The organism is Trichococcus pasteurii (genome assembly GCF_900112935.1).
In the GTDB taxonomy this organism is placed as follows: domain Bacteria; phylum Bacillota; class Bacilli; order Lactobacillales; family Aerococcaceae; genus Trichococcus; species Trichococcus pasteurii.
Genome location: NZ_FONM01000014.1, coordinates 1 through 55314, shown reverse-complemented (window position 1 = coordinate 55314; position 55314 = coordinate 1). Strand labels below are relative to the sequence as shown.

At 43.8% G+C, this 55314-nt stretch carries 64 protein-coding genes and 1 pseudogene (1 of these 65 only partly in view); 40 read left to right on the top strand and 25 right to left on the bottom strand.

The features are described from left to right. Positions 1-45, top strand: partial view of a hypothetical protein gene (locus BM184_RS11365; RefSeq protein WP_086943035.1) — the final stretch only. It extends 339 nt beyond the left edge of the window; 45 of the gene's 384 nt are visible here — the last part of the coding sequence; its start codon lies off the left edge, out of view; it ends in the stop codon at positions 43-45. 95 nt (positions 46-140) lie between these two features. Then, positions 141-884 carry a type I methionyl aminopeptidase gene (gene map / locus BM184_RS11360; RefSeq protein WP_086943036.1) on the top strand — a complete coding sequence of 248 codons (744 nt, stop codon included), beginning with the start codon at positions 141-143 and terminating at the stop codon, positions 882-884. Positions 885-1012: 128 nt separating this feature from the next. Here map and BM184_RS15760 read toward each other — a convergent pair whose 3' ends face one another. Together BM184_RS15760 and BM184_RS15755 are read right to left on the bottom strand one after the other, a co-directional pair. Then, on the bottom strand, positions 1013-1441 hold the full coding sequence (locus tag BM184_RS15760; protein ID WP_256213135.1) for a DMT family transporter: 429 nt from the start codon (positions 1439-1441) through the stop codon (positions 1013-1015). An 81-nt stretch (positions 1442-1522) separates the two neighbouring features. Further along, positions 1523-1878: pseudogene (locus BM184_RS15755) on the bottom strand (DMT family transporter); the annotation flags it as partial. Between the two features lie 392 nt (positions 1879-2270). Between BM184_RS15755 and BM184_RS11350 the strand changes: the two are divergent. Together BM184_RS11350 and BM184_RS11345 are read left to right on the top strand one after the other, a co-directional pair. Next, positions 2271-2897 (top strand): thioredoxin family protein, encoded by a 627-nt coding sequence (locus tag BM184_RS11350; protein WP_086943037.1) that lies wholly within the window; start codon positions 2271-2273, stop codon positions 2895-2897. A 749-nt stretch (positions 2898-3646) separates the two neighbouring features. Beyond that, positions 3647-5032: a M24 family metallopeptidase gene (locus tag BM184_RS11345; RefSeq protein ID WP_375152987.1), complete on the top strand. Its 1386-nt coding sequence runs from the start codon at positions 3647-3649 to the stop codon at positions 5030-5032. A gap of 225 nt (positions 5033-5257) precedes the next feature. Here BM184_RS11345 and BM184_RS11340 read toward each other — a convergent pair whose 3' ends face one another. Beyond that, complete coding sequence (locus tag BM184_RS11340; RefSeq protein WP_086630035.1) at positions 5258-6124, bottom strand: DMT family transporter; 867 nt, start codon at positions 6122-6124, stop codon at positions 5258-5260. Positions 6125-6382: 258 nt separating this feature from the next. Between BM184_RS11340 and msrA the strand changes: the two genes are divergently transcribed. Together msrA and BM184_RS11330 are read left to right on the top strand one after the other, a co-directional pair. Further along, positions 6383-6931, top strand: a complete 549-nt coding sequence (msrA, locus tag BM184_RS11335) for a peptide-methionine (S)-S-oxide reductase MsrA (RefSeq protein ID WP_086943039.1) — start codon at positions 6383-6385, stop codon at positions 6929-6931. Then, positions 6915-7736, top strand: coding sequence for a MetQ/NlpA family ABC transporter substrate-binding protein (locus tag BM184_RS11330; protein ID WP_086943099.1), 822 nt, complete (start codon positions 6915-6917; stop codon positions 7734-7736). The genes msrA and BM184_RS11330 overlap by 17 nt, the downstream gene beginning before the upstream one ends. A 186-nt stretch (positions 7737-7922) precedes the next feature. Here the strand turns inward: BM184_RS11330 and BM184_RS11325 are convergent, their stop codons facing one another. Further along, positions 7923-8213, bottom strand: a complete 291-nt coding sequence (locus BM184_RS11325; RefSeq protein WP_086629999.1) for a type II toxin-antitoxin system RelB/DinJ family antitoxin — start codon at positions 8211-8213, stop codon at positions 7923-7925. Between the two features lie 330 nt (positions 8214-8543). Between BM184_RS11325 and BM184_RS11320 the strand changes: the two genes are divergently transcribed. The 4 genes from BM184_RS11320 to BM184_RS11305 all read left to right on the top strand — a co-directional run bounded on the left by BM184_RS11320 (position 8544) and on the right by BM184_RS11305 (position 11186). Then, positions 8544-9389, top strand: coding sequence for an FTR1 family iron permease (locus tag BM184_RS11320; RefSeq protein WP_218151033.1), 846 nt, complete (start codon positions 8544-8546; stop codon positions 9387-9389). 251 nt (positions 9390-9640) lie between these two features. Then, positions 9641-10339 (top strand): triose-phosphate isomerase, encoded by a 699-nt coding sequence (locus BM184_RS11315; RefSeq protein WP_086943040.1) that lies wholly within the window; start codon positions 9641-9643, stop codon positions 10337-10339. A 269-nt stretch (positions 10340-10608) separates the two neighbouring features. Further along, entirely contained in the window at positions 10609-10854 is a 246-nt protein-coding gene (locus tag BM184_RS11310) for an AbrB/MazE/SpoVT family DNA-binding domain-containing protein (protein WP_256213133.1), read from the top strand. Next, positions 10848-11186, top strand: coding sequence for a type II toxin-antitoxin system PemK/MazF family toxin (locus BM184_RS11305; protein ID WP_086943041.1), 339 nt, complete (start codon positions 10848-10850; stop codon positions 11184-11186). Before BM184_RS11310 ends, BM184_RS11305 begins: the two co-directional genes overlap by 7 nt. Positions 11187-11714: 528 nt before the next feature. Here BM184_RS11305 and BM184_RS11300 read toward each other — a convergent pair. The 5 genes from BM184_RS11300 to BM184_RS11280 all read right to left on the bottom strand — a co-directional run bounded on the left by BM184_RS11300 (position 11715) and on the right by BM184_RS11280 (position 14417). Further along, positions 11715-12347 carry an ABC-2 transporter permease gene (locus tag BM184_RS11300; protein ID WP_177208639.1) on the bottom strand — a complete coding sequence of 211 codons (633 nt, stop codon included), beginning with the start codon at positions 12345-12347 and terminating at the stop codon, positions 11715-11717. Beyond that, on the bottom strand, positions 12340-13170 hold the full coding sequence (locus BM184_RS11295) for an ATP-binding cassette domain-containing protein (protein ID WP_086943043.1): 831 nt from the start codon (positions 13168-13170) through the stop codon (positions 12340-12342). Before BM184_RS11295 ends, BM184_RS11300 begins: the two co-directional genes overlap by 8 nt. A gap of 213 nt (positions 13171-13383) precedes the next feature. Further along, the gene (locus BM184_RS11290) at positions 13384-13731 is read right to left on the bottom strand and encodes a DUF1648 domain-containing protein (RefSeq protein WP_177208638.1); all 348 of its coding nucleotides are present in this window, start codon (positions 13729-13731) and stop codon (positions 13384-13386) included. A 62-nt stretch (positions 13732-13793) separates the two neighbouring features. Beyond that, positions 13794-14051 carry a hypothetical protein gene (locus BM184_RS11285; protein ID WP_086943045.1) on the bottom strand — a complete coding sequence of 86 codons (258 nt, stop codon included), beginning with the start codon at positions 14049-14051 and terminating at the stop codon, positions 13794-13796. Between the two features lie 141 nt (positions 14052-14192). Beyond that, complete coding sequence (locus BM184_RS11280) at positions 14193-14417, bottom strand: hypothetical protein (RefSeq protein ID WP_068562248.1); 225 nt, start codon at positions 14415-14417, stop codon at positions 14193-14195. Between the two features lie 244 nt (positions 14418-14661). On the opposite strand from BM184_RS11280, the gene BM184_RS11275 reads away from it, so the two are divergent. After that, on the top strand, positions 14662-15195 hold the full coding sequence (locus BM184_RS11275) for a hypothetical protein (RefSeq protein ID WP_086943046.1): 534 nt from the start codon (positions 14662-14664) through the stop codon (positions 15193-15195). A gap of 68 nt (positions 15196-15263) precedes the next feature. Further along, on the top strand, positions 15264-15809 hold the full coding sequence (locus BM184_RS11270; RefSeq protein ID WP_086943047.1) for a GNAT family N-acetyltransferase: 546 nt from the start codon (positions 15264-15266) through the stop codon (positions 15807-15809). Positions 15810-16643: 834 nt separating this feature from the next. Here BM184_RS11270 and BM184_RS11255 read toward each other — a convergent pair. Beyond that, positions 16644-16838, bottom strand: coding sequence for a helix-turn-helix transcriptional regulator (locus BM184_RS11255; RefSeq protein WP_086943050.1), 195 nt, complete (start codon positions 16836-16838; stop codon positions 16644-16646). Continuing rightward, on the bottom strand, positions 16838-17134 hold the full coding sequence (locus BM184_RS11250) for a hypothetical protein (protein WP_068562252.1): 297 nt from the start codon (positions 17132-17134) through the stop codon (positions 16838-16840). Before BM184_RS11250 ends, BM184_RS11255 begins: the two co-directional genes overlap by 1 nt. A gap of 258 nt (positions 17135-17392) precedes the next feature. Between BM184_RS11250 and BM184_RS11245 the strand changes: the two genes are divergently transcribed. Then, the gene (locus tag BM184_RS11245; RefSeq protein ID WP_143091136.1) at positions 17393-17941 is read left to right on the top strand and encodes a hypothetical protein; all 549 of its coding nucleotides are present in this window, start codon (positions 17393-17395) and stop codon (positions 17939-17941) included. 288 nt (positions 17942-18229) lie between these two features. Here the strand turns inward: BM184_RS11245 and BM184_RS11240 are convergent, their stop codons facing one another. Further along, complete coding sequence (locus tag BM184_RS11240) at positions 18230-18931, bottom strand: GNAT family N-acetyltransferase (RefSeq protein WP_086943052.1); 702 nt, start codon at positions 18929-18931, stop codon at positions 18230-18232. 383 nt (positions 18932-19314) lie between these two features. Here BM184_RS11240 and BM184_RS11235 point away from each other — a divergent pair, with 383 nt between their 5' ends. Further along, positions 19315-19881 (top strand): recombinase family protein, encoded by a 567-nt coding sequence (locus tag BM184_RS11235; RefSeq protein WP_086943053.1) that lies wholly within the window; start codon positions 19315-19317, stop codon positions 19879-19881. 381 nt (positions 19882-20262) lie between these two features. Here BM184_RS11235 and BM184_RS11230 read toward each other — a convergent pair whose 3' ends face one another. Continuing rightward, entirely contained in the window at positions 20263-20487 is a 225-nt protein-coding gene (locus BM184_RS11230; RefSeq protein ID WP_086943054.1) for a hypothetical protein, read from the bottom strand. 135 nt (positions 20488-20622) lie between these two features. Between BM184_RS11230 and BM184_RS11225 the strand changes: the two genes are divergently transcribed. Next, positions 20623-21117: a hypothetical protein gene (locus tag BM184_RS11225; RefSeq protein ID WP_086943055.1), complete on the top strand. Its 495-nt coding sequence runs from the start codon at positions 20623-20625 to the stop codon at positions 21115-21117. Between the two features lie 135 nt (positions 21118-21252). On the opposite strand, the gene BM184_RS11220 is transcribed toward BM184_RS11225, so the two are convergent. The 4 genes from BM184_RS11220 to BM184_RS11205 form a co-directional block, all read right to left on the bottom strand. Further along, the gene (locus BM184_RS11220) at positions 21253-21870 is read right to left on the bottom strand and encodes a recombinase family protein (protein WP_086943056.1); all 618 of its coding nucleotides are present in this window, start codon (positions 21868-21870) and stop codon (positions 21253-21255) included. Positions 21871-22199: 329 nt separating this feature from the next. After that, on the bottom strand, positions 22200-23645 hold the full coding sequence (locus BM184_RS11215; protein WP_086943057.1) for a glycoside hydrolase family 1 protein: 1446 nt from the start codon (positions 23643-23645) through the stop codon (positions 22200-22202). Between the two features lie 53 nt (positions 23646-23698). Continuing rightward, positions 23699-25180 carry a glycoside hydrolase family 1 protein gene (locus BM184_RS11210; protein ID WP_086943058.1) on the bottom strand — a complete coding sequence of 494 codons (1482 nt, stop codon included), beginning with the start codon at positions 25178-25180 and terminating at the stop codon, positions 23699-23701. A 109-nt stretch (positions 25181-25289) separates the two neighbouring features. Further along, positions 25290-26018: a MurR/RpiR family transcriptional regulator gene (locus BM184_RS11205; protein ID WP_177208637.1), complete on the bottom strand. Its 729-nt coding sequence runs from the start codon at positions 26016-26018 to the stop codon at positions 25290-25292. A gap of 220 nt (positions 26019-26238) precedes the next feature. Between BM184_RS11205 and BM184_RS11200 the strand changes: the two genes are divergently transcribed. The 3 genes from BM184_RS11200 (at position 26239) to tnpB (ending at position 28228) form a co-directional block, all read left to right on the top strand. Further along, complete coding sequence (locus tag BM184_RS11200) at positions 26239-26484, top strand: AbrB/MazE/SpoVT family DNA-binding domain-containing protein (protein WP_177208636.1); 246 nt, start codon at positions 26239-26241, stop codon at positions 26482-26484. Beyond that, entirely contained in the window at positions 26478-26816 is a 339-nt protein-coding gene (locus BM184_RS11195; protein WP_068562347.1) for a type II toxin-antitoxin system PemK/MazF family toxin, read from the top strand. The genes BM184_RS11200 and BM184_RS11195 overlap by 7 nt, the downstream gene beginning before the upstream one ends. A 332-nt stretch (positions 26817-27148) precedes the next feature. Next, positions 27149-28228 carry an IS200/IS605 family element RNA-guided endonuclease TnpB gene (gene tnpB / locus BM184_RS11190; protein WP_086943061.1) on the top strand — a complete coding sequence of 360 codons (1080 nt, stop codon included), beginning with the start codon at positions 27149-27151 and terminating at the stop codon, positions 28226-28228. A gap of 153 nt (positions 28229-28381) precedes the next feature. On the opposite strand, the gene BM184_RS11185 is transcribed toward tnpB, so the two are convergent. Next, positions 28382-29233 carry a VOC family protein gene (locus BM184_RS11185; RefSeq protein ID WP_086943062.1) on the bottom strand — a complete coding sequence of 284 codons (852 nt, stop codon included), beginning with the start codon at positions 29231-29233 and terminating at the stop codon, positions 28382-28384. Positions 29234-29521: 288 nt separating this feature from the next. Between BM184_RS11185 and dnaX the strand changes: the two genes are divergently transcribed. From dnaX to BM184_RS11110, 15 genes are all read left to right on the top strand, one after another. Next, positions 29522-31468 carry a DNA polymerase III subunit gamma/tau gene (gene dnaX, locus BM184_RS11180; protein ID WP_086943063.1) on the top strand — a complete coding sequence of 649 codons (1947 nt, stop codon included), beginning with the start codon at positions 29522-29524 and terminating at the stop codon, positions 31466-31468. 67 nt (positions 31469-31535) lie between these two features. After that, positions 31536-31850, top strand: a complete 315-nt coding sequence (locus tag BM184_RS11175; protein ID WP_086943064.1) for a YbaB/EbfC family nucleoid-associated protein — start codon at positions 31536-31538, stop codon at positions 31848-31850. A gap of 118 nt (positions 31851-31968) precedes the next feature. Next, entirely contained in the window at positions 31969-32565 is a 597-nt protein-coding gene (gene recR / locus BM184_RS11170; RefSeq protein ID WP_086943065.1) for a recombination mediator RecR, read from the top strand. 36 nt (positions 32566-32601) lie between these two features. Further along, positions 32602-32913 carry a YaaL family protein gene (locus BM184_RS11165; RefSeq protein WP_086943066.1) on the top strand — a complete coding sequence of 104 codons (312 nt, stop codon included), beginning with the start codon at positions 32602-32604 and terminating at the stop codon, positions 32911-32913. A gap of 139 nt (positions 32914-33052) precedes the next feature. Further along, positions 33053-33493, top strand: a complete 441-nt coding sequence (locus tag BM184_RS11160) for a MarR family winged helix-turn-helix transcriptional regulator (RefSeq protein WP_086943067.1) — start codon at positions 33053-33055, stop codon at positions 33491-33493. Then, on the top strand, positions 33490-35310 hold the full coding sequence (locus tag BM184_RS11155) for an ABC transporter ATP-binding protein (protein WP_086943068.1): 1821 nt from the start codon (positions 33490-33492) through the stop codon (positions 35308-35310). Before BM184_RS11160 ends, BM184_RS11155 begins: the two co-directional genes overlap by 4 nt. Before the next feature lie 179 nt (positions 35311-35489). Beyond that, positions 35490-36131, top strand: a complete 642-nt coding sequence (gene tmk, locus BM184_RS11150; protein ID WP_086943069.1) for a dTMP kinase — start codon at positions 35490-35492, stop codon at positions 36129-36131. Positions 36132-36196: 65 nt separating this feature from the next. After that, on the top strand, positions 36197-36526 hold the full coding sequence (locus BM184_RS11145) for a cyclic-di-AMP receptor (RefSeq protein ID WP_086943070.1): 330 nt from the start codon (positions 36197-36199) through the stop codon (positions 36524-36526). A gap of 14 nt (positions 36527-36540) precedes the next feature. Beyond that, a complete protein-coding gene (holB, locus tag BM184_RS11140; RefSeq protein WP_177208635.1) occupies positions 36541-37530 on the top strand; it encodes a DNA polymerase III subunit delta' in 990 nt (329 codons plus the stop codon). A 25-nt stretch (positions 37531-37555) separates the two neighbouring features. Then, positions 37556-38350, top strand: a complete 795-nt coding sequence (locus BM184_RS11135) for a PSP1 domain-containing protein (RefSeq protein ID WP_086943072.1) — start codon at positions 37556-37558, stop codon at positions 38348-38350. A 58-nt stretch (positions 38351-38408) separates the two neighbouring features. Continuing rightward, complete coding sequence (locus BM184_RS11130) at positions 38409-38759, top strand: DNA replication initiation control protein YabA (protein WP_068562380.1); 351 nt, start codon at positions 38409-38411, stop codon at positions 38757-38759. A gap of 167 nt (positions 38760-38926) precedes the next feature. Further along, complete coding sequence (locus tag BM184_RS11125; protein ID WP_086943073.1) at positions 38927-39679, top strand: tRNA1(Val) (adenine(37)-N6)-methyltransferase; 753 nt, start codon at positions 38927-38929, stop codon at positions 39677-39679. Then, complete coding sequence (locus tag BM184_RS11120) at positions 39666-39956, top strand: GIY-YIG nuclease family protein (RefSeq protein WP_086943074.1); 291 nt, start codon at positions 39666-39668, stop codon at positions 39954-39956. The genes BM184_RS11125 and BM184_RS11120 overlap by 14 nt, the downstream gene beginning before the upstream one ends. 48 nt (positions 39957-40004) lie before the next feature. Beyond that, positions 40005-40877, top strand: coding sequence for a 16S rRNA (cytidine(1402)-2'-O)-methyltransferase (rsmI, locus tag BM184_RS11115; RefSeq protein WP_086943075.1), 873 nt, complete (start codon positions 40005-40007; stop codon positions 40875-40877). A gap of 16 nt (positions 40878-40893) precedes the next feature. Continuing rightward, positions 40894-41916, top strand: coding sequence for a YdcF family protein (locus tag BM184_RS11110; protein WP_086943076.1), 1023 nt, complete (start codon positions 40894-40896; stop codon positions 41914-41916). A gap of 299 nt (positions 41917-42215) precedes the next feature. Here BM184_RS11110 and BM184_RS11105 read toward each other — a convergent pair whose 3' ends face one another. Both BM184_RS11105 and BM184_RS11100 read right to left on the bottom strand, forming a co-directional pair. Then, positions 42216-43106: a Cof-type HAD-IIB family hydrolase gene (locus BM184_RS11105; protein WP_086943077.1), complete on the bottom strand. Its 891-nt coding sequence runs from the start codon at positions 43104-43106 to the stop codon at positions 42216-42218. After that, positions 43106-43981 carry a MurR/RpiR family transcriptional regulator gene (locus BM184_RS11100; RefSeq protein WP_086943078.1) on the bottom strand — a complete coding sequence of 292 codons (876 nt, stop codon included), beginning with the start codon at positions 43979-43981 and terminating at the stop codon, positions 43106-43108. Before BM184_RS11100 ends, BM184_RS11105 begins: the two co-directional genes overlap by 1 nt. 169 nt (positions 43982-44150) lie before the next feature. Between BM184_RS11100 and BM184_RS11095 the strand changes: the two genes are divergently transcribed. From BM184_RS11095 to BM184_RS11065, 7 genes are all read left to right on the top strand, one after another. Continuing rightward, positions 44151-45155, top strand: a complete 1005-nt coding sequence (locus tag BM184_RS11095) for a D-isomer specific 2-hydroxyacid dehydrogenase family protein (protein WP_086943079.1) — start codon at positions 44151-44153, stop codon at positions 45153-45155. Between the two features lie 15 nt (positions 45156-45170). Continuing rightward, positions 45171-46274 carry an iron-containing alcohol dehydrogenase family protein gene (locus tag BM184_RS11090; RefSeq protein ID WP_086943080.1) on the top strand — a complete coding sequence of 368 codons (1104 nt, stop codon included), beginning with the start codon at positions 45171-45173 and terminating at the stop codon, positions 46272-46274. Positions 46275-46277: 3 nt separating this feature from the next. Beyond that, positions 46278-47102: a PTS mannose/fructose/sorbose/N-acetylgalactosamine transporter subunit IIC gene (locus BM184_RS11085; RefSeq protein ID WP_086943081.1), complete on the top strand. Its 825-nt coding sequence runs from the start codon at positions 46278-46280 to the stop codon at positions 47100-47102. Between the two features lie 34 nt (positions 47103-47136). Next, positions 47137-48003, top strand: a complete 867-nt coding sequence (locus tag BM184_RS11080) for a PTS system mannose/fructose/sorbose family transporter subunit IID (RefSeq protein ID WP_177208643.1) — start codon at positions 47137-47139, stop codon at positions 48001-48003. Between the two features lie 30 nt (positions 48004-48033). Next, positions 48034-48537: a PTS system mannose/fructose/N-acetylgalactosamine-transporter subunit IIB gene (locus BM184_RS11075; RefSeq protein ID WP_086943083.1), complete on the top strand. Its 504-nt coding sequence runs from the start codon at positions 48034-48036 to the stop codon at positions 48535-48537. Positions 48538-48626: 89 nt separating this feature from the next. Beyond that, entirely contained in the window at positions 48627-49508 is an 882-nt protein-coding gene (locus BM184_RS11070) for a hypothetical protein (RefSeq protein ID WP_086943084.1), read from the top strand. Between the two features lie 36 nt (positions 49509-49544). Further along, the gene (locus tag BM184_RS11065; protein ID WP_086943085.1) at positions 49545-49991 is read left to right on the top strand and encodes a PTS sugar transporter subunit IIA; all 447 of its coding nucleotides are present in this window, start codon (positions 49545-49547) and stop codon (positions 49989-49991) included. Between the two features lie 128 nt (positions 49992-50119). Here BM184_RS11065 and mscL read toward each other — a convergent pair whose 3' ends face one another. The 5 genes from mscL to BM184_RS11040 form a co-directional block, all read right to left on the bottom strand. Beyond that, complete coding sequence (gene mscL, locus BM184_RS11060) at positions 50120-50515, bottom strand: large conductance mechanosensitive channel protein MscL (RefSeq protein WP_086943086.1); 396 nt, start codon at positions 50513-50515, stop codon at positions 50120-50122. 90 nt (positions 50516-50605) lie between these two features. Continuing rightward, complete coding sequence (locus BM184_RS11055) at positions 50606-51733, bottom strand: NAD(P)/FAD-dependent oxidoreductase (RefSeq protein WP_086943087.1); 1128 nt, start codon at positions 51731-51733, stop codon at positions 50606-50608. Between the two features lie 103 nt (positions 51734-51836). After that, positions 51837-53087 (bottom strand): glutamate-5-semialdehyde dehydrogenase, encoded by a 1251-nt coding sequence (locus BM184_RS11050; protein ID WP_086943088.1) that lies wholly within the window; start codon positions 53085-53087, stop codon positions 51837-51839. Positions 53088-53100: 13 nt separating this feature from the next. Next, positions 53101-53907: a glutamate 5-kinase gene (gene proB, locus BM184_RS11045; protein ID WP_375152988.1), complete on the bottom strand. Its 807-nt coding sequence runs from the start codon at positions 53905-53907 to the stop codon at positions 53101-53103. Positions 53908-54224: 317 nt separating this feature from the next. Beyond that, positions 54225-55070 carry a Cof-type HAD-IIB family hydrolase gene (locus tag BM184_RS11040; RefSeq protein WP_086943090.1) on the bottom strand — a complete coding sequence of 282 codons (846 nt, stop codon included), beginning with the start codon at positions 55068-55070 and terminating at the stop codon, positions 54225-54227. Between the last annotated feature and the right edge of the window lie 244 nt (positions 55071-55314).

Here is a 55314-nt window from a genome sequence, read left to right as displayed (position 1 = left end):
GCAAAATGGATTGTTAAAAAATTTGTGCCATTCAAAAAGAGATAGCTTTATTTGGTGTCGCTGAAGAAATATTTCTTCCGTTTGTGATAGAATCTAACTGGAAAGATAATCAAAAATGCTTTAAGAAGTGAGGATACAAAATGATTGCACAGACGGAAGAGGATTTTAACGGATTAAAAGAAATTGGCGGCATTTGCGGAGCGATCCGCGATGAAATGGTCCAAGCCACGAAACCTGGAATCACCACTAAAGAGCTCGACGACATTGCCAAGGAGCTTTTCGAAAAAGCCGGAGCGCAGTCTGCACCAAAAGGGGAATACAATTTCCCTGGGTATACGTGCATCAGTGTGAATGAAGAAGTGGCACACGGGATTCCGAGCGATCGAATCATTGAAGAAGGGGACCTTGTGAATATCGATGTTTCAGGTTCCAAAAACGGCTATTTTGCGGATACTGGCATTTCCTTTGTAGTTGGTGAGGGCCATGTCGTGCTGCAAAAAATCTGTGACGTCGCCAAGGAAGCATTCGACGCGGGACTTGCGAAGGTAAAGCCGGGCGCGAAAACAAGCAACTTAGGAAAAGCGGTGCACAACGTGGCGAAACGCCATGGCTTGACGGTCATCAAAAACCTGACCGGACACGGTGTCGGACGCGCAATCCACGAAGCACCGGATCATATCTTCAATTACTACTCGCGCTGGGATGACGAAATTCTGAAAGAGGGCATGGTCATCGCCTTCGAGCCCTTCATTTCAACATTCGAAGAGGAAGTTTTCCAAGTTGAAGATGACGACTGGACCTTCTTTACAGAAGAAAGCATGGTCGCCCAATACGAACATACGATTATTGTGACGAAGGAAGGCCCGATCATCACCACGCTTTAAGAGCTTTGAAACTCCAATAGGCGCGTTTGCGGGACAAGGACAAACACTTGCATGTAAAAAAGCACAGGTTAATTTCTGTGCTTTTTTACATACCATTTTAGCTATCTACACTCGCGGATAGCACGTGATCATGCATTTGATTTTTTAAATAGGAGCAATCCTGCAAATATCATCAACCCACCAACACATGTCGCCAATGTAGGGATCTCGCCCATTATCAGGAAGCCCATCAAAGCGGCCAATAATGGGGTAACAAACATATAATTCGTTACATCGCTTATTTTTTGCGCCATTGTTAGTGCTTTTGCCCACAACATATACGCGAGTGCGCTTGGGAACACACCCATGAAACCCATCACCAACAACTGATAGAGAGGGGCATTGCCGAATTGTATCGCCGCATCCGGTAAATACACCAACAGGAATAGCGTTCCGGCAAATACGCTGTAAGCCGTCGCTTGTAAGGGAGAATATTTTTTCAGTAAAAAACGTTGCAGAAGATTATAGCTGCTGATGCAGACAGCTGCTCCAAACATCCATAATATGCCTGCATTCACTGAAAGGATGCCGCTCCATAAGGTCAAAACCAGAATGCCGCTGAACTCCACTGCAATCGCGAGCCAGCCTAAGGGTCTGATTTTTTCCTTGAAAATGATCCGGGCGAACAGAGCAGTCAGGATAGGTGCCGATGCGATGACAACACTTCCCGTTGCTGCTGTCAGCGATTTGGATGCTTGGTTGAAGGTGATCATATATAGCGCAAAACCTAAAACACCGGCTAGCAGGAATTTAGGGAAATCCTTTTTTCCGGAAATCCAATTTTGTAAAAAATTCCGATTGCTATAAATAATAGAGAGGCGATCACATAACGAAGAACGCCTATCGCTTCTGCGGTATAGTAAGTCAGCGCGATTTTTGTAAAAACAAATGCCGACGCCCATAGAAGCACTGTAATAAAAGCATATAGTTGAGCCTGATTTTTTGTCTTTTGCATTTTTCCCTTCGCGTTCTTGAATAAACAAGTCACTCCTGGTGAAAATTCATTCAGCTTTATAAATTCTCTTTTTGATATAATTGATTCATAGCAAACAACCCCAAATCAATCATACAAAAAATTTGGGGTTGTTTGTATTTTTATGCCCTGAGGGGCGTGAAAAGTTGTAAAGTGGTGTAATACAAAAACCGAATAAAAAGAACTATATGTCTATTTACTTCGCTGGATAATGATAGATAATTTAACAAAATATTTAATTTATATTGACAATTATACGACAAGTGATATGATAAAGACAAGATAGCGCTACCAATAATGGAATATGTTTCTAGGTTTCTCCACAGCAAGTATTTTTAAAAGCTTGTCACTTGGAAAGTGGAAAGGATGATGAGATGGATAAGTCAGAAAGACAAAAAATGTATACCTATTTTTCATTTCAGCCAGCAGTAGGAGTAACAATATCCATCGCTTTGGTATTCTACTATTTTTTTGTTGGTGCTCCGAGAACTTGGAACAGCACACTTTATATTCTGGTCCCCACTGTCACCCTATTTTTAATTTATTTTCTACTACGGCTATTTCTGGGTCAAAAGATTACTATGTCTCCCAAAATAAGAACTATAACCACTATTTGGACAATCTCCTTAGCTTTGTTTCTTGGTATGTTTGTCATGTTTAAGCCTAATCTCGAGATAGAAAAAATCACATTAAATGATATTGAAGAGATTAGTGAAGTTTTTAACAAAGATGGCTACTATTTAATTTACAGTGCAGATAGCTGTGTATATTGCCAAAAAATGAAACCAGTTTATGAAGCCTCTTTCTTTCGATTCAATAAAGACGAAAATGTTTATATTGTCGATTTATCAGCTGTCCAAGTACAGGATGAGCGATTAAGTGAATTGGATGTTTCAAAGATCCCTTCATTGCGGCAATATTCCAAGGGGGAAGAGACAAAGCGTATAGATGGAGTTAAGAGCCTCGAAGAGATAAATCAATTTGTGGATGGTGAAGGGTAATTAAAATCTAACTAAAGTGAAGGTACTCATGAATAATATAAAAAGAATATTGAATATATCAATGATACTTTCAATAATACTATTTTCTTTTGTCTCGTCTCTTTTTCCTGCCCAGGCACAAGCAGAGACAATCTCCCTCTCCTATAAAGAAGGAATTAAGCAGATTGTTAAAGAAAATGATGTAGAAGTGTCCGTTTTCTCTTCTAGTTGCAGACATTGATGGAGATAGACTATATCCATTTATAATATAGAAGTTAGAATTGGCATTTAGTAATCTAGCACCCTATAATTAACACTGTAGGGCGCAACTTCAAATGGCCGAAATGTTGCGAGATATGGTCGAGGCAACTGTAAAAGCAGCGAATAAAAACAATAAATAAGGAAATGAGACCGTATTATTTGAAAGAGCAAAACAATTTCCGATGGGTGTAGAGAGTAGTGCCATTGATTATAGAACCCTTTTTCTTAGAGCATAGGTTATGCACTATCCATAACCGATTAAAATTTGGTCTTACATCATGGCAGGGTTAGAAGGATTCGATGAAAGAACATGTTATATTCCTCATTTCTGAAAATCAAATAGTAAACTGTGATAGGTATCAGTACGATAAGAAGTAAGCATGAAAATTTCTCGGCTCAGTAACAGTTACTTTGCGGATACTGGCATTTCTTCTGTTGTTGGGAATGCGTAAGTCGCATTAAAAGTGGTACAGAAGCTATTATCAAAGACAAAAGAGGAGAATAGTATGCTGAACAAAAAAATTACATTAGAGAGTATACCCGAGCCGCAAGTGTTCGAGCGTGTCGCCCCTACTTTTTTAAATGCTGAAACGATTGCTGAACGGAAACAAAAACTGTTGCAGAGAATGAGTGAAGAAAACTTTGAAGCTTTGATTATTTATGCGGATAAAGAGCATGCAAGCAATTTTGAATATTTAACCGGTTTTATTCCCCGTTTTGAAGAAGGTCTGCTAGTTGTCGAAAATCCAGAGAAATTTACTTTGATTCTTGGCAATGAGAACTTAAAACTATGTGCGCATGCACGTGTTCCGGCCGATTTGATCCATTACCCACAGTTCTCATTGCCTAACCAGCCGATGGAGAATGAAAAAACACTTGAATCCATATTCCTTGATTTGGGTATCGCCAAAAAGAAACGGGTCGGTGTGATCGGCTGGAAAATGTTTACGACGAAGCAAAGCGATCCGTCCACACTGTTTGATGTACCGTATTTTATTGTAGATGCCCTCAAAAATACCATCCCAACAGAGTGTGAGTTAGTTAATGGTGCGTATGTGATGATTGGGGATAACGGAGTCCGGACCACGAATAACGCCAACGAAATCGCGCATTACGAATATGGCGCTAACCTGTCTTCGCGCTGTATGTTACGTGCCATGAATGCTATTGAACCGGGCTGCAAAGAAACAGAAATCGGAAATTTGTTGAACGCCGATGGGCAGTACAATTCAGTCGTCACGATTGCGGCAGCAGGGCAGCGCTTTGAACTTGCCAATATATATCCCACTCATAAAGAAATTCAGTTGGGCGAGCCTATGTCCCTGACCACCGGATTCAAAGGTGGTTTATCCAGTCGAACCGGGTTTGTGGTTGAGCAAGCAGAGCAACTTCCGGATACGCAAAGAGATTATTTGGAAGCCGTAGCAAAACCGTATTTTGCAGCTGTAGTCAGTTGGCTGGAAAACATAAAAGTTGGAATGGCCGGAAATGAATTGTACCAGCTTATTGAGGATGTATTCCCTAAAAGCAAATATCATTGGCATTTGAATCCAGGGCATCTGACAGCGGATGAAGAATGGATGTCCTCCCCAATCTATGCAGATTCTTCTGAGAAACTGAAAAGCGGCATGATTCTGCAGATCGATATCATCCCATCGGTACCTGGGTATACCGGAGTGAGTGCCGAAGAGTGCGTTGCTATAGCTGATGAAAACCTCCAGCATGAAATACAAAAATCCTATCCGGAATTATGGGAACGGATTTCTGTCAGAAGGGACTATTTAACAAATGTATTGAATATCAATCTAAGTGCGGATGTGTTGCCATTATCCAACACAGTCGCGTATTTACGCCCATTCTATTTAGCGAAGGAAAAAGCTTTTAAGATAGAATAACTAACTTCAAGCACTAGTATTCTTTTTTCCAAGGGATGTCAGCAGAAGCTAAGTTTGGATTCAAAAGTGAAAATAGCAAAAGCGCCTCTCGATACGAAAGTCCGTATCGGAAGGCGCTTTTCATATGCTTTAACAAAAATCCATTCAACGAATCAGTCGCCGAAAAGATAGCGAATCTTTGCGAACATATCCTCTAAGATAACGTTGTTGTTGACGATGTGCCTATCACGTATTGGCTTTTTTGAACAGCAACAAGCCGGCAAAGATCATCAGGCCGCCCAACCATGTCGACAATGCAGGGATCTCTCCCATTATGAGGAAGCCCATCAAAGCGGCCAGCAATGGCGTAACAAACATGTAATTCGTTACCTCGCTTGTTTTTTGTGCGAGCATCAGCGCTTTTGCCCACAACATATACGCAAGTGCACTGGGGAATACACCCAGAAAAATCATCACCAGCAACTGCTGAAGTGGGGCATTGCCGAATTGGACCGCCGCATCCGGTAAGTACCACAGCAGAAACAGGGTTCCAGCCAAAACGCTGTAAGCTGTTGATTGTAAGGCAGAGTATTTTTTCAACAAGGAACGTTGCAGCAGATTATAGCCACTGATGCAGACGGCTGCGCCAAACATCCAGAAAATACCTGCGTTCACCGAAAGGATGCCATTCCATAATGTCAAAATCAGTATTCCGATGAATTCAATGATGATTGCGACCCATCCCAGCGAGCGGATTCGTTCCTTGAATATCATCCAAGCAAACAGGGCCGTCAAGATAGGTGCGGAGGCGATGACAACACTGCCTGTTGCGGCCGTCAGCGATTTTGAAGCCTGGTTGAAGGTGATCATATAGAGCGAAAACCCTAAAGCACCGGCCAGCAGGAATTTAGGGATATCTTTTTTCTCCGGCAATCCAATTTTTTGGAAAACCCCGATTACAATGAATAATAGCGAAGCGATCACATAACGGAGAACGCCTATCGCTTCTGCCGTGTAGTAAGTCAGCGCGATTTTTGTGAAGACAAATGCTGATGCCCACAGCAGCACTGTAACAAAGGCATAGATTTGTGTCTGATTTTTTGTCTTTTGCATGTTTCCCTCGCTATCCTGAATCATCAATACGCTTCCGATGAAAACGCATCGATTTTCATAACACTCATTTCTGGTATGTTTATAGGATAATTTAATTACAGGAAAAGTCAATGATTTTCAGAGTGGGCAAGCCGCAGTGTTCGGAAAAACCGATCATCAGTGATCGATTTTGTTTCACTATCTAAAAGTAACTTCCTGCTATATAATGAAAAAATGTTATGAATTGGCGGAACGCCATTTTTGGGGGAGAATAAGACTATGTCCAAAGAAATTGCAACGCTTGCCGGAGGATGTTTCTGGTGCATGCTTGAACCGTTTGACGAAAGACCTGGAATCGAGTCCGTTGTTTCAGGCTATACCGGGGGTTTCAAAGAAAATCCGACGTATGAGGAAGTGAAGGCAGGAGGAACCGGGCACACAGAGGCGATCCAGATCACTTTTGATAATAGTGTGATTTCCTATGGGGAGTTGCTGGATATTTATTGGCAACAAACGGATCCGACAGATGCCATGGGACAGTTTATGGACCGCGGATCATCGTACCGTCCGGAAATCTTTTATCATTCGGAAACACAGAAAGAAATTGCGGAACGCTCAAAAGAGGAGCTGAAAGATAAGCTGGCAATCGCTGCAACGATCGTCACGCAAATTTCGCCTGCAAGCATCTTTTATCCTGCTGAAGAGTACCATCAGGATTTTTATAAAAAAGAGGGAAACCATGAGCGAATGATACCCTTGGAGGAAGATAGACAGAATCGCTTAAACGAAGTATGGGGAGATGTGGAAAAACATGAGAAGAATAGTTAAAAGTTTGTTTACTATGGGAGCTGCTGTATTATTTCTCGCTGCTTGTGGCCAAGAAGCGGCTCAAGAAGATATCAGGACTGTAAAAATTGGCGTTGTTGGTGAACGTAATGAGGTGTGGGAACATGTTCAACAACAACTCGAAGAAAATAACGAACCTGTAAGAATTGAGCTGGTAAAATTCACGGAATATGTGAAACCGATCCAAGCTTTGGAAGAGGGCGAAATTGATCTGCACGCGGCTTTGACTGAAATTTACATGGAACAAGTGAATGAAGATGCGGGATACAGCAACACGACAATCGCCTATACAACACTGAATCCGATGGGTCTTTTTTCCGAAAAACACACATCTGTAGATGAAATACCGGATGGTGGGGAAATCGCGATACCGGATGATGTTTCGAACGAATCCAGAGCGTTGCTGTTGTTGCAGGCTGCCGGACTGATTGAATTGGATGCAGAGAAGGGCTTATTACCTACTGTAAATGACATCACTTCAAATCCGAAAAACCTAAAATTTACTGTCCTGGCTGCCAATCAAACTGCTCGCGCTATGACCGACGTTGACGCCTCCGTAGTCAATAATGACATGGCTGCCGATGCAGGCTTAGTGCCTACTGAGGATGCTATTTTCCTTGAACCTGTGGCTGAATCATCCAAGCCATATTATAATGTGATTGCTTCCCGAGAAGATGAAACTGAAGATCCTGATTTCCAAATCATCGTCGATTATTATCAAACTCCTGAAGTCGAAAAAATCATAGATGAAGTTACCAACAAATCGTCCATACCCGTTTGGGAATAAACACAACATATCTCCAGAGCTAGCTGATCACGGCAAAAGCAAGGGTGTAAACCAGGGCTGACATTTTACCTTGATTCAACAGAGAATTAGAAAATTACACTACAAAGGCATGCAAGATGCAACATAAAGAAGATGATCTCGATAAGCAATCGGGGTCATCTTCTTTAATTTTTTCTGATGTAAAAGTTAAGCATGCATTTCCTCATCTGCTTCTCGTTTCATTCTTGAGAAGTAGCTGTTCAAATCTTCCTTATTCTCCAGATCTGATCTCTTTATCATTTCAGCAGTTTCTTCGAATGCTTCTTTTGTTTCTTCACTTGGTTGATAATCGAAGGCTTCAATTTCAAAGGGAAATTTACCTGTTTTGACAAATCTCGTAAGAAATATTTTTACAGCAACTGAAGTATTCATCCCAACTTCATCAAACATTTTGTCAGCGTCTTTTTTGAGTTCATCGTCAATTCTGATTGTAGCCATGGAAATTCGCCTCCTTTATTATGCAACCATTATAATACATATGTAAACAAATATATACATATGTTTACAATAGAGCCGTCGATACCAGAACATCCTCGCTTGAGTGAGGATTAGTGGATCTCGTGCTGAAACGTGTTCCGAGTAAAGTGGAGTCTTCCACCTAACCCCTGGATTCCTGACAACGCCTCGGATAGAACGATATCTTTTAAAATTAGAATTTTCTCATTGACAAGTTAAACCGATGCCCCCATAATGATGTGAATGAGAATCGTTCTCAATTACATCATGAAATAATACGGTCTGGACTAATACATTTAAAGGAGAATCACTATGGATACATTTCTGCCCGCGTTTATCATGGGTTTCAGGGAAGGCTTGGAAGCATTCCTTATCGTCAGCATCATTCTTCAGTATTTGAGGAAAAGCAAAAATGAGTCTTTGCGGAAATATGTTTACTATGGGACAATTGGTGGCATTGTTGCATCGCTTGGAATCGGGGGCATTCTTTACATCCTGTCCAAAGCAATCGACAGAATGGACCAAGTGGCGAAATTATGGGAGAGCGGAGCAAGTTTCGTTGCGTTGGCATTGGTGACTACGTTCATCTACTGGATGATTAAGCACGGCCGAAACATGGTCTCAACTGTGGAAAGCAGTGTCAGCCAAAATCTATCTGCCTTCGGGATTGCCAGCGTTGCTTTTATAATGGTCGCGCGTGAGGGCGTAGAGGTAGCGATCTTCACTTTTGCCGGACAGTACGGCATCGCAGCACTGTTTGCGGGGATTACAGCAGCTTTAGTGTTGGCAGTCCTTATCAATCATTCGCTGGTGAAAGTCAATTTAAGGATTCTGTTCAATATCACCTTGGCCTATCTTATCCTGCAAGCCGGCTTCTTGCTTGGTTACGGTATCCATGAAGGGCTATCCGCGCTTGGCTCCATGAACCTATTATCCAGTGAGAGTCCGCTATTTATTAAAGCTTTTGACCTCTCTGAGACCGTTCTTTACCATAAAGAAGGACTGCTTGGCTTGCCTCTGTATGTCCTGTTCGGCTGGTATTCCAAACCGGAAATCCTTCAATTTATCATGCAGTACCTTTACACAGGTTCGCTTTTCTACGTTTGGCACAGGGAAATAAATAAAGAAGCGAGTAAATTAAATTCGCTCGCGCAATAACATAAATCCGATGGCAACCTATATAGATGTGTAGCAAAGTAAAAATAGGACAGGACGAAACCACAATGATTTCAGTCTTGTCCTATTTTTGTTGCAGACATTGATAGAGGTAAACTATATCCATTTATTATATAGAAGTTAGAATTGGCGTTTAATAATCTAGGGCCCTATAATTAACACTGAAGGGCGCAACCGGCTACAAGCCAAGCGTATTTCTCAGCCGAGCATTTGATAAATGAAAGGAGAAAGTCATGGCAAAAACTAATATCCGCACACCATTCTTTGTTTTTAACCCCAAATCCTATTTGTTTGGAGAAAATTTATTGGAACTAGTCAGAGAAGCAGATGCACTAGCAGAAGAATTTCCGATTTCAATTTTTGTAACCGCTCCCTTCGCCGATATTGCAGCTGTTTCATCAAATTCCAAAAATATTATTGTGACAGCCCAGCATTTAGATGGCATTAATCCGGATAAAGGAATGGGTCATGTGTTACCCGAATCACTTTATGAAGCAGGTGCACGTGCAGTATTTCTAAATCACGCTGAACGTCCCTTGACTTTGAATGGATTAGCTAAAGCGATTAAGCGCGCAGCTGAACTTGAAATAATAACAATTGTATGTGCAGATTCAATTGCAGAGGCAAAGGCAATAACAATGCTAAGCCCCGATATTATTCTGTGCGAACCTTCAGAGTTAATTGGTACCGGTAAAACAAGCGATGAGAGCTATGTTAAAGAAACCATCGAAGCTGTTAAGAGTCTTAATCCGAATATATTAGTTATGCAAGCAGCTGGAATCAGCACGGCAGATGATGTCTATCGAACAATTTTGCTGCAAGCAGATGGAGTTGGCTGTACCAGTGGTATAGTGAAGGCAAAAGACCCCAAAAAAATGCTGAGAGATATGGTTGAGGCGACTGTAAAAGCATCGAATGAAAATAATAAATAAGGAAATGAGACCCTATCAATGGTATCGGTAAAGGTAGTTTCACACAGCCTTACGGAGTAGTGCCTTTGGTGTGGCAATTCCCCATATTGATGCTGTACACGTCACTATTTCAGTAGTTTATTACAATACCTTAAGAGTCCAGACTATGATCTACTGTTCCTGCAGCACAAGGCAATACAAGCTGACTCGCAATTGAGAAAAAAGGCGAACTGATGTGTATACAAAGTAGATACCTTGGTGTTAAAATGAACTAAAAGAAAGGGGGATTCATGATGCTGCAATTACCTGTCAAACAATGGGGGAACAGTCACGCAATACGATTACCAAAAAGTGTATTAGAAGCACTGGAAGTAGAGAAAGATGATGAATTAAATGTAGAAATTGTTAATCATTCGATTGTGTTGACCAAAGCCGAAAAGGAATTAACTTTTGAAGAACTATTCAAAGATTATGACGGAGAAAAATTCACTTCAGAATTACAAAACCTTTCGCCAGTGGGGAATGAAAAATGGTAAAACAAGGAGATATTGTTAAAATCAATTTAGACCCTAAACAAGGACATGAGCAACAAGGCTATAGACCATATATCTGTTTGAGTTACCATGGGGTCAGTGACTATGCTAATGTGGCTATATTTGCTCCCATTTCAAACACGGAACGCAATTATCCTTTGTATGTGCCATTAAGAGGAACAGAGTCTACGGGGAAAGTTTTGCTGGATCAACTAGTAACAATCGATTACAATGCTAGGAAGTATAGCTATGTCGAAACCGTACCAGAAAAATTAATCGATGAATTGCTGATGAAAGTAAAAGTAATCTTTCAAAAAAACGAAAAAATTGTATGACAGATTTCAATGTTCACCTCTCATACTTCCCGGAGGGTGAGTTGGTTAAAGCTTCTGATTTTTATACAGCTACCAAATTTCCGGACACAAGTCCCCGCGTGCGGGAACCTAAAAAAGCAGAGGTACTTGATTATTTGGAAAAATAAGCGAGCATTAAAAGAGAGAGTAAAAGGGACATCCTTGCTACTCACTCTTTTAATGCTCGTGTGTCGTTTTAGGATGTACCCAAAACCATCACCTGTAAAATGTTGATTTTATTGGATTCTACGTGTGGGATTATAAGTGTACAATAAATTGTGTGAAGGAAAGATAATCAATTTGAGAAAAGTTAAAGGCATCCACCATTATTCATGACGGATGCCTTTAACTTTTATTTTTTTTTAAAACATTGAGTTAGTCACTATTTTATTTAAGACCAAGGTAACCCCAGTGATAATGTCAGGGTCACTAGGTGGTGATAGCTCCATCCCTGCTGCTAATTTTCTTTGGCGATATCAAGTAATTCATAGATATTTGGCAGGTATTTAATTATCCTTTATTTGCGTGATAGCTATACAGAATTTTATTAACTGTCGAAATGAAAAAAATTAACGAATAGAGAACTAGTGACAGTGCGAAGATAATAGCGGGATGTAACTGATCCAGCTGAACATAGAGGTCGCTGAAAAGACTTGAGTTAAATTTGGATAAAGCAATTCCTATTAGTAGCACGCCCATAATAACGTACAAAGTAAATTGCGAGTAAGAGTAATCGAATACATAGAACAAAAATAGAAATACCCCTGCATACATGGCGGTTACAAAAAATGCTATTGATAAAATAAATGGAGAAAAGGATCCATATAATAATTGTTGTTCAATAGCTGTTGTAGCTGTTGCGAAAACTATAATCGCCAATGTTATAAGATATTTTGCCAGCATAAATTTCTTTTGGCTAACACCTAATGTACGAATAAACTGTCTAATATTAACATTGTCTTCTTGATAGCAATTCCTATTAAGGAAAAAGGCTATTGGGAAAAGACTCGTGTAAAACGGCAAATACATCTGCTTGTCATCCTTAGTCAAGTAAAATAAAACCGGAACCAATACAATATACGCAGAAACAAGCAATAAATTTTTTCTGGAAATTAAAATATCTTTTTTTACAATCTTAAGCATAAGCCCCTCCATACAAACCAAAAATTATATTTTCAATAGTATGCTGTTTGTTTTTAAATATTTCTTTCAAAGACGGATCCATTACTTTGATAACCATTCTATCTTCGAAACTGTTTATTATCGAAAAGCTATTCGCTGAACAGTTATTCAAGTCTCTTTTCGAACAGACAAAATAGTCCGTTTTTAGTTTGTCAATTTCTTCATCAAGAATAATTTTGCCAGCTCGAATCAGGAGTAAACGTGTCGCGATTTTCTCTATGTCCGAAATGATATGAGACGAATAAATCATTCCAATTTTATGTTCTTTTACAAATTCCTTTAGATCCGAATTGATCTCTTCTCTTATGAACGGGTCCAATCCTGAAGTAGCTTCATCAAAAAGTAGGAATTGAGGATTATGACATAGTGTAAGTACGAAATACAACTGCATTAATTTTCCTGTCGATAAATCTCCAATATTTGTTTCCCCACTTTTATAAAAGATGCCATATTTATTCAGTAAGCTTTCGCATAAATTCTGATCCCATTCATGAAATGTGCTTTTGTACATATGAATAAAATCTCGAATCTTCATAGAACTATACAGAGGACCCCAACTCTTTAAATATCCAAGATGTGGATCATCATTTTTTAATATTTGATCTTTGAATAAGATGGTATTGTTCTCTGGACTGAATTTGATTGCTTCTAACATTGTGGTTTTTCCGGCACCATTGTCACCAATCAAACCCACGATTTCATTCTGAGCAATTTTTAAATCATCAATTTGTAACGTAAAATTCGAATAATTTTTTTTAATAGATTCAATATTGAGTAAGGACATTTTTTCCCTCCGTCATAACTTTTGTTGAATTCAGTTCATCAATCTTTTTGAAAAAACTATGAAATTGTATGGTTGGGTATTTCTTATGGAAGCCTTTGAATAAAGAATTGAATTTCCGAACCGTAATCAATCTAAATAACCTACATTAATCAATGACCAACAGAAACTCATGGTCTAATGAATAAGGAATCCACGGTCATAAAGCCGACTCGATCAGATATTCAAATTGTAAAGAACTGCAGAGAAATAAGCGATGTCAAAGAAAATCGGGAATAACAAGATACTAGAGCTGGTTCTGTTCCCGCCGAAAACATTCATTGTAGGGTCTTTTTTCTTGCAGCGCACCACTCTATACAGTTGAAAAAGCAAGCCCGCAACAGGAAGCCCGATTAAGAATGCCAACTTTGAGAGATAGTTATCCGCTTGTCCCAGTTCGTTAATGTGTATGGCGATTCGGTCAGGTAAGTAAGAATAAGAAAATATCCCGCTGATAAGAGGAAGAAGCAATATTGCAAATGAGCTTTGAACACTGAATATTGAGAAACGCTGACTATGATTCATTTTCTCTCTTCTTTCTGTTCTTTTTTTGTAATTAAATTCACAAGACGTTGGATAAAGGTCCATCAGTTAGAAAAAGCATAAGTGCGGCCTTCAAACGCCATAAAGTCTAAATTTTTCCTTTCAAAAAAACGGGAGCCGATCAGAATAGGTTCTTCTGAACCGTTTTCGATTGAGTGAAAAGCACTGATCGTGTCCGACTTTGAAACAGAAAAATGAATCTCCGGCTGTCCTTTGTATTTTACGGTAACAGGCCACAAGTAACTTTGGGAGAATTCGTTATACTCAGGAAAATCAACGTAGGGTGGTATACTATCGTCCATATCGCTTTGGCCCCGTATCTCTATAGTTATTATGCAAGTAACTTAAAAACGTTTTATGATGCTGGCGTGTACTTTTTGCCGAATTGTTTGGGTTGGCTTGGATAGTAATTTCCAATGGCGTAGCTTAGCAGTCCCACGTTATTACGTATTTTCTTTCTTTTTTTTCATAACCTTTTCTAAAATCTTTAGGGCCACGATAACAAGCATTAGTATGCCGCTGATATTAAAGAAGTAAACATATCTAATGTCTGTAATGCCATTGTTGTAGAAATTTCCATTAAATAAAAGCCAGATTCCTCCTATTAAATAACCGGTTATGGTATTCCAACGATCTAGAAATCGCCACATTTTTCTGAAAAACTCCATGACATTTCCTCTTTTCTGAAGTTCTAACTATAGAAAAAATAAATTATTTGATACAATAGTAACATAAAAAATGTTTAGAAAAAAACATATTTATATACAACGAAAAAGAAGACGTTCCATTAATGGGAAACGCCAAAATTTGTGTGCATATATATTAGGTATATTAGGACGTACTTCACTGATTTGTAGTGCCAGTGGTCCGTACGATTGGAAGAGCTATTTAACCAAAAAGGGGGAAAGCAAATTGGATAAGATTTTAATATTGGTGGTCGTCGTAGGGATAGTGGGATATTCCTGGCAACAATCAAAGAAGTATTTATCTCCAACGTCCAGTTTCAATGCAATTATCACGTTTGACCCCGAACATTATACAGACATACGTTGGTTTGAAGTCTTTCGAAAGCTTGCACATTGGGAAAAATTTGGAGCATACTCATTCAAAGGAAATGTAGCGATGAATGCTGAAGACATCATTCATTTAATTCATAAGGAGCTTGAGGTTCCTTTGGAAAATTTCAAAGTCAAAGTATTTCCAATAGAAAAAACAAGCTTCGATTATATCGTAACTTTTAAAAAAATCTCTCGGCCTGAAATTGAGGATTACCCTCATCTAGCGGAACTGGCGATCTGGAACACATACGGAAAAAACAGTTATCGATTGTGGCTTGGAATGTCAGTAGAGCAATTCAGGGAAGTCATCAGCCAGGAACTGCATATCCCTGAAGACAGTTTTACTGTCTATTGCCCTGCAAACCTCGTATGGACAAGGTTTTTGTAAGGACATTTATGAATACTGGTATGGAATGATGCTATATTCAAGCCATATCGGTAGAGGGGGAGGGAAGAATGTTAGCATATAGGATTGATGAAGAGGTTTCTTTGAGAATGTTCGATGAAGGCGACGCCGAGGAGTTCTACAATTTGACCATTCATTCCAAAGAACATTTAAGAAAATGGCTCGGTTGGCTCGATCAGATTGAGAGTTTAGAAGATATCACTCAATACATCAGAACAAGATTAAAAATAATGGCGGAAGATGGTGGCTACCTAAAATCTTTCGCCATTATTTATAAAGGAAAAATAGCGGGAACAATAGGATTTAATGCCTTTAATAAAAGGAATAAAAGTGGTGTTGTTGGTTATTGGATCGGCGAAAATTTTCAAGGTAAGGGAATTATGTCCAGAGCGCTTAAGGCTGTTATTGACTATGGGTTTAAAGAACTAGGACTTGATAGAATCGAAGTATGCGTCGCAACTGAAAATGAAAAAAGTAGAGCGCTCCCGGAACGTTTTGGCTTTACAGAGGAAGGCATATTAAGACAAGCAGAGTGGCTGTACGACCATTATGTAGATCACATAGTTTATGGGCTTTTGAGGCAAAAATGGAAATAGGATTTGCAACTGAAACCTTACGGCAATAGCAGTTTTTGTCTTTAACGGAAATACTCAAATAAGTCAGGCTTTTGTAAGTTCTGCATTGCAAAGAGCTGTAGAAGCAGGAATTATTGCAAGTACCACCGATTACTTCTTCAGTGAGGTTTACTATATTACAAGACAGGCTACCCATCCCACAGTAGTAGGAGCCGTTAAAGAAAATCGGGAACCCTATACCCTTATTCAAAACACGAGGGTTTATGGTTCCACTGCCACTTGGTATTTTTGGAGTGTAAATCCTTACTAAAATTACTATTTATTTGAGAGGATGTTAAATTATGAAATTCTTCCGAAAAAAACGGAGTCATGGCGTTATTGATTATTTTAAAAGGAATAAATACCTTCTCGTTGTATTCATTTATTGCATTATAGCTGCTTTGTTTTCTTCCCAACTCATTATTGAATATGGCGGAAGTAAATTTTATATATTCTTTTTCTTGGGCGGTTTCCTATTAATAGTTCTCCTTAAAGTCGTCTCTTGGATAAACTCATTTGAGAATATTAAAAGGTAAAATTCCTGTGAATGTATTCGCAACCTTAGAAGGTAAGAATGAAAAAAGTATTTTTAGCTTGCATAAGTACAGTAATGCTAGCCGCATGTTCAAGCAATGAGATACTGGAAGGTTATCATTTGACGCCAGAACGAAAGATAGTGCTCTGGGAAATTTCGTGTTGGTATCAAATGGTACTGCAGTTTATATGCAACCTACTTTTCAACTTTATGGAATTGAAACATTAGGAAATCAAGAGGAAGCAATTTCAGGTGTATAAGTTTCGTCTATCTTCAATTTTTTACTGCTCCGAAATAAATAACTTATCGACGGTAGTGTTTAAGTTTTTAGCTAAATCAAAAGCTAATTGCAGAGAGGGATCATATTTCTCATTCTCAATCGCATTGATCGTTTGACGTGTAACATTGCAGCGGTCAGCCAGGTCTTGTTGCGATATTTTCATGGCTTTACGGAGTTCTTTGATATTATTTTTCATCAGGCTAAAGACGCTGTTCCCAGTAGAATAGCCAACAGAATGATTACAAAAACCAGAGTCAGTATCAGTGTTTTTTTGAATGAGTCATCTCCATTCGCTTTAGATAAATAATACCGTTCAAGTAAAATAACAAGGGAAACCGAAAACTGAGCAATCACCAGAAGGATATTCGTTTTCATATCATTCCTAAAAGCCTCAATGCCCCCTATAATAAATAAGGCCGTGACAGTAACAAACAATGTAATCTTAGCAGATTTATTCGCCATCCGCTGCTCCATTTCATCCTTTTTTCGCATACGATAAGCTCCCCTTTGTCAAATGTTTTTTACATTTCAAGTGTACATAAAACAAGTGATAATGTCAAAAATATTTTACATTTTGAGCGGTGTGGCGTTTGAGATGCTGTATTCATAAAAAAGAATGGAGGACGTCACACTACGATGTTCTCCCCATATTATTTTTAATATGGAGATGGTAGCGATATACTAAGAGGGTCTTAGAAAATGTTCTATTTTGTTGGCTTCATTCATTATGTCACTATTGGGAGGGTGTTTATGCTTAATAAAGAAAGTCTTGAAAAAAGTGGCGATTTAAGAAGAGGAGTAAATAGTGAGTTTTGGGAAGAATTTGACAAAACACTGCAAAAGCAACGTGTTGAAGTCACATTCAAAATGGATGGACATTTTTATCCAGAGACAATGAATTCGGTAGGTTCTCCGTATTTATGTGAATTTTCAAACAAAGAAATCAACTTTTTTGAATTTAAACCGCAATCACTAAACTGGAAGAACAGCTTACGTTTCAAATTAACTCATCTAGTTGAGGAAATCGAGCTGATAGAAGTGAATACTCAAAAGAAACTTGATTTAGTAATGGGAATTTTACCGTCTGATAGTGTGACATTAGAAGTAAAAATCAATTTTAAAAACGGGCAAATATACCGTCTATACTCGAAAAGTATTTCTGTAGCCGAAAGAATATTTGAGTGGTGCCATAATAATGACCTGAAGGTAAAGGATGAGGAGGGGATCGAGCTAGTATTTAGAGAGTCCAATAATCCCATAGATGAAATTAAAAATAACCGTATCAATAGAAGATATTAAATTCAATACAAACAAAAAAACTGATTACGGAACTCATAATCAGTTTTTTATTTTGTCTGGGTGCATAAGTTAGATAGTCATGGTCACAACTCAAGAGTATGTTCGCAATACTCAAATAAATGAGGATTGGTATGCACAAATGTTACCCATAAGCTAGAATCTAGAGTGATAGATGGATACTTAAAAAAATCATTGGGAAGAAAAAATATCTTGAAAAGCCTGACACAGGAGGCGTAGCTACCAGAAGCAACGTTATTTGTAAGTTACTGAAACTGTTGGCGTACTCAGTCAAATACGATTTAGGTTGTTTAAAGAAAGCAGCTGTTTTCCGTCTTGGTCAAAATTATCCGGCGATAGCCATTTTTCAAGCCTTTTTTTATTCTTTTCCCATTCACAATCAAGCATTGAGAACCACGATGTATCGCGGTTTCTATTTTTGTATACAACTGCCTGCCGGAATGTGCCTTCATATTCAAATCCTAACCTCTTTGCAGCTAATTTAGAAGGCTCATTTAGACTATCGCATTTCCATTCATATCTTCTATACCCTAAATTCTCAAAAACATACTTTGCCAACAAATACTGTGCTTCGGTAGCTTGAATGCTTTTTTTTAATTGCTGGCTATATATTACATAACCTACTTCGATAACGCCATTTTGTCGATCGTTACGCATCAGCGAAAGAGTGCCTAGCACTTTTGAATGATCTTTATTCCAAATTCCAAAAAAGTAAGGGTCGTCGGACAAAAAAGTCTTGTTGAAAATATCAGAAAACGCTTCTTCTGATTGAAAGGATGAGAAGGGCAGATAAGTCCAATCTGGCGCAGTAAGTCCTTTTTTGAAAATGTCGGTATAAAATAAGTGTGCATGGCTCTCTGATGCATGGATTAAATCGCAAGTGCTTCCTTCTATTATTGTTGCATTCAGTTCTCTAAAACAACTTTTTTTTAAACTTGATCCAATAGGTTGCCCGTAGCAGTTATATTCCATTTTATAATCTCCTTAAAATAAGTTTGTGAATCGGTATCTATCCTATGCTACTACTCAAAGAAGATTCAAAACTACGTCTATACAATTAGCCTTAAGATTGAAGAAATTATATCATACTTGAATTATAATTTTTGCCGAATTATTCACCGTACCCTGAAATCAGAAATGAAAAAACATACCTCTGCGTACCCACTGTATTTTATCTTCTTTAAGAAACTAATTAGTGAGAGAAACTTTGATAATTGAATAACCTGTGTTTTTTTGCGCACAGGTTAGGTGGTCATGATCATAACTCAAGAGTATTGACTACGCTTCCTTGCTCTAGTAAAATCAAGGGATACAAAGGTGTCATAACTTATGGTCAAAAGAGAGGGCAAAAAAAGATGAAATATGGCTACGCACGGGTGAGTACCCGCCAACAAGATCTGGAAGGACAGCTGCGTCACCTCGAGGAGGAACGCTGCGACCGGGTCTACTTCGAGAAAATCACCGGAACAAAAAGTGATCGTCCCGAATTCCAAAAACTCCTTCAGGAAATTGAAACGGGGGATACGCTGGTTGTGACGAAACTGGACCGCTTCGCTCGGAGCACGCAAGACGCATTGAACACTATTAAGCTCTTATTCGAGAAGGGCGTGCGGATCAATGTGCTGAATCTAGGAATTATTGAAAACACGTCCACCGGAAGATTGATCTTCACCATCTTCAGCGCTTTTGCGGATTTTGAGCGCGATCTGATTGTGGAGCGTACGCAGGAAGGGAAAGAACTGGCCAAGCAGAAACCCGACTTTCGGGAAGGCCGACCCAAAAAATTCAATCAGCAACAAATCAATCTGGCCATGAATCTATTGGAGAGTCATTCCTATAAAGAGGTAGAGAAAATGACTGGCATCAGCAAGAGTACTTTGACACGGAATAAGAGAAAACTGCAATTAAGTACTGAGGCTTAGATAAAACGAGTGTTGCGCTCAGATTGAGTCGCCTGTGCGGAGAAAAAAAAGCCACCTATATGAGATGATATGCGACAAGCAAAATTGCTAACAGAGATTATTATATAGTTATTTTAAATTTCCATTGAGAGTTTTTTACTGTTTAAATGATAAATCACTCCTGCATATAGCGGGAGTGATTTGGCTATACTTTTAAGCAGTCTCTCTACCTTACTCTAAGATTCCAACAGTTATTGAATTAATAGCTTATCCTACTCCAGGGCATTGATGATTGTCTGCTTGGTCAAAGTCCCGGTAAATTCTTGGTATTGTAAGATTAGTTGCTATAGATTAGGGTCTTCTCAACTTGTAGTCCATGTCCTTATCCATTAAATCATTGTTTCATTGATTGCCTTTGTTTTTTTTAAAAAATTTTTCAAAAATTTTTAGGGCCACTAAAACAAGCATCAATGTACCACTAATATTAAAGAAATAAACATATTTAATATCTACCATGCCATTGTTGTAGAAATTCCCATTATATAAAAGCCAGACTCCACCTATTAAATAACCGGTTATTGTATTCCAACGATCTAAAAATCGCCACATTTTTTTTAAGGTCTTCAAGTTATTTCCTCTTTTCTGAAATATTAATAAATTTAGTGCTACAAAACAGTAAAATGTTTGTTAGAATAATAACATAAAAAAATATTAAAAACTAATAATTTTTTTATAACTTCAAGAAGGAAAGAGGAGATTTACATGAGAAAATATAAAACAATCATTTTCGCCTCAACCGCAGTACTTCTAACCTCCAGTTTTTCACTTCCAGTGGCTTATGCAGCTGAAGAGCCTCCCGTTGAAATTTCTGGAACCACCACAGCTCCGTCCATAGTCCGTATAGACAAAGATGATCCCATTATCACTCCAATGTATATTCCTATCCCATACGAGTACACTAACGCCACTTTCATATCAAATAGTCAATTAAAAAATCTCTTACCTAAAATGTATCAAACAATGAACGCACCGACAGTAATAAGCGTATTTGGAGCATTCCTTCCTACAATTTGGAGTCGTATCACGGTAGTGGCAGGATATTTAGCCTACACTTCAGACTTAATGAGATATCAGTATTATTCAAATGCTTACAATGCAGGGCAAGGTATTATGCTGATTGCACGAAAAAATCCTTATTATCCAAATTCTGGAACATTTGCCATTGAGATGATAGCCACTTATTCTCCGATATGGTAATCGGTTAATTTTTATGCGTATATAATACTCAGAATGGAAAAGTAATTCCTAACAACGGAATCTACTTTTCCATTTTTTTCCCCAACAATTATTCCATAACAATTCCCAAATTAAAGCTTAGAGCAATGTTGCTCTTTACTCAATTCTATTTCGTATGCTACTTGGCGAGTTGACAGATGTATATTTATGATTCGTTGCCTCTAATTTGTTAAGGTAACGATAAATGGTTGTACGGGAAACATTCCATCTTTTGGCAATTGTTTTAATAGGTGTTCCATTATCGATTAACGTCTTCATAAGTTCCAAGTCACTTTTGCTCAACTTTTCTGGTCGTCCACCAAATCTACCACGTGCACGTGCAGCGGCACGTCCGGCTGCAGAACGTTCCAAGATCAAATTCCGTTCAAACTCTGCAAACGCTGCAAACAGGTGGAACATTAATTGACCGGTCGAGCTTGATTTATCCATCGTGATATTTTCTTGTAAACTGTGAAAACTCACACCTCGATTATTCAAACGATTGACAATCGTAATCAAGTCTTCCATATTTCGCCCAAGCCGATCTAATCGCCAAACAACGAGTGTATCCCCTGAACGAACAAATTCAATCGCTGTTTCTAATCCTGGGCGATTACTCTTTGCGCCACTCATGTGATCTGTAAAAACTTTCTCACAGCCAAATTTTTCCAGACTATCTTCCTGGAGATCCAAATTCTGTAATCCAGTAGAAACACGTGCGTATCCAATTTTCAAAAAATCACCTTCTTTTTTATCTCATTGTACCATAACTTTATCCAGAATGATTAATTGGACATAGAATTTGTAACGGGTTTATGGACACTTATTTCAGCCCTTTTTGAGAAAAACAAACCCAAAAAAGCAATGTCCAGAAAAGAACCATTTTCTGGACACTGTGTTTGCTTTTACGCCACTCGCAAATTTGCTCAGCAACAAATCAATCTGGCCATGAACCTATTGAAGGACCATTCCTAAGGGCACTCCTTATAACATAAGGCGCTATTATATCCATAAGCAAAGAGGGTGTCTCATTTTAGTTTGAGACACCCCCTTGTAAGTTCTATCTATAGTTCTTCTCCATTTGTAGTAATTACCTGCTTATACCAATCAAATGATTTTTTCTTGCTTCTCGCTAAAGTACCATTGCCATAGTCGTCTTGATCAACGTAGATGAAACCGTAACGTTTAGACATTTCAGAGGTACTTGCACTAATTAAATCGATACAACCCCAGCTTGTGTACCCAATAAGATCTACACCCTCTTTGATTGCTTCTTTCATTTGCTCAATATGTGCACGCATATAATCAATACGATAATCGTCGTTGATTGAGCCGTCTTCCTCTACTTTATCATAGGCTCCAAGTCCATTTTCTACGATAAACAACGGTACTTGGTAGCGATCGTACATTTTCTTTAGGGTAATACGCAATCCTTTAGGATCGATTTGCCATCCCCAATCAGATGACTCTAAATAAGGGTTTTTCACACCACTGAAGAAGTTCCCTTTTTCCTTCTTCTTATCAGGTGCTCCGCTAGCAACCATTGACATGTAGTAACTAAAGGATAAGTAATCTACTGTATGTTGCAGTAAAATTTCTTCATCGCCAGGAAGCATGTCAATCTTAATATCATTTTCTTCAAAATAACTTAACATGAAGCTTGGATAATACCCACGAACCTGAACGTCAGTGAAGAATAGATTCATTTGATCCTCTTTCAGTGCTTCTAAAACATCATCCGGACTGCAAGTTTCAGGATATACTTCCATACGAGCTAGCATACAACCAATCATGGCATCAGGGATCATTTCATGACAGGCCTTGACCGCTCTGGCACTTGCTACAAACTGATGATGTAATGCTTGATAAACCGCTTGTTCCTTGTGTTCTACCTCGTCTATAAGAATACCACTACCAATATATGGAGACATCGTTGAAACATTGATTTCATTGAACGTTAACCAGTATTTCACTTTTCCTTTGTAACGATTAAACACCGTTTCTGCATAATGAACAAAGTATTCAACTACGCGGCGATCTGTCCAGCCATTGTATTTTTGAACTAATGTAAGTGGAATTTCATAGTGTGATAACGTCACAAGTGGCTCAATTCCATACTTCAATAATTCATCGAATACTTTGTCATAGAAAGCTAACCCTTCTTCGTTTGGCTCCCTGTCATCACCATTTGGAAAAATACGAGGCCAAGAGATGGACATACGGAATGTTTTGAAGCCCATTTCTGCAAATAGTGCAATATCTTCTTTATAATGGTGGTAGAAGTCGATACCGCGACGTTTCGGGAAGTTGTCGCCACCTTTTCCTGCTAAAAGATCTTCTAATTCTTTTTTGCTTCTGACATCCATTTCAATTTCATTTCCACGCTCTTCTTTTGGTACAAATTGAACCATATCAAAAATGGAAAGTCCTTTACCACCCTCGTTGTAAGCTCCTTCTAATTGGTTTGCAGCCGTAGCTCCACCCCATAAAAAACCTTTTGGAAATGTCATATCCTATTCCTTCTTTCGACTTTTTTCGTTTCTGATTTTAGTATAAATTAGTTTTACAAAACTGCTCCATTAGTTTCAATTACTTTCTGATACCAGTAAAAGCTATCTTTTGGTGTCCGGTCAAGACTCCCATGACCTTCATCGTCCATATCCACATAGATGAAACCATATCGTTTACGCATTTCACCAGTCCCCGCTGAGACAATATCAATACAGCCCCAAGTGGTATAAGCAATTAAGTTTACCCCGTTATCAACAGCATCTGCCATTGCACTAATGTGAGCGCGATGGTAGTCAATACGGTAATCATCATGGATTGAGCCATCTTCTTCCACCTTGTCAAAGGCACCTAGACCATTCTCTACCACCATCAGTGGTAATTCATAACGATCATAGATTTTTTCAAGATAGTATTGAAGACCAACGGGATCATGCGCCCATCCCCAATCCGAATAGGTCAAATAAGGATTTTTGGCCCCGGTTGAGAAGTTACCAGAAACCATTTCTTGATCTGTGTGTGTGGTAATATTGTTAGACATGTAGTATGAGAAAGTATAGATGTCAACAGTCCCATTTTTAAGGTCTTGAAGATCTTCCTCCGTGATATCGAGCACAACATTGTGCTCTTTCCAGAGACGTTTGGCATAAGTGCCGTATTTACCTTTGGCTTGGACATCACCACAGTAATAGATACCGGATTCCCACTTGTGTTGGTTGGCCAAAATATCAGCCGGATCACAGGTTCCAGGATAGAATGTAATCCCACAAATCATGTTGCCAATTATAAAGTCTGGGTTGATTTTATGCCCTAATTGCACAGTTTTAGCCGAGGCCACGAATTGATTATGCAGGATTTGGTAGCCGTCTTGATACTCTGCATCAGACGCTGCGCCACCAAACATATCAAGGAACATAGTGGTATTATTGATTTCGTTAAAGGTCAGCCAATATTTAACCAAATCTGTGTACTCATTAAAGATTGTCTCCGCATACTTTACATAGAAATCAATGAGTTTCCGGTTTGTCCAGCCACCATAGTTTTCTTCTAAAGCAAGGGGTGTGTCAAAATGCCAAATGGAAACCAAGGGTTCGATATTGTATTTGCGGCATTCTTCAAAAACTGAACGATAGAAATCAAGACCCGCTTGGTTTGGCTCTTTGTCATCACCATTGGGAAAAATCCGGGCCCATGAGATGGATAAACGCAAAATTGAGTAGCCCATTTCAGCAAACAACTTGATATCTTCTTTGTAGCGGTGATAAAAGTCCACTGCTTGGTGGTTGGGATAATATTCATCATCCAAAACAGCGAATTTTGCTCCTTCCGGAATCTGGCCAGTATGTCCCATTGAACTTGCTTTCCCTGGATTCCCATCTTTATCGATATAAGTTACAAAACGGGGTGAATCAACCGAGCCACCAGTTGTGACGTCTGTTTGCACAAGTCCACGCCCATCTATGTTGTAAGCACCTTCTGCTTGATTAGCAGCTAGGGCCCCGCCCCATAAAAAACCTTCTGGAAATGCCATATTCATTCCTTCTTTCGACTTTTTTTGTTTCTGATTTTTATTATAATTTAGCGATGCAAAAAAAACTGGTCAAAAAGAGACCAGTTTGAGGCTAAGAAGAATGTTACTATTGGGATCAATGGAACAATACATCAAACAATCTTAATAAGGTTTGGCTACTGACAGCACTGTTTTCAATTTTTCCGCACTGTAAAATTTCATCAAATAAATTTGGATGTTGATGCGGCTTCGAGAAGGTAATCAGTAAGCTCTTTCCCTTTGTCCTTTTAATTTTTTCAAATAAGAGGAATTCCTCTGACAGTAATTGTCCCTGTATGGAAATAGTGATGATCATATCTGCCTCTGTCAATGTGTCCAGAGCATCCATTTGCTTGAAAATATTTGTATTGCATTCACAAAATTTCCCTGCAAGAAGTATTTTTTTTTGTAACTCCAAAGCTTGGATCTGATGCTTTTCAAAACCTAATATCACAACTCTGCGGGAGCTGCTGATTTGTTTTACGATCCGCTCAATCTGTTCCCTTGGGATATTCTCAATTATTTCCACGTTTTCCTTTAATTGCGCTATAAACCTTTCTCCACTCAGATCAATAGCGTTCTTTTCAAGAGGTGCCCCATTCTTAATTACAGAATTTCTTAAGTTTGAAAAATTTTTAAAACCAATTCTTTTGCAGAAACGATTAATTGTAGAAGGGGCTACATTGCAGACATCTGCTGCTGTTTCTAATGAAAATCCCTCGATTTTATGAAAATTTTCGAGCAACGTTTTCGCTATATGGTAGTTGATATCCTTATCAAGAGAATTGTTTATGTATGCTAAAAGATTATAAATCAATGTTTCCACATTTCCCACCTCAAGTGAATCATTCCTAGTATTTGATTGAGAATACCGGTTCTCCAATTTTTCAACTTAACTGCTGCGTTGGTTGGACAACCCCTGTATTATTTTACCATAGTTCAAGAGACACTGTTCCAATGCTGGCTCGTAATTTAAAGAAGGTGAGCGGATGTGTATACAAAGTAGATACTTTGGTGGTAAGATGAACTCAAAGAAAGGGGGCATTATGATGCTGCAATTACCTGTCAAACAATGGGGGAACAGTCACGCAATCCGCTTGCCTAAAAGTGTGTTGGAAGCACTTGAAGTAGAGAAAGATGATGAACTGAATGTAGAAATTATCAATCATTCAATTGTGTTGACCAAAGCCGAAAAGGAACTGACTTTTCAAGAACTGTTCAAAGGTTACGACGGAGAAAAATTCACTGCAGAATTGCAAAGCCTTTCGCCAGTGGGGAATGAAAAATGGTAAAACAAGGAGATATTGTGAAAATCAATTTAGACCCCAAACAAGGGCATGAGCAGCAAGGATATAGACCGTATATCTGTTTGAGCTATCATGGGGTCAGTGACTATGCTAATGTGGCTGTATTTGCTCCCATTTCAAATACGGAACGCAATTATCCTTTGTACGTGCCATTAAGAGGCACAGAGTCTTCAGGAAAAGTTTTGCTGGATCAATTGGTAACAATCGATTATAACGCGAGGAAATATAGTTATGTCGAAACCGTACCAGAAAAACTAATCGATGAACTGCTGATGAAAGTAAAAGTCATCTTTCAAAAAAACGAAAAAATTGTATGATGAAGCTCAATGCTCACCTCTCACACTTTCCGAAACCTAGGGTGTACTCTAAAAACTTTATGATTTGGTAATTTTTTCGATTATATCCCAAAAAAAGCGTAACCGACGAGAGATTTCCGCCGGTTACGCTTTTTGGATATAATTTAACGTTTTTCCGAAAGAAGTCTCCCACTTCTAAGCGTTTCGGTGCGAAGCACCAGTGAAAGTGGGAGATGAATTTCGGTTCACCATAGGTGAAAGTTACTTTTTCGTTCTGTTGGCAAGGCGTTCTCTCACCTTTTGCCGAACCTACGTTCGGAGGTGTATAATGAAGCCAAAGAGGTGAAAACAAAATGCTAAAAGCTTACAAATTCAGGCTCTATCCGACGGAAATCCAAAAGGCATATTTCGCAAACTGTTTCGGATGCGCCCGTTTTGTCTACAACCGAATGCTGAACGACAAAATCGAACACTACAAGGAAACGAACCAGATGCTGAAAAATACGCCGGCGCAGTACAAAAACGAGTTCCCTTTTCTGAAGGATGTGGATAGCCTCGCTTTGGCGAACGCCCAACAAAATCTGGAAAAAGCCTACAAAAATTTCTTCCGCGATAAATCCGTCGGTTTCCCGAAATTCAAAAGCAAACACAAATCTAACGACTCCTACACCACCAACAACCAGGGAGGGAACATCCGCATCGAAGACAACAAAATCAAACTGCCGAAAATCGGCTTCGTCAAAATCAGGCAGCACCGGGATTTTGATGGCCTCATCAAATCCTGCACGATTTCCATGACGAAGACCGGCAAATACTTCATTTCCATTTTGGTTGAGCAGGAAGTTCCCGAATGGGTGCCGGCGGAACACAAAATCGGCATCGATCTCGGCATTTCCGATTTCGCCGTCACCACAAATGATGCCGACGAATCCGTGAAACATGCGAACCCGAAATGCCTGTACCGGTCCGAACAGAAAGTCAAGAAAGCCCAACGCGCCTTGTCCCGCAAGCAAAAAGGCAGCAAGAACCGGGAAAAGGCACGCTTGGTACTGGCCAAAAAACACGAAAAGATTGTGAACCAACGCAAGGACTTCCTGCACAAACTCTCCGATCAAATCACGGACGAAAACCAAGTCATCGTGATCGAGACGTTGCGGAGTTCGAATATGATGAAGAACCACAAACTTGCGAAAGCGATTGGGGATGTAAGCTGGTCCGAATTCTGCAGGCAATTGGCGTACAAAGCCGAATGGAAAGGCGGGACGCTCATCAAAGCGGACAGGTTCTATCCTTCCAGCCAAATCTGTTCCGCCTGCGGTCAGCGCGACGGCAAGAAGGCCCTGCACATTCGGGCATGGACCTGTCCGGAGTGCGGCACCACTCACGACCGGGACATCAACGCCAGCAGGAACCTCTTGGTCTTGGCCAAGTAAAAGAAAAACCATGAGGCAGGTACTGCCTTTTGAGCCTACACCATATCCATTCCCTCTGCTTTGCAAAGACATACGCAGGTAAGGAAGGAGTTCGTAGGAAGCTCCCACTTCAAGCGCAAATCCGCAAGGATTAGCTAAGTGGGGGTAGTTCACTTACTCGCCTTGATGAATGACAGCGTGGATTTCGATGCCGCTGTTGTCTTTGAAGATAAGGGTGTTGTCTGTATTTTCGAACGCAACCTCTGCCTGAACCAGTCTGCCTTTCAGCGCCTCATAAGCTGCCTTGTCGGCGACTACCCAAGTGAAGTAGGCCAAGCCTGGTTGTTTTTCATCAGCGGCAGGCAGCTGTTTTCCTGCCCACATATTCGAGCCGATGTGGTGATGGTAGTTTCCTGCGGCGAAAAACTTCGCTTGTCCGAAGAAGTCGGACTTCAAGGAAATGCCGAGCACATTTTCGTAAAATTGTTGGGTTTCGACCAGATCATGGACGGTCAGATGGACATGGCCCATGATGGAGCCGGCAGGGATGCCGTCATAAATTTTGACCATCGCCCCGATTACACCATCCGCATCCATTGCTTCCGTGACGCCTTCAATTTTCCCGTCCGGACGAACATCCCAAGCCGACTGTTCTTTGTCGCGGTAGACCTCGATGCCGTTGCCCTCCGGATCGTGGAAGTAGATGGCTTCGCTGTAGCCGTGGTCGCTGGCGCCCTCCAAATCATATTTATTCGTCAGCAAATGATAAAGGAACGATCCCAAATCCGCACGGGTCGGCAAAAGGATCGCCAAATGGAAAAGTCCGGTCGTTCTTTTGCGGTTGGATGGTGTTTGTAATTGGATCAATTCGACCAATGGCGTGTTGTCTGCGGCAACCCCCAATACAACCGAGTTTTCTTTTTCTTCCATTAAATCCAAGCCCAGCGCTTCCTGATAGAATTGCGTCATTTTCTTCAAATCATTGACTTTCAAGGCAACTCTGCCCAAATTCCAAAATGCTGTCATGTTGATTTTCCCCTTTTTGATTGTATTTGTTATCTAGTCGTTTTCCGGATGGAATAGTATCACAAATTTAATTAATACGAATTCGAACTATTCGATAGATTCACTATAAGGCACGACTTACTTTTTGTCAATTATTATTGTTTCCTCGTTTTGTGTAGGCTGGAAATCCTCAAAACCAAGCAAAATCCGAGCTTATATTACACAGGAAAGCCGCAGAGTGATGCCTTTCTATTTTACTGTTTTTCCCTTATAATAGATGGACGAAGCAAAAGTGAAAGAGGGAAATGGATGAGCTATCAAGCACTATATCGGGTCTGGCGCCCGCAGCGGTTCGGAGACATCGCAGGTCAGGAAGCGGTCACGCAGACGTTGAAGAATGCCTTAATACAGGGGAAAACGAGCCATGCTTACCTTTTCACCGGGCCGCGGGGAACGGGTAAGACGAGTGCAGCCAAGATTTTTGCGAAAGCCATCAACTGCCATCATCGCGTCGACGGGGAGCCGTGCAACGAATGCGAAACCTGCCGGGCCATCACCGAAGGACGTTTGAACGACGTCATCGAAATCGATGCCGCCAGCAACAACGGCGTGGAAGAAATCCGCGACATCCGCGACAAAGCGCGTTATGCGCCGACCCAAGCCGACTACAAAGTCTACATCATCGATGAGGTCCACATGCTCTCGACCGGGGCCTTCAACGCGCTCCTGAAGACGCTGGAGGAACCGCCGGAAAATGTCATCTTCATTTTGGCTACGACGGAGCCGCACAAGATTCCGCTGACGATCATTTCGAGGACGCAGCGTTTCGACTTCAAGCGGATTTCCTACCAGGACATCATCAACCGGATGGCCTATATTCTGCAGGAGGAGAAAATCAGTTATGATGATCAGGCGCTGCATGTCATCGCGCGCTCCGCGAACGGCGGGATGCGGGATGCGCTCAGCCTGCTTGACCAAGTCATTTCCTACGGCTCGGAATCGGTCACTTTCGACAATGCAGTGAAGGTGTCCGGCAGTCTGACTGAGGAAATGATGATTTCCTTCTCGGGCGCGTTGCTGCATGAAGAGACCGAAACGGCGCTGCAGCTGCTGCAGGAAATTCTCAGTGCCGGCAAAGAAGCCGGTCGTTTTCTTGAGGAGATGATCCTGTTTGCGCGGGATGTGCTGGTCTATCAGCAGACAAAAGGCAAGGCCTTTGCGGACAATACACAACAGTACAGCGAAGCTTTCCAGACTTTCTCGCAGGAAGCACCGGCAACGTTCCTCTACGAAATGATCGAAGCCTTCAACCAAACCCAAGGCGAGATGCGCTTCTCGACGCAACCGGACATCTATCTGGAAGTATTGGCAGTGAAGCTGTCCCAGCCGCATGCCCAGGCAACGGCAACAGCGGCAGTTCCGAGCACACAAACGGCGCCTAGCGGAGAAGTCCAGAGGCTGGCGCACGAATTGGAGCTCGTCAAAAAGGAACTCGCGAAGCTGCAGGAACTGATCGCTTCCGGGAACCTTACCGTTTCGCAGGAAGGTGCCAAAGCGGCGCCTGCCAAAAAGGAAACCGCCCGTCAATCGAATACTTCAGCCGGCTTCAAGCCGAATATGGGCCGAACCTACCAGATTTTGGGCGAGGCGACGAAGCAGGATCTGGCCAGGGTCCGCGATTTCTGGACGGACATCCTGGACGTGCTCTCGGTCACCCAGCGCGCCGTACTGAAGCAGGCCAATCCGGTGGCGGCGAGCCCGACCAGTTTCATCCTGGCGTTCCAGTACGATATCCTTTGCCAAAAAGCGACGGAGGATGCCGAACTGCAAGCGGCCGTGGATGCCGCGACGCAGCGGATGCTGCAGCGTCCAGGCGAATTGGTGTGCTTGACCGAAGAGCAATGGACGTCGGTGCGACGCAACTTTATCCAGAACCGGAACGGCAGCCCGGCTGCCGGTTCCGATGGCGAACCGAAGCAAGCTGCGCCAAAACCTACGGCACAGCCGGCTGCTCCAAAACAGCAGGCAGCAACAACGGTCGATGAGACTGCGGCGGCCGACCTGGATCTGCCGCCGGAACCGCCGATGCCGGAAATGGAAGACGGCTTCCGCGGTGATTACCATCCCGGGAATTTCGCCGATGATTTTGCGGTCGAAACGGATCCGATTGTGATCGAGGAACAAAAAGAACAGGAAGTCGTCGATCAGGCGCTGAGCCTTTTCGGAGACGAAGTCGTAACTGTCGTCGAGGACTGACGGCGTTCGAAATGAATACAAGCTATGAAAAAAAACTAAACTACACACACAGAGAGGGAGTCATTTAATGCGAGGCGGAATGGGAAATATGCAAGGCATGATGAAACAAATGCAAAAAATGCAGAAAGAATTGGAGCAGTCACAAGCAGAACTCAACGTAACCGAGTTTGTCGGTGCGGCATCCAATGATCTGGTCAAAATCACGATGACAGGCGACAAGAAAGTCACCGATGTTGTCATCGCACCCGAAGCGGTCGATCCGGAAGATGTGGAAATGCTGCAAGATCTGATCCTGATGGCGACTAATGACGCATTAAGCAAGATTGATGAAGCAACGAAAGCGAAATTGGGCAAATTTGCCAATGCGATCCCAGGCTTCTAAGCCAGACCGTAGGCAATAACCAAAATGAATGAGGGGAGCGAGGGTGAGACAAGTCGGGCAGTGTTGACTTTAGTCCCAGCCTCGTTTCTTTTGAGAGAAGAAAAGGGGATTTTTCGAGATGCAATACCCAGAACCCATAGCTAAATTAATCGAGAGTTTCATGAAATTGCCGGGCATCGGGCAAAAAACTGCAGCCCGTTTGGCCTTCTTCTGTCTGGACATGGACGAGGAGGCTGTGCTGGCGTTCGCTGATGCGCTGATCCGATCAAAAAGGGATTTACACCAATGCGCCATCTGCGGTAATATTACCGAATCAGATCCATGCAACATCTGTTCGGACAATACACGGGACAAGTCCATTATCCTGGTGGTCGAAAATCCCCGCGATATCATGTCGATGGAGAAAATCCGGGAATACCACGGTTTGTACCATGTGTTGAACGGCGTCCTTTCGCCGATGGAAGGTACCGGACCGGAAGATCTGAACATCGCCAGCCTGATCAAACGACTGCAGGATGAGACCGTCAAGGAAATCATCATCGCGACGAATGCGACAGCCGAAGGGGAAGCGACAGCGATGTACCTTTCGCGCCTGATCAAGCCGGCGGGCATCAAAGTGACGCGTCTGGCTTACGGCCTGGCGGTCGGCAGCGACATCGAATACGCGGATGAGATGACCCTCTTCCGCGCCATCGACGGGCGCCGGGAACTGTAACAAGGGCAGCAACAACGGGGGGAACGAGGAAAAAAGATGGCATTCCATTTGAACAGCGCAAGCAAGAAGCAAGGACACTTAAAGCAGAAATACGACGAAAAACTGGTCGACTTGATCAGCGATGTCCATCAACATTACACCACCTTGGCTCAAATGCAGCAGAATGCCTATGATTTGCCGGAAGAGTTGCGTATCTTCGAGAAGATAGCGGAAGCGAAATATCTGTTCCTGCTGCGTGAAGCCAAAGAAAGACAAATCCAAGCGGACATTTCCGCACCGAAAAAAGCCAAGCAATTCCGTTGGCGCAAGCGGACGAACCGCGCGGAAGACATTTTCCATTCGGAATGACAAAGAACCAGACCGGCGGCGGTCTGGTTTTTTTATCGTTCAAAACGATGCTTAGGCATTTTTGTTGCAAAATAGTTAGGTACCTAATATAATGGGGGCGAATGGATAGGTACCTAACTATCTGGAGGAGGAAATCATTATGGAAGAACAAAATAAAGATGTCATCAGCAGCGCGATGAAGCTGATGCGCACGCTGCGGCGCAAGGAGAATCCCGCCAAGCACGAATCGCGAGGAGCGGGAAGGCTTTTGCGGGTATTGCAGGAAAACGACGGGATGAGTTCGCGGGAATTGGCGGACCGGATGGGGATCCGTCCGGCTTCCTTGACGGAAATGCTGAACCGGCTGGAGGCGGACGGGATTTTGACGCGTCAGCCAGATCCGGCCGATCAGCGCAGGAACCGGATTTTTATCCAGGAAAAGGGGTATGTTTTATTGAAGAAAATGAAGGCAGTGCGCCAAACGGAAAGGGAGCACATCAATAAAAGCTTGACGCTGGCTGAGCAGGAACAATTTGTTGCGCTCTGCGAAAAACTGACAAAATCCTTGGAGGACTTCAGAAACCAAGCGGGTGAGCAATGATGGGCGGCAACGGGTTCAAAGGCGGCCGCGGCGGTTTCCTGACGGAGGAAGAAAAACAGAACAGCCCCAAAATCACGGCGCCGTTACTGAAGCGGATGTTCAGCTATCTCATCCCTTATTGGAAACAGCTCATCGTTTCCGTGCTGGCGATCATCACCTCGTCGGTATTCGGAGTGTTTCCGACGATTCTGACGGGCCGCATCATCGACGAAGGCCTGTTGCAGCAGGACCTGCCTGTGCTGATTCGTCTGATCGGGCTTTCGTTCGGTGTGCTGATCATCGCCAATCTGATCAGCATCGTGGAGAGCTATGTCAATGTCTGGATGGCGGAAAACATCACTTATGATATGCGCAATAAGATGTACAGCCACCTGCAGCGGATGTCGCACCGGTTCTTCACGACCAGCAAGCAAGGCGACATCATCACCCGTATGACCAGTGATATCGGCGGCGTACAGAGCGTGCTGACGGGCACGTGGACGAGCATCCTGCAGAATTTTGCGACGTTGACGGTTGCGCTCGTCACGATGTACACGAAAAGCCCTTTGCTGGCGACGATCGGCATCGTGGTGGTGCCATTGTTCATATTGCCGACGAAGCGCGTTGGCAAAAGGCGTTGGGAAATCACTTTGGAGTCGCGGAAGCACAATGACGACATCAACCAGATCCTGAACGAAACCCTCAGCGTCAGCGGCCAATTGCTTTCAAAACTGTTCGTCACGGAAGCCTACGAATTCGACCGCTATCAGGAAGCCAACAAACAGATGATTCGCTTGAACATCAAGGAAAGCATGGCAGGCAAGTGGTTCCGGGTAGTGATCACTGTCTTCACGAACATCGGCCCGATGCTGATCTATCTGGTCGGCGGGATCCTCATCATCGAATACGGCAATACGGATTTGACGATCGGGGACATCACTGTCATGGTGGCGCTCCTGGGCAGGATGTACGGACCGGTCAATTCCTTGTTGAACATCCAAGTCGATGTGATCCGTTCGATGGCGCTTTTCGACCGTATCTTCGAGTATTTCGATCTGCCTGTGGAAATCGACAACGATCCAGAGGCGCTCAAGCCTGAGTCGTTTACAGGCGAGTTGACTTTTGAAGAGGTTTCCTTCCACTATGATCTGCAACAGCCGATCTTGAATAACGTCAGTTTCGAACTGAAGCCGGGATCATCCGTTGCCATCGTCGGGCCTTCTGGAGCGGGTAAGTCCACCATCATCAACCTGATTCCGCGCCTCTACGATGTGACGGGCGGAAGGATTCTTTTGGACGGCGTCGACATCCGCAAACTCGATCTGGCCTATTTGCGCCAGCACATCGGAGTGGTGACGCAGGACACGTACTTGTTCAACGGTACGATCAGAGAAAATCTGCTCTACGCCAAGCCGGATGCAACGCATGCCGAAATCGAGAAAGCTTGCAGTGAAGCCAATATCCATGATTTCATCAGCGGACTGCCGAAAGGCTACGACACCGTCGTGGGCAACCGCGGCATGAAGCTTTCCGGTGGCGAAAAGCAGCGGCTTTCGATCGCCCGGATCATTCTTCGGAAACCTGGGCTGATCATCTTCGACGAGGCGACATCCTCCTTGGACTCCATCTCTGAGCACGCCATCCAGGAAGCGATCGAGCCAATCCTAGCCAAGAGCACGAGCCTGATCATTGCCCATCGTCTTTCGACGATCCTGTCGGCTGATGAAATCCTGGTACTGGAGAAAGGCAAAATCGTTGAACGAGGCGACCACGAAACACTCGTCAAGAAAGGCGGCATCTACACGACGCTGTATAACACCCAAATGAAGCAAACATAACAATATGAAGAGGGCAGCCCATGTGGAATGGAGCTGTCCTTTTCGGGTTTTATTTTCGGAAAAAGCCAACAACGGCAATTAATTGTTGCAAAATTGACAAAGCTATATCGGATTCATCTGTATAAAAAAACTTTCATTTAGCGTATAATGGAAGTATTAGAATCGTAGGAGTGTGCAAAGTGAGAGGGATTTTCATCACAATCGAAGGGCCGGATGGCTCAGGCAAGACAACCGCGTTGCAGCAAGTAGTGCCGCGTCTGCAGCAAGAGATGAACCGTAAAGTGGTAGCGACGAGAGAACCGGGTGGAAGCCCGATCGCGGAAAAGATCCGCTCGTTGATACTGGATCCTTTGCATACGGATATGGATTCTAGGACAGAGGCTTTATTGTATGCGGCAAGCCGCCGCCAGCACCTGATCGAAAAGGTGTTGCCCGTTTTGGAAAGTGGAGACGTCATTTTTTGTGATCGTTTTGTAGATAGTTCAATCGCTTATCAAGGCTACGCAAGAGGTATCGGTGAAGAGGGTATCCGTGAAATAAACGAATTCGCGACAGAAGGTATCGAGCCGGATGTGACGTTGTATATCGATGTCCCGGCGGAAGTGGGCATTCAAAGGATCCATGCGAATCTGGACGAACGGGAATATAATCGTTTGGACCAGGAAAAGCTCGCTTTCCATGAAAAGGTCCGAGCAGGCTATCAGCAATTGGCGAAGGCTAATCCGGAACGGATAGTGGTCGTCGATGGGACGATGAGCCGTGAAGCTGTAGCGGAAGCGTGCTATCATATCATCAAAAACAGGTACCCAAGCTATTTTTAGAGCAAGATCATTTTTCAAGCATCACTGATCAGCCTTTTCAACATACAGAAAGTGGGGGATTCACAATGAAATTAGTTGTGGCTATAATTCAAGATAAAGACAGTGCTATCCTGTCCGATGAGTTGGTGGAAGCGAACGTCCGCGCTACGAAATTGCCTTCTACAGGCGGATTTTTACGCGCCGGCAATACCACCTTCATGATCGGTGTGGAAGACGAACGGGTCGATGAAGTATTGCAGATCATCAAAACCAACTGCGAAGCGCGCGAGCAATTCGTGGCGACTCCAGTAAGCATGGATGTGCCGTTGGACAACGCAATCGCCTATCCGATGGAAGTGCATGTGGGCGGAGCGACCGTGTTTGTTTTACCGGTAGATAGTTTTCACAGATTCTGATGACGAAGGAAAGGATGGATGGTGTGACACAGCTTTTGATGAGGCAACAACCGGAACTGCTCGAAAGGTTCCAACGGACGATTCAGGAAAAACGGCTGGTCCATGCCTACTTGTTTGAAGGGGCACGGGGAACCGGCAAAGAAGAATTGGCGCGTTGGATAGCTCAGACGCTCTTTTGCGAGGAGTTGCAGGATGGGCAGGCTTGCGGACACTGCAATCATTGCCTTCGGATTGCGGCAGGCGGATTTCCCGATGTGGCGGAAATCAGTCCGGATGGCAACACCATCAAAGTCAATCAAGTCCGTGAACTGAAGGCGGAACTTTCCAAAAGCGGGATGGAAGGCAGCCGCAAGGTTTATCTGATTTATGATGCCGAAAAAATGACGGTCAGCGCTTCGAACAGTCTGCTTACATTTTTGGAAGAGCCGCAGAACGACACGTACCTGATTCTGATGACCACGGCAAAGGAGAACATCCTGCCGACCATCCGCTCGCGGTGCCAAATCGTCCATTTCCAGGTCGTCAATAAGCAAGCGTTGGGAGAAACCTTGGAGGCGCAAGGGATTCAGCATGAAAATGCGGCGTTGTTGGCGGCCATCACCAATAACCAAGAAGAGGCCCTGTTGTTGAACCAAGAGGAAAGATTCCACGAATCCAAGAAGCGGACGTGGGCTTGGTTCCAACTGATGACCGATAAAAATCCCCAAGCATTTGTGTTTGTGCAGACCGACTTGATGGACGGGCTGAAGGACAAAAATGATGGGTACTTTTTTTTGGACTTGCTATTATTCTATTACCGTGATTTACTGTATACCAAGTACAGCAATAAGCAAGCTATCGTCAACAAAAATCACGGAAAAGAGTACGAGCGCATTGCAGAAAAACTGCATCCTCAGGAAATCACCCGGCATATGGAAAATATCCTCAATGGAAAGAAACATCTGGAAGCAAATGTTCAGCTCCAAGGGGTACTGGAAGAAATCGCGCTCGGGAATAGCCTATAGATAAAGCTTCTGGAGGAGAAAGAAAATGAAAAACGTAATTGGTGTTCGTTTTATGCCTGTCGGGCCCATCTCTTATTATGAAGCAGGCCAGACAAAGTACAAAATGGACGAAAAATTGATCATAAATAATGGGAATGCTGTCGATATTGGCCAAGTCGTCATTGTCGATAAACAATGCAACAATGATGAAGGCGGCATCCTTTCGCATAAACATATCATCCGCGTCGCGACCGAAAAGGATCTCGAGCAGGATGAAAAAAATCGCGCAGAGGCGAAAGAAGCATTTGCCGTGTGCAAGACGAAAATGAAGCAGCTGAAATTGGAGATGAAGCTGATCAAAGCGGAATACACTTTTGATCGCAGCCGTTTGACTTTCCATTTCAGTTCGGAAGGCCGGATCGACTTCCGGGAATTGGTCCGCGAGTTGGCAGCTGTTTTCCGCACGAGGATCGAATTGCATCAGATCGGCGTCCGCGATGAGGCCAAGATTCTTGGAGGAATCGGCCCTTGCGGAAGGACACTCTGCTGTTCGACCTTCTTGGGTGATTTTGTGCCTGTTTCGATCAAGATGGCGAAGGACCAAGGTTTGTCCTTAAATCCTACCAAAATATCCGGTTTGTGCGGCCGCTTGATGTGCTGCCTGAATTATGAGAACGACACGTATGTTTCGCTCAGAAAGGCGATGCCTGATTATGGGCAGGAAGTAATGACGCCCGAGGGCAAGGGGAAAGTTGTGGAATTGAATGTGCTCAGTCAAGTCGTCAAAGTGCGTCTGTTCGAGCACAACAAGACGGTTGAGTTTGCCAGTTCAGAATTATAGAATGTTAGATCTGCACGACAAGATTGAAAAATAAGTATGGAAAATGCGAGTGGATAAAATGGATAAACGTGCCTTGTATGACCAATTCCATCGGGTGGAAAGCCGTATTTCGTCGATGGGAGCAGATGTTAAAGAGATTCAAGAGAAGATGGATGACCTGATAGAAGAGAACGCAAATCTTCAAATCGAGAACCAGCATCTGCGCGATCGGATTGATTTCCTTACGAAGGAAAAAGAAGATGCGCAGAAGCAAGAGCCAGAAATGTCGAAGTCCCGTCTGAACTTACAGAAGCTGTACGAGGACGGTTTTCATGTCTGCAATGTTTATTATGGTTCCCGTCGACTTAATGATGAGCCCTGTGTTTTCTGTATCGATGTCATCTACGGCGAAAGAGATCGGAAAAACTGAGAAGTGTCCCGCAACTGCGGGTGCTGTTAACAAATGATGGATGTATGACTGGCAGAGGCGGGGACAGAAGTCCTGGCCTCTGTTTTGAGGATAAGCGTAACGGACGTGCCGGCTGACGGTTCTGTCGGTTGCTGTATGCTTGATGATATAGATAAAGGGGTATTGGAATGGATAATGTATTAAAGGAAGGCGAACGGTTGGATGTGCTGAAGAGGGAAAACATCCAGATCATCCAAAGTTCAGCCGTGTTCTCTTTTTCGCTGGATGCGGTGCTGTTGGCTGATTTCGCGGAATTGCCGCGCGTGAAGCCGGCAAAGATAGTCGATCTCTGCGCCGGAAACGGGGCTGTCTCGTTCCTGTTGACGGGGAAAACCAAGAACCCGATTGTCGGGGTGGAACTGCAGGACCGTTTGGTGGATATGGCCCGCAGGACAGTCCAACTCAATCAGTTGGAGGAGAAGGTTTCCTTCCTGCACGCTGATGTGAACGACGTGACCCGCTTCATCAAACCGGATTCCGTCGACGTCATCACCTGCAACCCGCCCTACTTCAAGCTGACCGAATCCAGTTTCACGAATGAATTGGATGCTTTTGCGATTGCGCGGCACGAAATCCATCTGACGCTGGACCAATTGATGAAACAGACGAGCCATCTGCTGAAGATGAAAGGCAAGGCCTATTTCGTCCATCGCCCGGATCGTTTGATGGAGATCCTGGAAACGATGCGGAACAACCGGATTGCGCCCAAAAAGCTGCAGTTCATCTACCCGAAACAGAATAAGGAAGCGAACATGATCCTGATCGAAGGCATCAAGGACGGCAAGGAAGATGGTTTCCGTGTGTTGCCGCCGCTCGTTGTGTACAATGAAGAAGGGGAATACAGCCAGAAGGTAAGGGATGTCCTCTATGGCGAGCAGTGAGCACTACTTTTATGTGCTGCATTGCAAAGATGATTCTTTTTATGCCGGCTACACGACGGACACGCTTCGGCGCGAACAGGAGCACAATAAAGGCATCGGCAGCAAATATACCAAGGCACGCCGCCCTGTCCGAATGATTTACAATGAAGTATTCGGCTCCAGAGCGGAAGCGACCAAAGCAGAGGCGGCATTCAAGAAGCTGAGCCGCAAACAGAAAGAGAATTTTTTGATGGTGCGCGGGATCAGCGTATTCAGCTCTGAACCGGACGGGATTTAGCGGATTGCCAGAGCCAACAAAACGAATCGAAATCAGAGGAGAACAAGGATGCAACTGCAAAAAAGTTATGAACAACACGAGAGCGGCACGCTTTATTTAGTGCCGACACCGATCGGCAATCTGGAGGATATGACCTTCCGTGCCATAAAGATACTGCGTGAAGTGGATCTGATTGCGGCTGAGGACACGCGCAATACGCGGAAACTGTTGACGCATTTCGAAGTGGATACGCCCCAGATCAGCTTTCACGAACACAACACGCAGGAGCGCATTCCGCAATTGGTGGATAAGCTCCTCGGCGGGCAATCCATCGCCCAAGTAAGCGATGCGGGGATGCCTTCCATCAGCGATCCGGGCCACGATTTGGTGCGCGCCTGCATCAACGCAAACGTGCCGGTTGTGCCGTTACCGGGCGCCAATGCCGGTGTGACCGCATTGATCGCTTCCGGATTGGCGCCGCAGCCATTCTACTTTTTCGGCTTTTTGGAGCGCAAGAAGAAGGATCAAGTGGCGCAGTTGGAGTCGTTGAAGAACAGGGAAGAAACGATGATTTTCTATGAGTCGCCTTACCGGCTGAAGGAGCTGCTCAAAAATATCGCAACCGTGATGGGTGAAGGGCGCCAAGTCGTCATTTGCCGCGAATTGACGAAACGCTTTGAGGAGTTCATCCGGGGTTCGGCGGAAGAATTGGCTGCTTGGGCCGAAGAAACGGAAATCAGAGGGGAAATCTGCCTGATGATAGCCGGCAATGATAACCCGGAAATGCCTGTTGAACAGACATTTGATGACCTCAGCGTCACCGAATTGGTGGAAAAGCTGATGTCGGAACAGGGTCTTTCTTCCAAAGATGCGATCAAAGAGACTGCAAAAATCAGGGATATGAAGAAACAGGAAGTGTATCAAGCTTTCCACGGCTTCTAAACAGGAGGGATGACCGTTGCTATTCTATTTATTGAGCGCATTTTCGTTTGGCGGGGGTCTGAAGCTCCGATCGATGGGGAGAAACAGGCAATTCCAAAGCTACTTGCTGGTTGCGGCGCTGCTTTTCCTTTTCGTGGGAATGCTGCAGGGCAACGACTCGCCCCAGGTGGCGTGGATCCGTTACGCGGTGATGCTTTTCCGTGTTTTGTTCGGCTTGATTTCACCGTTTGCTTTCCTGTTTTTTGGTTTGGCGCTTGTCTTCAATGGGGTGCTATTGCTTAAAAAAGAGGGCTGGGCTAAACGGTTCGGCCTGCTGGTCGCGGTGGGCGCCTTCATTTTATTGATGGACCTGTTGTTCCTGCTGAATTATTTTGTGTTCCATCATTACCTGATCTGGCGCTTCATGCGCTTGATGGGCTACTTCATCATCTATTTCGGTGTGGTGCTGATCTTGTTTTTTATCGCGATCGCTTTTTACGGACTCATTCCGGTTGCACTCGATAAAGATTTCGTCATTGTCCTGGGAGCGGGCTTGCTGCCGGGCGGGGGCATCAGCCCGCTGTTGCAGAGACGTTTGGACAGAGCAATCCGGTTTTTCCGGCATCAGACCGATCGTACGCAGAAGCGGCCCTGCCGTCTGATTGTGAGTGGAGGGCAAGGGATAGACGAACCTTTTTCCGAAGCCTATGCCATGAAACGTTATCTGATCGAGAAAGGCATCCCAGAAGAACTGATCCTTGAGGAAGACAAGTCCGTCAACACGTACCAGAATTTTCTGTACTCCAAGAGCATTATGGACGCTTATAAAGAAAGCTACAAATGCCTCTTCATCACGAACAACTTCCATGCGGTCCGCAGCAGTCTCTACGCCCACCGTGTGGGATTGGAAACGGACGGCTTGGGTGCCTGGACACCGCTTTATTTTTTGCCTTATGCTTTTCTGCGCGAATTCATCGCACTCATCTTTCTGCAGATCAAAGGGCATACGCTGTTGCTGGCGGGCGTGCTGGTGTTTGGATTGTGGAGGATCTATTTCTGACAGGAAAAATTTATTTTTTTTACGAATGCATCGGTCCACCGGGGTAATGCGCAAAAAAGGGTCTGTATTAAAGCCAGAAATTCCTATTCTGGTTTTGATACGGACCCTTTTTGTATGGGGGTTGGGTTTTTGCTCTGAGATTCCCCGCCAAAACTCATTTGGCGGGGAAAAACATCCGCGGACAACATGAGAGTCCCCGTCAAAACCCTTTTGGCGGGGAATTCCGCCACGAACTCGAACGCCCAACCGCAAAGACGGGGCTGCCTCATCTGTTGGCAGCCCCGCTTTTCTTTATTCGTTTATAGCAGTCCTTCTGATACCAATTGATTCAAGCCATGATAGACGCCTTCTTCATCGTTGGAAGGCGTTGTATAGGTTGCCGCGCCCTTGGCTTTGGGCAACGCGTTAGCCATTGCGAAGGAATAGGGTCTGCCGGAAAGCATGGAGATGTCATTTTCGCTGTCGCCAAAAACGGCCACTTCTTCGTTGGAGATGCCAAGTTTTTCCAGTAAGATATCCAAGGCCTTGCCTTTGCTGATGCCTTTTTTGGTGATCTCAAGTTTCCTTTCATCGGAGAAGACCAATTCATAGTCGTCATGCAGACCTAAATGAGGCAATGATTGCGTCACAGCCTCCATAAAATGCGGGTCTTGGCTGATGGAAATTTTGTTGCAGGAAGCTGGCGCTTCCTTCAGATCAAGGATCAGTTTTTGTTCCGGATAGCCGTCGCGCATATCGCACAGCCAACCGTACATGCCGCTAGCCCAAGGATAATCATCAGGCAGTCTCATTTCGCCGCGGATCTTCTTCTTTAAGGCATACAGCGAATCCGGCAAATAGGTATACAGGCCAGCATCCTGGGAGAACTGGATCTCAACGTTGAATTTACGGAATATGGATGTGACTTTTTGGATGTCTTCTGAATCCATTATCCCCAATCTTTCCCTGGTTTGAGAGTTGAAATCATAAATGGAGCTGCCGTTCACATCAATCAAATAGCCTTGATGGGAATCCATCTTCAGTTTCAGGGCATCCGGCATCAAGCGCAAGTAACTTCTCCCGCTTGCCAACACCAAGGTGATGCCTTTTTGCTGGAGCGACAGGAGCAATTCCTGGGTTTTGGGGCTGATGTCATGGTCAGCCGTCAACAAGGTGCCGTCCATGTCACAGACGATTGCTTTAATTGGCATTATCTATCCACCTCTATTTTTGTTGTCGAAAGGATTTCGCGTATGGTATCGATTGATTCTATGTTTGTATGCTCATCATGATAGAGATACGACAAGTAGATGATGTCCACTACTGTGATATAAAGTAATCTGGCTGAAAGTGCCTCGGACTGAAAAATGGATTCTTCCGTTTCGACTACGATGCTGACATCACTCAATCGGTTCAAAGCACCTGGAGGATTCCCTGTCAGACAGATGATCTTGGCTTTATTATGGGCAGCTACTTCCGCTATCTTGATTGTTTCTGCCGTCTTTCCTGAGTGCGAGAAAAGGAAGACGCAATCATTTTCCGTTAATTTGGAAGTGTGCATCAGCTGCATATGATAATCCGAAACATAGTTTACGGGTAGGGCGGTTCTCAAGAACTTGTGGTAGGCGTCGAGCGCAATGACCGCGGAGGAACCAAGGCCAAAAAAGTGAAGCGCTTTCGAATTCACGATAATATCAAGAGCTTGTTGCAGAGCTTCCCCGGATAGTTTGCTCATCAGGCTTTGCAACATAATTTGTGAGGATTGAATGACTTTTTTAGAAATATCGCTCGGCGTGTCCGAAGCGGTAATGTCGGTAAATACGGCTAACTGGTGCGTGCGTTCTTCAGACATACGGTAGTTTGATGCGACGCTGATTTTGAAATCCTGGAAACCTTTGAAGCCTATTCTTTTCACGAATTTAAAAATCGTTGATTCTGAAAAATCTGTTTCTTCGGCTAAATTGGACAACGTTTTGTTCACTAAGTCCATACCCAAGCTCACGAAATAATCGGCAATCTTCAATTCAGTGGCTGAAAAAGTCTCGTAGTGCGGTTTCAGAATCATTTGGATATAATTTTTTGACATATATGAGCACCTCCTTAGGGATAGTATAGCATATTCGCGATTAGTAATAAATATTTTTTATTTTAGCTTTACAAAGTAAAAAATATTTATTATAATCAGAATATAAATTACGAAAACGATTACAAAAATTTGGCGGACATATGTTGTACAAGCGGAGGGGTAAAGAAAAATGACTCAAGAAAATAAGATAGCCATCGTCAATTCAAGCAGTTTTGGGAAGATGTTTGACACGCATGTGGAAAGACTGGAAAAAATCGGACAGGTTGATCGTTTTGATTTTGATAGTTCTATTGAAGGAAAGCAACTAGCTGAATCCTTAATAGGGTATAATATTATTATCGCGAGTGTAACACCATTTTTCACTAGCGAGTTTTTTGAACATAAGGATGAACTGAAGTTGATCACACGTCATGGAATCGGGTACAACAATATAGACCTGAAAGCTGCCAAGGCACATGGTACGATTGTCGCGATTGTCCCACCTCTGATTGAGCGCGACGCAGTTGCAGAAAATAATGTTACAAATTTACTTGCATTGATGCGACGCACAACTGAGTCGGCCCAGGAAGTCAAAAATGATGGCTGGGAAAATCGAGCGCGGTTTATTGGAAACGGTTTATGCGGGAAAACGGTAGGTGTCATTGGTGTTGGCAATATCGGCAGCCGAGCCGTCGAAATCCTGCATTATGGATTCAGGTGTGAAGTGTTGGGGGTCGATCCGAACAAGACCGCGTTGGAAATCGAGATTTTCGGCGGCAAGAAAGTCGAATTGGATGAACTTCTGGAGCGGGCCGAGGTCATTTGCCTCTGCGCAAGCCTGAATGAAACGAACTATCATCTGATTTCCAAAGAAGCCATTGCGAAAATGAAGGACGGTGTCTACATATCCAACACAGCTCGTGGGGCGCTTGTGGATGAAGAGGCAATCATCGAAGCGATCCAAACCGGGAAACTGCGCGGATATGCAACAGATGTACTGGAAGTTGAACCAGGACACAGTGACCATCCTTTCCTGGAGTATCCGAATATCATTGTGACCCCGCACACATCCGCGTACACAATGGAGTGCCTGGAAGGAATGGGAGACAAATGTGTTTCTGACTGTGAAGCGATAGTGGAAGGGAGGATGCCTCGACGGGTCGTGCAACCAGTAAGTCCTTATATTACAGCATGAGGGAGGTGTATAAAGTTGGATACAGTTGTAAATGTAAAAGTTGGCCCGCAATTTTATAAGTATGGGCAAGGCGCGATGGAAATGATCCCTGACATACTGAACGAATACGGTGCGAAACGCGTGTTGCTTGTTCATGGCACGATTTCGTGGGAGAAAGCAAGGCCGTATTTGGAATTTCTGGATGAGGACTTCGCAATCGAGTATGAGAAATATAACGGTGAGTGCAGCTATAATGAAGCAAATCGATTGGCCAAACTAGTCGAAGATGGCAACTTTGACTTTATCATCGGCGTCGGCGGAGGAAAATTGTGTGATCTGGTGTACTACGTCGGCTCATTAACGAAAAAACCTTTCGGTGTCGTTCCGACGCTGGCCAGTAATTGTGCACCTTGGGCTCCCTTATCCGTTATGTACAAAGATAATGGACTCGCTGAAGGCAAAACGGAGCATTACAAAAGACAGGCAGCATTTCTGATCACTGATCCAACGCTTGTCATCGATGCGCCAATAAAATTCTTTATCGCAGGAATCGCGGATACTTTAGCCAAGTGGTATGAATCCGATATGATATTGGAGCAGCCGCAGTTTGAAGCGAATAATTTCTTGATGCTTGCGCGGCATTCGGCGCGGATCTGCAAGGATGTCCTCGCTGAAGACGGTCTAAAAGCTATCGAAGACATGCGCAACGGAAATGTATCCACGGAGTTTATCAAGGTGTCGGAAGTCATATTCGGGGTTGCCGGATTGGTTGGGGGATTTGGCGACAAATATGCCCGCAATACTGCAGCTCATGCCATTCATGATGCGATTTCAGCGTACCTGCCGGGTGTCCACAACTACTTGCATGGTGAAAAAGTGGCATACGGCATTTTCTATCAGTTGGCTCTGGAAGGCAAATGGCAAGTGATTGACGAGTTGATCCCGATGTATGAAGCTTTAAGTTTACCGAAATCATTAACCGAAATGGGCGAGTATCCTTTACCGGAAGAGGAACTCAACAACATAGTCGAACTGGTCAACAAAAAGCAAAAAGTGCATTTGTTGCCGATGACGATCAATGAAGCAGTCTTGAAAAAAGCAATAATAGATTTAGAAAAATACATAAATACGGAGGTATAGGCAATGGAAAATATTACCGCAATGCAAAGTATGTTAATTGCACTTTGGGTAGGGGCAGTCATGTCACGTGCATTTTTAGGTGGAGCGACATTAACGTTACGTTTTTCTCCTTTGATGACGGGTTTGATCGCAGGTATTGTAATGGGAGACGTTCAACAAGCAATGATTATCACAGCAGCGATTCAGCTGATTTACATGGGGGTTTTCTCTCCAGGGGGAACGATGCCTTCTGAACCATCAATCGCAGCAGCGATCGCGGTGCCGGTTGCTTTGATGGGCAACCTGCAGCCTGAAGCAGCGATAGCTGTAGCTGTACCGGTTGGTTTATTGGGTGCTTATCTGTACCAATTCAGATTCTTCATCAACACGTTTTTGGGTAAATACACCGATAAAGCCGTAGAAGACTTGAATGACGGTGCAATCGTAAGATCGATCATCCTTTATCCGACAATCGCTTCTTTCTTGTTATTTGTACCGTTAGTGTTCATTGCTTTGTACTTCGGAGCGCCAGTTATCGCTGATGTCATCACTGCGCTTGAAGGTACGGTTGTGTTCCATATTCTTACAGTTGTCGGTGGCGGTCTAGCGGCTATCGGTATTGCAACAACGATTTATGTTATCGGCCGTAAAGACTACATGGTTTTCTTCTTGCTGGCTTACTTGATGAGTGTCGTTTTATCTTCCTTATCAATCACAATGGTAACCTATGCCATCATCGGCGCTCTGATTGCAGCCATTTTCGTACTGGCTAAAGGACAGGGTGCAAAAGCAGCTCCTGCTTCCGCTGGCAGTGCATCTCTTGATGATGACGATGACGACGATTTCTAAAAAGCATGCAAATTGAAAGGAAGATGAAAAAATGATGAACGCTAATCTAGATGCTAAAGAAACAAACATGTTAGCTCCAGAAGAAATAACCGCTAAAGATGTAACGAAAACCTATTTACGCTGGCACTTTGCAAACGAAATCCCTCACTCATTCGAACGTTATTTAGCGCCTTCGCTCCTTTATGCGATGATGCCGATTCTGCGCAAACTGTACAAAGATGAGGATCAATTAAGAGCCGCCTACAAACGCCAATTGCTGTTCTTCAATACGCAACTGTCATGGGGTGGCGGAGTCATCACAGGTCTGATGTCTTCGATGGAACAAGAACGCGCCAAAGAGGTTGTGAACGACGAAGAAGTTACCATGACCGATGATCTGATGTATAATACTAAAGCAGGTTTGATGGGAGCTTTGGCAGGGATCGGTGATTCGATCGACTCAGGAACTGTACAATACATTTTTATCGCTATCGCTGTTCCTTGGGCACAAATGGGTAGCCCGATCGGCGCCTTGTTCCCATTCATCGCTTTTGCTCTTTACCAAGCATTATTAGGTGTATTCTTTGCAAGAAGCGCATTCAAGACAGGTAAAAATGCAACAGGGGTAATGCACAGTGCTGGAATCCAGACTGTTATCGAAATGTTGTCTATCCTGGGTATGTTTATGATGGGGATTTTAGCCGGAAACTATGTTAAAGTTTCATCAAGCCTAGAATTTGAGATTTCAGGTCGTCCGTTCATCATGCAGGAAATGTTGGATAAGATCATGCCTGGTATGTTGCCGCTGGCTGTTGTTCTGGGTGTGTACTTCTTCTACATCAAAAAAGGTCTGAAGGTAACGCGTGCATTAGTAGGGTTGACGCTGATTTTGATTGTTCTGGCCGGTATAGGCATTCTGTAAAAGGTCATTTAAGAAAGGGAAGTGTGAAAAATGGGAGTTGTAAATTTAGCGCGTGTAGATGAGAGACTGATCCATGGTCAAGTTATGTTGACGTTGTCTCAACGAGATGGAGTAAATTCGATCTTCGTAGTGGATGATGTTGTTGCCAAAGATAAATTCATGAAGGATTTGTACAAGAGTGCGGGCAGCCGTACTGGGCAAAAAACAATTGTCATGACTGAAGAAAAGTGCAAATTCTATTGGGATGAGTTCAAATTTAAAGAGTACAGCGCTATCCTGATCACGAAAACAGTGACCGGAATTTATAATCTGGTTAAACATGGTGTTCCGATCAAGGATCTGAATATCGGCGGAATCGCTAAAAAAGGCGATGACGATATTTTGGTCACAAAATCAGTTTATCTGAACAAAGCGGATGCATTGAAATTGAAAGAATTAAATGAAGACTATGGCGTTGAGAACATCTATTTCCAAGCGACACCATCATCTTCAAGCTCCAGTTTAGTGGATGTATTAAAGCAATTCGGTTTATAAAATAAATCCTGGCGGGAAAGCAGTTATTACACAATAACTGCTTTTCTCAATCGGGAAAACAGTGACCAAAATGACAGGTGGCAAATACTATGCAGCAAAATGAAAAATTTAAAGATTGGCTATTTCGATATCAGTCTTTTTATCGTGTGCGTCGTACTGATAAAAGCAAACAGCGGTTTCTATCGGCGTTGGTGGCGGATATTTCTGACATGCGAAAAGATGTGCAGGTGATCGAGTACAATCGTCACAAAAAATATGCTTCAAGGAACATTTACGTTGGCGATATCGAAAAAGCGGATCGGATCATTTGCACGTATTATGACACGCCAATCCAACATTTTGGTCCTTATGTTTTGTTTGATCGGGAGGCACAGGAAAAACGAACAACCAGTTTCATCATAGTCAGTTCGGTCCTGTTGATCATGGCAGGTATTGCCGGAACGCTCCTTTACACGCAGTACGCTTCGGATGCATTTGATGTGCTGTCACTCCGTAACTTGCTTACCGCGCTTGCCTATGGTATCTATTTTTACTTGCTGGGTAAGGTCACCAAGGGATTGCCTAAGCGAAGAACATTGATTCGAAATACTTCGTCCGTCCTTGCTATGTTGGTAATGATAAGTGAGGCAAAGGGAGAGAAAACAGCTTTCGCTTTTGTGGATGAAGGCATTTTTGGGGAAAGTGGTCTGGAAGCAATGCTTACGCCTCAAAATAAGAAAGCGAAGATTTTCTTTTTGGATTGCGTAGGTGCAGATGCGCCGCTGCATGTTATCGGGAATGATGTTTCTAAGGCGAAATTGTCGGAATTAAGTATTGATCATCAGTCGTCAGACGAAAGAATCACTTATATCTTCAGTGCAAAAACTTCGGAGAAAGAAAAAAAGACGAGCTTTTACCTGGATAGAGCGGATTTGGATCGAAAAACACTAAATATGGAAAATATAGAGAAAGTTATGGAATTGTGCAGATAGGCATTGGGCCTTTTCCGTAACGAAGGAGGATTATCAATGTTAGGGATTGTCATTGCAACACATGGTACGTTAAGCGATGGGCTTAAAAATTCAGCAGAAGTGATCTTTGGGCCGACCAATAATATCACAACGGCGAACTTGAACTTGGGAGACGATGTGCAGGCATTAGGCGAAAAAATCAAAGAATCCATCCATGAAGTCAACCAAGGTGACGGGGTAATCGTATTGGTGGATCTGGTGAGCGCCAGCCCGTACAACCAATCGGTACTTGTGACGAATAGTCTGGAGAAACCGCTACAAGATTCCGTTTACATCATTGGCGGGGTAAACCTTCCGATGCTGTTGGAAGGGATCAACCATCAATTGATCGGGACGCCTGTGGAAGAAGCTGCCGAAGCTGTGATCGCTCAAGGGAAGAGCAGCATCAGTGATTGGCATGTATCCATGATTGCAGACGATGATGAAGAGGACGATACGTTTTAAGAAGAAAATGGACCCTATAGAATGGACACTGAAAAAGTGCCCTCTATAGGGTTCATTTTTGTATGCTTTTAAGTGGAATCTAAAAACCTGCCCCCCCGTATATTACAGGGAGCAGGTTTTGTTGAGTGCTATTCAGCTTTTTTGTTCTGATTCACCATCAAATCACGGATCTCTTTCAGGTAAAGTTCAACAACCGGTACTTCAGCCTCGACTTCCACTGGTTCTTCAGCAGGCATTTTGCTTTTCAGTTTGTTGACTGCTTTGATCATCAGGAAGAGGACAAGTGCGATCAACAGGAAGTTCATCACAGCTTGCAGGAAATTACCATACGTGAAGTCTGCCTGTCCGATTTTGAATGAAAGGCCGGTCAAGTCTGCGTTGCCGGTCAAGGCTACGATGATCGGTGTGATGATGTCTTTAACTAATGAATTGACGATTGCTGTAAATGCACCCCCGATAACAACCCCGACTGCAAGATCAAGCACGTTCCCACGCATGATGAATGTTTTAAATTCTTTCCACATATTTTTCCCCTCCGTTTAACATAATTATATTCCAAGTCCATTGAGATAGCAAAAAATACAAGCATCAGCGGATAATATTTCTATTTTTTTCTAGCGACCGACCAGTTTGACGTAGGTGGCGATCGGATAATCCTCGGTTGGTAAGCTGCTTTCTTTGCCTTGCGCCAATTCGGCCAACAAATAGCCGATCAGCGGGCCGGAAGTCAGTCCGGATGAGCCGAGCCCGCTTGCCGCGAAGCAGTTTTGCAAACCCGGTACCCTGCCGAAGAAGGGACTGAAGTCTGAAGTATACGCCCTCGTGCCGACACGGATTTCTGTGGTTACTGCATCTTTCAGTTGGGGGAGCCAAGTGTAGGCTTGTTCCAGCATCGGATCCGTGACGGAAGCATCAGGCTGCAGGTCATAGCCTTTGTCGTTCTCATGGCTTGCGCCGATGACTGTTTTCCCATGGCCGAACGGAAGCAGGTCGATTTCGCCTTGGGGCATGATGACCGGGTAGTTTTGGGGATCGTTGTCTTCGGTTTGGAGGACGACCAGTTGCCCCTTCTGGCCCCGGACATCGACCGTATACCCAAGCGGCTGGAGGATTTGGGGCAACCAGGCGCCGGCTGCCAGGATGATCGCATCGAATTTTTGCGGTCCGACCGGCATCAGGACGGCCAAGGTGCCGTCGTTATCATTGGCGAGGGAGACGGTCTCTTTATGGATGGTGCCTCCGAATTGGGTTGTCGCCTGCAGCAAGGTCTTCGTCAATTCCCGACCGTCCACGCGGGCACCACCGCCTACGTAAAGGGCTTGTTCGACGTTACTGAGCGGAGGAAAGATTTTTTTGAGTTCGGTGCCTTTGAGGATAGCGACGTTTCCGATCAGCGGCGCCTGCTCGCGGCGTTCCATTGCACGGTCATGGACCTCCTGGATATAGTCGGCAGATTGTCCCAGGATCAGGGCGCCGCAGCGTGCGTAGGCAGCCGTCTTTAAACCATCGGAAGCCAAGTCGGCCAGGAGCTTGTCATAAAAAGCCGCGCCTTCGGAGACGAGACGGTACCATTTTTTGTTGCGGCGTCTGGACAGCCAAGGACAAATGATCCCTGCTGCAGCGGCTGTTGCTTGGCCTGTTCCGCTGTCGAATACGCTGACGCTGTGGCCGGCTTTTGCCAAGTAGTAACTGGCGGTGGAACCGACGATGCCGCCGCCGATGACTGCAATCTTCTTTTTCATTGTTATAATCATTCCTTTCGCCGGTAGACGGTATTTGCTGCTGGTGGACAGAAAAAGCCGGGAACGGTGTCCCGGCTCTAAACATTTTTGATGAGGATCCCTTTTAGGATCTGATTTGGCCTTCGCCGTAGATGATGTATTTGTAGGAAGTCAATTCCTTCAATCCCATCGGTCCGCGGGCATGGAGTTTTTGCGTGCTGATGCCGATTTCTCCACCGAAGCCGAAACATCCGCCGTCCGTGAAACGGGAAGAAGCGTTGATGTAGACTGCCGCCGCATCGATATCGTTCAGGAAGTTCTGTGCTGTTTGGTAATGATCGGTGACGATCACTTCGGAATGGCCTGTGCTGTATTTTTGGATATGCGCGATGGCTTCATCATAAGAGGAAATCACTTTTACCGCCAAAATGAAATCCGAGAATTCGGCAGCGAAATCTTCTTCTGTTGCTGGAACAGCTTCAGGCAGGATGCTGCAGGTCTTCGCATCGCCGCGCAATTCCACTTTGTAAGGCGCTAAAGCCTCGGCGAAAACCGGCAGAAATGTTTCGGCGACTGCTTCGTGGACAACCAGCGTCTCGATGGAATTGCAGACGGAAGGGCGGGAACATTTCGCATTCACCAGAATGCGTGTTGCCATTTCCAATTCGGCGTCCTTATCGATGTACAAATGGCAATTCCCGACACCTGTTTCGATGACAGGCACTGTCGCGTTTTTCAATACGTTCTGGATCAGCCCGGCTCCTCCGCGGGGGATCAGACAATCCAGATAGTCATTCAGTTTCATGAATTCGCTGGCCAATTCGCGGGACGGATCAGGGATCAGCTGGAGCGTTTCCTTGGCGAAACCGGCGTTCATGAGCCCATCCTGCAATGCAGTCATGATGGCTTTATTGGACTCCAATGCCTCTTTTCCGCCGCGCAGGATGACGGCATTGCCTGATTTGAAGCAAAGGGCACTCGCGTCCGCTGTGACGTTTGGACGCGATTCATAAATGATTCCGATGACGCCAAGCGGAACACGCTGCTTGCCGATCATCAAACCATCGGCCGATTTCGTCATTTCCTCAACGTAGCCGATCGGATCAGGTAGTTGAGCGATTTCCTTGAAACTGTCCGCCATCCCTTTGATCCGTTGCGGATTCAAAGTCAAACGTTCGATCATCGGCGTCGGCAAGCCGTTAGCCTCTGCTGCTGCGATGTCATTCGCATTGGCTGTCAGGATGGCATCCTGATGCGCGTAAAGGGCAGCTTCCATGGCCAAAAGTCCCTCATTCTTTTGTTTGGTTGATGCTTTCCTCAGGCTGTTGGCTGCGGCTTTCGCGGCAATGCCCATTTCTTGCAATAAACTGTTCATCGAATATCCTCCTCTATTTGTCTTCCCTCACAAAATAGGTTCCAATTTCTTTGCCGGCCAGTATATCGAACAATACGGTCGGGTCGGTGGCTTGCGTCAATACCATCTGTTGCTTGTTCTTCAGGATGCGTTTGGCAGCTTTCAATTTTGTTGCCATTCCGCCGGTCCCGAATTTCGAACCGTTCCCGCCAGCCAAAGCCATTTCCTTTGCAGTGACGGCATGGATGGTATGGAAAAGCACGGCATCCGGATACGCCATCGGATTTTTATCATAAAAACCTGGGACGTCGGACAGCATGATCAGCAGGTCAGCGGAGATGATTTCCGCAACGGTTGCGGAAAGGCGATCGTTATCCCCAAATTTGGTCAGGTGATCCAGTTCTTCAACGGAGACGGCATCGTTTTCGTTTACGATCGGGATGATGCCCATTTTCAACAACTGCTCGAAAGCGTTGACGGCATTCCTGCGGCTTTCCGGGAACTGTACGATATCCAGGGTCATGAGTATTTGCCCGACGATCTGGTTATAGTGCGAGAAAAAGCGGGTGTAGAGGTTCATCAGCTCGGATTGCCCCACAGAAGCGACGGCTTGTTGTTCCGGGATGGTTTTCGGACGATGCGGCAGGTTCAGGCGGTTGAGCCCGACGCCGATCGCGCCGGATGACACCAAGACGATTTCCTTGCCTTGATTGCGCAGAACGGTCAAGACATAAGCAAGCCGGTCGAACGTTTGGTAGTTGACGGATCCGTCGGCCAGCATCAAAGAACTTGTGCCGATTTTGATGACGATCCTTTTGCAGTCCAATATTTTGTTGCGAATAGGTTCCATGTGCATATCCCCGTTTACGATTTGATTTTTTGCATCTATTAAAGAGTAGTTATTTATGTATTGCTGAGCCCGCATCAAGCGAGGTATTACTTCATATAGTATCACGGAATGGCGAAAAAATTAAGATATAGCAAAAAAAAGCTGCCTGAAGTTATCAGGCAGCCCTAAAGGAGTTGCTCTTTACTTTGGAGGAGTAAAGAAATTAAAAAAAGATTGTTTGTGATTGGCCTACAGTCATAGTAAATCTCAAGTATGAAGAAACTATGAAGATTATTTTATGAAATGGATAAGATTTTTTGCTGTTGCCGTCAGATGAGTCCGAAAGTACGGAATGCCTGATGCAGGCCATCTTCATCCACCGAACCTGTGACATGATCCGCGACGGCCTTCAATTCTTCCTTGGCATTCCCCATGGCGATCCCGACCGCACAATAGTCGAACATCTCCAAATCGTTCAAGCCGTCTCCGATTGCGATTGTCCGTTCTTTTGAGAGCTCCAGGTGTGTCAGCAACGCTTCGATTGCAGTCGCCTTGTGTATACCCGGAACCATCAGTTCGCCGCTTTCATCCCCAAACTGAGGCACGGTGCATTGGATCGTATCAAAGGCGTTTTCGAACTCCGCCTTGATCTGTGCGAAAGAAAGTTTGTCGCTCTGTAGGAAACAGGCTTTATTGACATCAGTCTTATACAGATCCTCTTCACCGTAGATCAAGCCCTCAATGAAAGGATGCGGCTGTTCTTCTTTGCGTCTGCGGGCATCCGGGTCGTTGTCGATATCACCATAAATGCAGCGTTCCACATGCGGCAGGAAATTCTTGCTGGCGAACAGCCCGCCGTTTGATTCCAGGTAAAAGTCAACGCCATGCTGATTGAAGAAATCCACCATCCGTCTGACTTCGATGGCGGGTACTGTCTTGTGGTACAGCATTCCGTCATTCAGCTCAACAAAGCCGCCGCCAGCACCGATGATGCCATCAAAGCCGATTTCCATGATGAAATCGTAGATTTCCGGTTTTGAACGGCCGGTGCACAAATAAATTTCGTGCCCATTCAAGCGGGCCTGTCTGCATGCGTCCGCAGCGGATGCGGGAACCCAGCCATCATCCGTCACCAAAGTACCATCAATATCCAAAAAAATAATTTTTTTATCCAATCACTACACTCGCTTTCTGCCCTTAAATGTGGCTGTCCGATATTGAAGTCTACTATATAATGGAATGAGAATTAATGCCAGCAGAAGAGACTGCTCAAAGTCTTTATTTTTGAATAGTCGGTAATCATTCAGAAATAAGTTGAAAAAACCGTTGACAGCATTCGGCTGTGATGATAGTATATAGAAGTTGTCCGCCAGAATCGGCTTTGAAATGATTTGAAAAAATTGTTGACAGACGATTTAG

Excerpts from the sequence above, each read along its gene's own strand:
- BM184_RS11095 (WP_086943079.1), top strand. The coding sequence starts at position 44,151 with ATGACTCAAGAAAATAAGATAGCCATCGTCAATTCAAGCAGTTTTGGG.
- BM184_RS11280 (WP_068562248.1), bottom strand. The coding sequence starts at position 14,417 with ATGGAGTTTTTCAGAAAAATGTGGCGATTTCTAGATCGTTGGAATACC.
- BM184_RS11080 (WP_177208643.1), top strand. The coding sequence starts at position 47,137 with ATGAACGCTAATCTAGATGCTAAAGAAACAAACATGTTAGCTCCAGAA.
- BM184_RS11325 (WP_086629999.1), bottom strand. The coding sequence starts at position 8,213 with ATGGCTACAATCAGAATTGACGATGAACTCAAAAAAGACGCTGACAAA.
- BM184_RS11135 (WP_086943072.1), top strand. The coding sequence starts at position 37,556 with ATGAAAAACGTAATTGGTGTTCGTTTTATGCCTGTCGGGCCCATCTCT.
- BM184_RS11310 (WP_256213133.1), top strand. The coding sequence starts at position 10,609 with ATGATGCTGCAATTACCTGTCAAACAATGGGGGAACAGTCACGCAATA.
- BM184_RS11085 (WP_086943081.1), top strand. The coding sequence starts at position 46,278 with ATGGAAAATATTACCGCAATGCAAAGTATGTTAATTGCACTTTGGGTA.
- BM184_RS11100 (WP_086943078.1), bottom strand. The coding sequence starts at position 43,981 with ATGTCAAAAAATTATATCCAAATGATTCTGAAACCGCACTACGAGACT.
- BM184_RS11195 (WP_068562347.1), top strand. The coding sequence starts at position 26,478 with ATGGTAAAACAAGGAGATATTGTGAAAATCAATTTAGACCCCAAACAA.
- BM184_RS11340 (WP_086630035.1), bottom strand. The coding sequence starts at position 6,124 with ATGCAAAAGACAAAAAATCAGACACAAATCTATGCCTTTGTTACAGTG.
- BM184_RS11250 (WP_068562252.1), bottom strand. The coding sequence starts at position 17,134 with ATGCGAAAAAAGGATGAAATGGAGCAGCGGATGGCGAATAAATCTGCT.
- tnpB (WP_086943061.1), top strand. The coding sequence starts at position 27,149 with ATGCTAAAAGCTTACAAATTCAGGCTCTATCCGACGGAAATCCAAAAG.
- BM184_RS11200 (WP_177208636.1), top strand. The coding sequence starts at position 26,239 with ATGATGCTGCAATTACCTGTCAAACAATGGGGGAACAGTCACGCAATC.
- BM184_RS11050 (WP_086943088.1), bottom strand. The coding sequence starts at position 53,087 with ATGAACAGTTTATTGCAAGAAATGGGCATTGCCGCGAAAGCCGCAGCC.
- recR (WP_086943065.1), top strand. The coding sequence starts at position 31,969 with ATGCAATACCCAGAACCCATAGCTAAATTAATCGAGAGTTTCATGAAA.
- BM184_RS11130 (WP_068562380.1), top strand. The coding sequence starts at position 38,409 with ATGGATAAACGTGCCTTGTATGACCAATTCCATCGGGTGGAAAGCCGT.
- BM184_RS11160 (WP_086943067.1), top strand. The coding sequence starts at position 33,053 with ATGGAAGAACAAAATAAAGATGTCATCAGCAGCGCGATGAAGCTGATG.
- rsmI (WP_086943075.1), top strand. The coding sequence starts at position 40,005 with ATGCAACTGCAAAAAAGTTATGAACAACACGAGAGCGGCACGCTTTAT.
- BM184_RS11215 (WP_086943057.1), bottom strand. The coding sequence starts at position 23,645 with ATGACATTTCCAAAAGGTTTTTTATGGGGTGGAGCTACGGCTGCAAAC.
- BM184_RS11105 (WP_086943077.1), bottom strand. The coding sequence starts at position 43,106 with ATGCCAATTAAAGCAATCGTCTGTGACATGGACGGCACCTTGTTGACG.
- holB (WP_177208635.1), top strand. The coding sequence starts at position 36,541 with ATGGATGGTGTGACACAGCTTTTGATGAGGCAACAACCGGAACTGCTC.
- msrA (WP_086943039.1), top strand. The coding sequence starts at position 6,383 with ATGTCCAAAGAAATTGCAACGCTTGCCGGAGGATGTTTCTGGTGCATG.
- BM184_RS11070 (WP_086943084.1), top strand. The coding sequence starts at position 48,627 with ATGCAGCAAAATGAAAAATTTAAAGATTGGCTATTTCGATATCAGTCT.
- BM184_RS11305 (WP_086943041.1), top strand. The coding sequence starts at position 10,848 with ATGGTAAAACAAGGAGATATTGTTAAAATCAATTTAGACCCTAAACAA.
- BM184_RS11350 (WP_086943037.1), top strand. The coding sequence starts at position 2,271 with ATGGATAAGTCAGAAAGACAAAAAATGTATACCTATTTTTCATTTCAG.
- dnaX (WP_086943063.1), top strand. The coding sequence starts at position 29,522 with ATGAGCTATCAAGCACTATATCGGGTCTGGCGCCCGCAGCGGTTCGGA.
- BM184_RS11155 (WP_086943068.1), top strand. The coding sequence starts at position 33,490 with ATGATGGGCGGCAACGGGTTCAAAGGCGGCCGCGGCGGTTTCCTGACG.
- BM184_RS11210 (WP_086943058.1), bottom strand. The coding sequence starts at position 25,180 with ATGAATATGGCATTTCCAGAAGGTTTTTTATGGGGCGGGGCCCTAGCT.
- BM184_RS11120 (WP_086943074.1), top strand. The coding sequence starts at position 39,666 with ATGGCGAGCAGTGAGCACTACTTTTATGTGCTGCATTGCAAAGATGAT.
- BM184_RS11285 (WP_086943045.1), bottom strand. The coding sequence starts at position 14,051 with ATGGACGATAGTATACCACCCTACGTTGATTTTCCTGAGTATAACGAA.
- BM184_RS11245 (WP_143091136.1), top strand. The coding sequence starts at position 17,393 with ATGCTTAATAAAGAAAGTCTTGAAAAAAGTGGCGATTTAAGAAGAGGA.
- BM184_RS11315 (WP_086943040.1), top strand. The coding sequence starts at position 9,641 with ATGGCAAAAACTAATATCCGCACACCATTCTTTGTTTTTAACCCCAAA.
- BM184_RS11225 (WP_086943055.1), top strand. The coding sequence starts at position 20,623 with ATGAGAAAATATAAAACAATCATTTTCGCCTCAACCGCAGTACTTCTA.
- BM184_RS11235 (WP_086943053.1), top strand. The coding sequence starts at position 19,315 with ATGAAATATGGCTACGCACGGGTGAGTACCCGCCAACAAGATCTGGAA.
- BM184_RS11055 (WP_086943087.1), bottom strand. The coding sequence starts at position 51,733 with ATGAAAAAGAAGATTGCAGTCATCGGCGGCGGCATCGTCGGTTCCACC.
- BM184_RS11075 (WP_086943083.1), top strand. The coding sequence starts at position 48,034 with ATGGGAGTTGTAAATTTAGCGCGTGTAGATGAGAGACTGATCCATGGT.
- BM184_RS11065 (WP_086943085.1), top strand. The coding sequence starts at position 49,545 with ATGTTAGGGATTGTCATTGCAACACATGGTACGTTAAGCGATGGGCTT.
- BM184_RS11290 (WP_177208638.1), bottom strand. The coding sequence starts at position 13,731 with ATGAATCATAGTCAGCGTTTCTCAATATTCAGTGTTCAAAGCTCATTT.
- BM184_RS11175 (WP_086943064.1), top strand. The coding sequence starts at position 31,536 with ATGCGAGGCGGAATGGGAAATATGCAAGGCATGATGAAACAAATGCAA.
- BM184_RS11185 (WP_086943062.1), bottom strand. The coding sequence starts at position 29,233 with ATGACAGCATTTTGGAATTTGGGCAGAGTTGCCTTGAAAGTCAATGAT.
- BM184_RS11165 (WP_086943066.1), top strand. The coding sequence starts at position 32,602 with ATGGCATTCCATTTGAACAGCGCAAGCAAGAAGCAAGGACACTTAAAG.
- BM184_RS11270 (WP_086943047.1), top strand. The coding sequence starts at position 15,264 with ATGTTAGCATATAGGATTGATGAAGAGGTTTCTTTGAGAATGTTCGAT.
- BM184_RS11145 (WP_086943070.1), top strand. The coding sequence starts at position 36,197 with ATGAAATTAGTTGTGGCTATAATTCAAGATAAAGACAGTGCTATCCTG.
- BM184_RS11255 (WP_086943050.1), bottom strand. The coding sequence starts at position 16,838 with ATGAAAAATAATATCAAAGAACTCCGTAAAGCCATGAAAATATCGCAA.
- BM184_RS11330 (WP_086943099.1), top strand. The coding sequence starts at position 6,915 with ATGAGAAGAATAGTTAAAAGTTTGTTTACTATGGGAGCTGCTGTATTA.
- BM184_RS11240 (WP_086943052.1), bottom strand. The coding sequence starts at position 18,931 with ATGGAATATAACTGCTACGGGCAACCTATTGGATCAAGTTTAAAAAAA.
- mscL (WP_086943086.1), bottom strand. The coding sequence starts at position 50,515 with ATGTGGAAAGAATTTAAAACATTCATCATGCGTGGGAACGTGCTTGAT.
- BM184_RS11295 (WP_086943043.1), bottom strand. The coding sequence starts at position 13,170 with ATGTCCTTACTCAATATTGAATCTATTAAAAAAAATTATTCGAATTTT.
- BM184_RS11300 (WP_177208639.1), bottom strand. The coding sequence starts at position 12,347 with ATGCTTAAGATTGTAAAAAAAGATATTTTAATTTCCAGAAAAAATTTA.
- map (WP_086943036.1), top strand. The coding sequence starts at position 141 with ATGATTGCACAGACGGAAGAGGATTTTAACGGATTAAAAGAAATTGGC.
- BM184_RS11320 (WP_218151033.1), top strand. The coding sequence starts at position 8,544 with ATGGATACATTTCTGCCCGCGTTTATCATGGGTTTCAGGGAAGGCTTG.
- BM184_RS11125 (WP_086943073.1), top strand. The coding sequence starts at position 38,927 with ATGGATAATGTATTAAAGGAAGGCGAACGGTTGGATGTGCTGAAGAGG.